General features: G+C 40.2%; 58 protein-coding genes and 2 pseudogenes (1 of these 60 cut by a window edge). 14 read left to right on the top strand and 46 right to left on the bottom strand.

The features are described 5' to 3' along the window. Window positions 1-275: 275 nt before the first annotated feature. From GJU41_RS12990 to GJU41_RS12975, 4 genes are all read right to left on the bottom strand, one after another. Window positions 276-2,144 (bottom strand): PTS fructose transporter subunit IIABC, encoded by a 1,869-nt coding sequence (locus tag GJU41_RS12990; RefSeq protein ID WP_154318839.1) that lies wholly within the window; start codon window positions 2,142-2,144, stop codon window positions 276-278. Between the two features lie 24 nt (window positions 2,145-2,168). Next, window positions 2,169-3,080 carry a 1-phosphofructokinase gene (gene pfkB / locus GJU41_RS12985; protein WP_154318838.1) on the bottom strand — a complete coding sequence of 304 codons (912 nt, stop codon included), beginning with the start codon at window positions 3,078-3,080 and terminating at the stop codon, window positions 2,169-2,171. Next, entirely contained in the window at window positions 3,077-3,829 is a 753-nt protein-coding gene (locus GJU41_RS12980) for a DeoR/GlpR family DNA-binding transcription regulator (protein WP_154318837.1), read from the bottom strand. Before GJU41_RS12980 ends, pfkB begins: the two co-directional genes overlap by 4 nt. 310 nt (window positions 3,830-4,139) lie before the next feature. Further along, entirely contained in the window at window positions 4,140-5,903 is a 1,764-nt protein-coding gene (locus GJU41_RS12975; RefSeq protein WP_154318836.1) for an ABC transporter ATP-binding protein, read from the bottom strand. A 154-nt stretch (window positions 5,904-6,057) separates the two neighbouring features. Between GJU41_RS12975 and GJU41_RS12970 the strand changes: the two genes are divergently transcribed. Further along, window positions 6,058-6,837, top strand: a complete 780-nt coding sequence (locus GJU41_RS12970) for a hypothetical protein (RefSeq protein ID WP_154318835.1) — start codon at window positions 6,058-6,060, stop codon at window positions 6,835-6,837. A gap of 12 nt (window positions 6,838-6,849) precedes the next feature. Continuing rightward, window positions 6,850-7,314 carry a hypothetical protein gene (locus GJU41_RS12965; protein ID WP_154318834.1) on the top strand — a complete coding sequence of 155 codons (465 nt, stop codon included), beginning with the start codon at window positions 6,850-6,852 and terminating at the stop codon, window positions 7,312-7,314. A 275-nt stretch (window positions 7,315-7,589) separates the two neighbouring features. On the opposite strand, the gene GJU41_RS12960 is transcribed toward GJU41_RS12965, so the two are convergent. Then, window positions 7,590-9,002, bottom strand: a complete 1,413-nt coding sequence (locus GJU41_RS12960; protein ID WP_154318833.1) for an L-cystine transporter — start codon at window positions 9,000-9,002, stop codon at window positions 7,590-7,592. Between the two features lie 173 nt (window positions 9,003-9,175). Between GJU41_RS12960 and GJU41_RS12955 the strand changes: the two genes are divergently transcribed. Continuing rightward, complete coding sequence (locus tag GJU41_RS12955) at window positions 9,176-10,009, top strand: protein-glutamine gamma-glutamyltransferase (RefSeq protein ID WP_070875847.1); 834 nt, start codon at window positions 9,176-9,178, stop codon at window positions 10,007-10,009. A 47-nt stretch (window positions 10,010-10,056) separates the two neighbouring features. Here the strand turns inward: GJU41_RS12955 and GJU41_RS12950 are convergent, their stop codons facing one another. From GJU41_RS12950 to GJU41_RS12935, 4 genes are all read right to left on the bottom strand, one after another. Then, window positions 10,057-10,317, bottom strand: coding sequence for a hypothetical protein (locus GJU41_RS12950; RefSeq protein WP_070875848.1), 261 nt, complete (start codon window positions 10,315-10,317; stop codon window positions 10,057-10,059). 70 nt (window positions 10,318-10,387) lie between these two features. Further along, window positions 10,388-11,011 carry an arylformamidase gene (gene kynB / locus GJU41_RS12945; protein WP_154318832.1) on the bottom strand — a complete coding sequence of 208 codons (624 nt, stop codon included), beginning with the start codon at window positions 11,009-11,011 and terminating at the stop codon, window positions 10,388-10,390. Beyond that, on the bottom strand, window positions 11,008-12,279 hold the full coding sequence (kynU, locus tag GJU41_RS12940) for a kynureninase (RefSeq protein ID WP_154318831.1): 1,272 nt from the start codon (window positions 12,277-12,279) through the stop codon (window positions 11,008-11,010). The genes kynB and kynU overlap by 4 nt, the downstream gene beginning before the upstream one ends. Continuing rightward, on the bottom strand, window positions 12,263-13,360 hold the full coding sequence (locus GJU41_RS12935; RefSeq protein ID WP_154318830.1) for an NAD(P)H-dependent flavin oxidoreductase: 1,098 nt from the start codon (window positions 13,358-13,360) through the stop codon (window positions 12,263-12,265). Before GJU41_RS12935 ends, kynU begins: the two co-directional genes overlap by 17 nt. Before the next feature lie 171 nt (window positions 13,361-13,531). On the opposite strand from GJU41_RS12935, the gene GJU41_RS12930 reads away from it, so the two are divergent. Beyond that, window positions 13,532-13,936 (top strand): HIT family protein, encoded by a 405-nt coding sequence (locus tag GJU41_RS12930; RefSeq protein ID WP_224771409.1) that lies wholly within the window; start codon window positions 13,532-13,534, stop codon window positions 13,934-13,936. A gap of 51 nt (window positions 13,937-13,987) precedes the next feature. Continuing rightward, on the top strand, window positions 13,988-14,320 hold the full coding sequence (locus GJU41_RS12925; RefSeq protein WP_170292790.1) for a DUF948 domain-containing protein: 333 nt from the start codon (window positions 13,988-13,990) through the stop codon (window positions 14,318-14,320). Between the two features lie 302 nt (window positions 14,321-14,622). Here GJU41_RS12925 and GJU41_RS12920 read toward each other — a convergent pair whose 3' ends face one another. The 6 genes from GJU41_RS12920 to GJU41_RS12895 form a co-directional block, all read right to left on the bottom strand. Then, window positions 14,623-15,546, bottom strand: a complete 924-nt coding sequence (locus tag GJU41_RS12920; RefSeq protein WP_154318828.1) for an MBL fold metallo-hydrolase — start codon at window positions 15,544-15,546, stop codon at window positions 14,623-14,625. Next, window positions 15,527-15,943, bottom strand: coding sequence for a secondary thiamine-phosphate synthase enzyme YjbQ (locus GJU41_RS12915; protein WP_154318827.1), 417 nt, complete (start codon window positions 15,941-15,943; stop codon window positions 15,527-15,529). Before GJU41_RS12915 ends, GJU41_RS12920 begins: the two co-directional genes overlap by 20 nt. 149 nt (window positions 15,944-16,092) lie before the next feature. Next, entirely contained in the window at window positions 16,093-17,754 is a 1,662-nt protein-coding gene (locus GJU41_RS12910; RefSeq protein WP_154318826.1) for a glycoside hydrolase family 13 protein, read from the bottom strand. A 354-nt stretch (window positions 17,755-18,108) separates the two neighbouring features. Further along, on the bottom strand, window positions 18,109-19,344 hold the full coding sequence (locus tag GJU41_RS12905; protein ID WP_154318825.1) for a dicarboxylate/amino acid:cation symporter: 1,236 nt from the start codon (window positions 19,342-19,344) through the stop codon (window positions 18,109-18,111). Window positions 19,345-19,870: 526 nt separating this feature from the next. Continuing rightward, window positions 19,871-21,184, bottom strand: coding sequence for a hemolysin family protein (locus tag GJU41_RS12900; protein WP_154318824.1), 1,314 nt, complete (start codon window positions 21,182-21,184; stop codon window positions 19,871-19,873). A 119-nt stretch (window positions 21,185-21,303) separates the two neighbouring features. Continuing rightward, window positions 21,304-22,608 (bottom strand): glycosyltransferase family 2 protein, encoded by a 1,305-nt coding sequence (locus tag GJU41_RS12895; protein WP_154318823.1) that lies wholly within the window; start codon window positions 22,606-22,608, stop codon window positions 21,304-21,306. Window positions 22,609-22,766: 158 nt separating this feature from the next. Here GJU41_RS12895 and GJU41_RS12890 point away from each other — a divergent pair, with 158 nt between their 5' ends. After that, window positions 22,767-23,009, top strand: coding sequence for an atypical membrane-integrating protein (Mistic protein) (locus tag GJU41_RS12890; RefSeq protein WP_154318822.1), 243 nt, complete (start codon window positions 22,767-22,769; stop codon window positions 23,007-23,009). Between the two features lie 12 nt (window positions 23,010-23,021). Further along, window positions 23,022-24,014, top strand: coding sequence for a potassium channel family protein (locus tag GJU41_RS12885; RefSeq protein WP_154318821.1), 993 nt, complete (start codon window positions 23,022-23,024; stop codon window positions 24,012-24,014). On the opposite strand, the gene GJU41_RS12880 is transcribed toward GJU41_RS12885, so the two are convergent. The 5 genes and pseudogenes from GJU41_RS12880 to GJU41_RS12865 all read right to left on the bottom strand — a co-directional run bounded on the left by GJU41_RS12880 (window position 24,011) and on the right by GJU41_RS12865 (window position 27,603). Next, window positions 24,011-24,415: a YugN-like family protein gene (locus GJU41_RS12880; RefSeq protein WP_070875860.1), complete on the bottom strand. Its 405-nt coding sequence runs from the start codon at window positions 24,413-24,415 to the stop codon at window positions 24,011-24,013. The two genes, GJU41_RS12885 and GJU41_RS12880, sit on opposite strands and share 4 nt — an antisense overlap. A 707-nt stretch (window positions 24,416-25,122) precedes the next feature. Further along, window positions 25,123-25,200, bottom strand: a pseudogene (locus tag GJU41_RS25490) (hypothetical protein); the annotation flags it as partial. Window positions 25,201-25,347: 147 nt separating this feature from the next. Then, window positions 25,348-25,785, bottom strand: coding sequence for a hypothetical protein (locus tag GJU41_RS12875; protein ID WP_154318819.1), 438 nt, complete (start codon window positions 25,783-25,785; stop codon window positions 25,348-25,350). 11 nt (window positions 25,786-25,796) lie between these two features. After that, entirely contained in the window at window positions 25,797-26,381 is a 585-nt protein-coding gene (locus GJU41_RS12870; RefSeq protein WP_154318818.1) for a replication-relaxation family protein, read from the bottom strand. Continuing rightward, entirely contained in the window at window positions 26,323-27,603 is a 1,281-nt protein-coding gene (locus GJU41_RS12865; RefSeq protein WP_154318817.1) for an FtsK/SpoIIIE domain-containing protein, read from the bottom strand. Before GJU41_RS12865 ends, GJU41_RS12870 begins: the two co-directional genes overlap by 59 nt. 267 nt (window positions 27,604-27,870) lie before the next feature. Here GJU41_RS12865 and GJU41_RS12860 point away from each other — a divergent pair, with 267 nt between their 5' ends. Next, the gene (locus GJU41_RS12860; protein WP_224771408.1) at window positions 27,871-28,116 is read left to right on the top strand and encodes a helix-turn-helix transcriptional regulator; all 246 of its coding nucleotides are present in this window, start codon (window positions 27,871-27,873) and stop codon (window positions 28,114-28,116) included. A 3-nt stretch (window positions 28,117-28,119) separates the two neighbouring features. Here GJU41_RS12860 and GJU41_RS12855 read toward each other — a convergent pair whose 3' ends face one another. Beyond that, window positions 28,120-28,353 carry a LexA family protein gene (locus GJU41_RS12855; RefSeq protein WP_154318816.1) on the bottom strand — a complete coding sequence of 78 codons (234 nt, stop codon included), beginning with the start codon at window positions 28,351-28,353 and terminating at the stop codon, window positions 28,120-28,122. Window positions 28,354-28,471: 118 nt separating this feature from the next. On the opposite strand from GJU41_RS12855, the gene GJU41_RS12850 reads away from it, so the two are divergent. The 5 genes from GJU41_RS12850 to GJU41_RS25485 all read left to right on the top strand — a co-directional run bounded on the left by GJU41_RS12850 (window position 28,472) and on the right by GJU41_RS25485 (window position 30,742). After that, window positions 28,472-28,693 (top strand): hypothetical protein, encoded by a 222-nt coding sequence (locus GJU41_RS12850; protein WP_154318815.1) that lies wholly within the window; start codon window positions 28,472-28,474, stop codon window positions 28,691-28,693. A 168-nt stretch (window positions 28,694-28,861) separates the two neighbouring features. Continuing rightward, window positions 28,862-29,590: a TIGR04255 family protein gene (locus GJU41_RS12845; protein ID WP_170292789.1), complete on the top strand. Its 729-nt coding sequence runs from the start codon at window positions 28,862-28,864 to the stop codon at window positions 29,588-29,590. Beyond that, the gene (locus tag GJU41_RS12840; protein ID WP_154318813.1) at window positions 29,587-30,057 is read left to right on the top strand and encodes a hypothetical protein; all 471 of its coding nucleotides are present in this window, start codon (window positions 29,587-29,589) and stop codon (window positions 30,055-30,057) included. The genes GJU41_RS12845 and GJU41_RS12840 overlap by 4 nt, the downstream gene beginning before the upstream one ends. Window position 30,058: 1 nt before the next feature. Next, window positions 30,059-30,415 carry a HEPN domain-containing protein gene (locus GJU41_RS12835; protein WP_154318812.1) on the top strand — a complete coding sequence of 119 codons (357 nt, stop codon included), beginning with the start codon at window positions 30,059-30,061 and terminating at the stop codon, window positions 30,413-30,415. Window positions 30,416-30,550: 135 nt separating this feature from the next. Next, a complete protein-coding gene (locus tag GJU41_RS25485) occupies window positions 30,551-30,742 on the top strand; it encodes a helix-turn-helix domain-containing protein (RefSeq protein ID WP_154318811.1) in 192 nt (63 codons plus the stop codon). Between the two features lie 78 nt (window positions 30,743-30,820). Here the strand turns inward: GJU41_RS25485 and GJU41_RS12825 are convergent, their stop codons facing one another. The 4 genes and pseudogenes from GJU41_RS12825 to GJU41_RS12810 all read right to left on the bottom strand — a co-directional run bounded on the left by GJU41_RS12825 (window position 30,821) and on the right by GJU41_RS12810 (window position 33,829). Further along, window positions 30,821-31,030 carry a hypothetical protein gene (locus tag GJU41_RS12825; RefSeq protein WP_154318810.1) on the bottom strand — a complete coding sequence of 70 codons (210 nt, stop codon included), beginning with the start codon at window positions 31,028-31,030 and terminating at the stop codon, window positions 30,821-30,823. Between the two features lie 19 nt (window positions 31,031-31,049). Further along, window positions 31,050-31,742, bottom strand: coding sequence for a hypothetical protein (locus GJU41_RS12820; RefSeq protein ID WP_154318809.1), 693 nt, complete (start codon window positions 31,740-31,742; stop codon window positions 31,050-31,052). A gap of 1,071 nt (window positions 31,743-32,813) precedes the next feature. After that, window positions 32,814-33,338: pseudogene (locus GJU41_RS25010) on the bottom strand (peptidoglycan recognition protein family protein); the annotation flags it as partial. A gap of 41 nt (window positions 33,339-33,379) precedes the next feature. After that, the gene (locus GJU41_RS12810) at window positions 33,380-33,829 is read right to left on the bottom strand and encodes a phage holin family protein (protein WP_154318807.1); all 450 of its coding nucleotides are present in this window, start codon (window positions 33,827-33,829) and stop codon (window positions 33,380-33,382) included. A gap of 185 nt (window positions 33,830-34,014) precedes the next feature. Between GJU41_RS12810 and GJU41_RS12805 the strand changes: the two genes are divergently transcribed. Continuing rightward, window positions 34,015-34,227, top strand: coding sequence for a hypothetical protein (locus tag GJU41_RS12805; protein WP_154318806.1), 213 nt, complete (start codon window positions 34,015-34,017; stop codon window positions 34,225-34,227). Between the two features lie 76 nt (window positions 34,228-34,303). Here the strand turns inward: GJU41_RS12805 and GJU41_RS12800 are convergent, their stop codons facing one another. The 21 genes from GJU41_RS12800 to GJU41_RS12700 form a co-directional block, all read right to left on the bottom strand. After that, window positions 34,304-36,523 carry a hypothetical protein gene (locus tag GJU41_RS12800; RefSeq protein WP_154318805.1) on the bottom strand — a complete coding sequence of 740 codons (2,220 nt, stop codon included), beginning with the start codon at window positions 36,521-36,523 and terminating at the stop codon, window positions 34,304-34,306. Between the two features lie 35 nt (window positions 36,524-36,558). Further along, window positions 36,559-36,789, bottom strand: a complete 231-nt coding sequence (locus tag GJU41_RS12795; RefSeq protein WP_154318804.1) for a hypothetical protein — start codon at window positions 36,787-36,789, stop codon at window positions 36,559-36,561. 15 nt (window positions 36,790-36,804) lie between these two features. After that, the gene (locus GJU41_RS12790) at window positions 36,805-38,652 is read right to left on the bottom strand and encodes a phage tail protein (RefSeq protein WP_154318803.1); all 1,848 of its coding nucleotides are present in this window, start codon (window positions 38,650-38,652) and stop codon (window positions 36,805-36,807) included. A 12-nt stretch (window positions 38,653-38,664) separates the two neighbouring features. Next, on the bottom strand, window positions 38,665-39,582 hold the full coding sequence (locus GJU41_RS12785) for a phage tail domain-containing protein (protein WP_154318802.1): 918 nt from the start codon (window positions 39,580-39,582) through the stop codon (window positions 38,665-38,667). Between the two features lie 8 nt (window positions 39,583-39,590). Beyond that, window positions 39,591-40,850 carry a phage tail protein gene (locus tag GJU41_RS12780; RefSeq protein ID WP_154318801.1) on the bottom strand — a complete coding sequence of 420 codons (1,260 nt, stop codon included), beginning with the start codon at window positions 40,848-40,850 and terminating at the stop codon, window positions 39,591-39,593. Between the two features lie 54 nt (window positions 40,851-40,904). Then, window positions 40,905-42,749, bottom strand: a complete 1,845-nt coding sequence (locus tag GJU41_RS12775) for a hypothetical protein (RefSeq protein ID WP_154318800.1) — start codon at window positions 42,747-42,749, stop codon at window positions 40,905-40,907. A gap of 16 nt (window positions 42,750-42,765) precedes the next feature. Then, window positions 42,766-43,005, bottom strand: coding sequence for a hypothetical protein (locus tag GJU41_RS12770; protein ID WP_170292788.1), 240 nt, complete (start codon window positions 43,003-43,005; stop codon window positions 42,766-42,768). A 95-nt stretch (window positions 43,006-43,100) separates the two neighbouring features. Next, window positions 43,101-43,556, bottom strand: coding sequence for a tail assembly chaperone (locus GJU41_RS12765; RefSeq protein WP_154318798.1), 456 nt, complete (start codon window positions 43,554-43,556; stop codon window positions 43,101-43,103). A gap of 57 nt (window positions 43,557-43,613) precedes the next feature. Then, window positions 43,614-44,135: a phage major tail protein, TP901-1 family gene (locus GJU41_RS12760; protein WP_154318797.1), complete on the bottom strand. Its 522-nt coding sequence runs from the start codon at window positions 44,133-44,135 to the stop codon at window positions 43,614-43,616. 12 nt (window positions 44,136-44,147) lie between these two features. Beyond that, the gene (locus GJU41_RS12755) at window positions 44,148-44,552 is read right to left on the bottom strand and encodes a DUF3168 domain-containing protein (protein WP_154318796.1); all 405 of its coding nucleotides are present in this window, start codon (window positions 44,550-44,552) and stop codon (window positions 44,148-44,150) included. A gap of 1 nt (window position 44,553) precedes the next feature. After that, window positions 44,554-44,979 carry an HK97-gp10 family putative phage morphogenesis protein gene (locus tag GJU41_RS12750; RefSeq protein ID WP_224771407.1) on the bottom strand — a complete coding sequence of 142 codons (426 nt, stop codon included), beginning with the start codon at window positions 44,977-44,979 and terminating at the stop codon, window positions 44,554-44,556. After that, the gene (locus tag GJU41_RS12745) at window positions 44,969-45,301 is read right to left on the bottom strand and encodes a phage head closure protein (protein WP_154318795.1); all 333 of its coding nucleotides are present in this window, start codon (window positions 45,299-45,301) and stop codon (window positions 44,969-44,971) included. Before GJU41_RS12745 ends, GJU41_RS12750 begins: the two co-directional genes overlap by 11 nt. Further along, window positions 45,298-45,642: a phage head-tail connector protein gene (locus tag GJU41_RS12740; RefSeq protein WP_154318794.1), complete on the bottom strand. Its 345-nt coding sequence runs from the start codon at window positions 45,640-45,642 to the stop codon at window positions 45,298-45,300. The genes GJU41_RS12745 and GJU41_RS12740 overlap by 4 nt, the downstream gene beginning before the upstream one ends. 8 nt (window positions 45,643-45,650) lie before the next feature. Next, window positions 45,651-45,944, bottom strand: coding sequence for a hypothetical protein (locus GJU41_RS12735; protein ID WP_154318793.1), 294 nt, complete (start codon window positions 45,942-45,944; stop codon window positions 45,651-45,653). Beyond that, window positions 45,941-46,237, bottom strand: coding sequence for a hypothetical protein (locus tag GJU41_RS12730; protein ID WP_154318792.1), 297 nt, complete (start codon window positions 46,235-46,237; stop codon window positions 45,941-45,943). The genes GJU41_RS12735 and GJU41_RS12730 overlap by 4 nt, the downstream gene beginning before the upstream one ends. 46 nt (window positions 46,238-46,283) lie before the next feature. Beyond that, a complete protein-coding gene (locus GJU41_RS12725) occupies window positions 46,284-47,327 on the bottom strand; it encodes a major capsid protein (protein ID WP_154318791.1) in 1,044 nt (347 codons plus the stop codon). Between the two features lie 16 nt (window positions 47,328-47,343). Next, window positions 47,344-47,703, bottom strand: coding sequence for a hypothetical protein (locus tag GJU41_RS12720; protein ID WP_154318790.1), 360 nt, complete (start codon window positions 47,701-47,703; stop codon window positions 47,344-47,346). A gap of 14 nt (window positions 47,704-47,717) precedes the next feature. Continuing rightward, window positions 47,718-48,335 carry a DUF4355 domain-containing protein gene (locus GJU41_RS12715; RefSeq protein ID WP_154318789.1) on the bottom strand — a complete coding sequence of 206 codons (618 nt, stop codon included), beginning with the start codon at window positions 48,333-48,335 and terminating at the stop codon, window positions 47,718-47,720. Window positions 48,336-48,454: 119 nt separating this feature from the next. Beyond that, window positions 48,455-48,616, bottom strand: coding sequence for a hypothetical protein (locus GJU41_RS12710; protein ID WP_154318788.1), 162 nt, complete (start codon window positions 48,614-48,616; stop codon window positions 48,455-48,457). 63 nt (window positions 48,617-48,679) lie between these two features. Then, on the bottom strand, window positions 48,680-49,708 hold the full coding sequence (locus GJU41_RS12705; protein ID WP_154318787.1) for a phage minor head protein: 1,029 nt from the start codon (window positions 49,706-49,708) through the stop codon (window positions 48,680-48,682). Then, window positions 49,705-50,787 carry the 3' portion of a phage portal protein gene (locus tag GJU41_RS12700; protein WP_154318786.1) on the bottom strand. 417 nt of this gene lie beyond the right edge of the window, so 1,083 of the gene's 1,500 nt are visible here — the last part of the coding sequence; its start codon lies off the right edge, out of view — the gene reads right to left on this strand; the stop codon is at window positions 49,705-49,707. The genes GJU41_RS12705 and GJU41_RS12700 overlap by 4 nt, the downstream gene beginning before the upstream one ends.

Below are 50,787 nucleotides of genomic sequence, written 5' to 3'. Positions count from 1 at the left end.
ATTTTGTGAAAACAGTTTAACCAAATTAACCTACGATGTTACGAGTAAGGAGCTAGTTTCGTTCATGATAACTCGGCGTGCCTGCGGGGTCTCCCATTTCGCTCTATTTCCCGCAGGAGTCAAGTTTATCCGCCACAATCCACTTAAGATTTTTAACATGTAGTCTAAAAACAACAAAGTTTACGAAAAGAGCCTACAGAAAAAAGCAGGCAGGAAATACCATTTGTTTTTCCTGCCTGCTTCATTTTAGAGACTTATTGGACAATCCCATTCTGTTATTCTTTTACTTCTTTTTTCATAAAGCCGACCATAACAGCTGTAATTAATGAACCGATCAAAATTGCTGCAACGTATAACAATGGATTTCCATCAACAATCGGGATAACAAATGCTCCCCCGTGGGGTGCGCGAAGTCCAATGCCAAAAATCATCGTAAGTGCTCCTGCTGCCGCAGATCCGATAATCGCAGCCGGGATAACACGAGCCGGATCAGCTGCTGCAAATGGAATCGCTCCTTCAGTAATAAAAGACGCTCCCATAACGTAATTTGTTTTTCCTGCTTCACGCTCCGCTTTTGTAAACTTCTTTTTAAAGAAAGTTGTGGAAAGAGCAAGACCAAGCGGGGGCACCATTCCGCCAGCCATGATAGCTGCATGCGGTGCAAAATTGCCTGCGTCAATCATGGCAATCCCGAATGTAAAGGCCGCTTTGTTGATTGGCCCGCCCATATCTACAGCCATCATTCCGCCTAAAATCAATCCGAGAAGCACAAGATTTCCAGTTCCCATGCCTTTAAGCCAAACTGTCAATCCATCATTTAATGCTTTCACTGGTTCGATAATAATAAACATCATAATCAGACCTGTCAGCAAAATACCGAACAGAGGATAAAGCAGTACTGGCTTGATGCCTTCAAGAGAATTCGGCAGCCCGCTGAATGCTTTCTTAAGACCGACAACTAAATAACCTGCGAGGAAACCTGCGATTAATCCGCCAAGGAAACCAGCTCCCCCTGTAGCTGCCATAAGACCGCCGACCATACCTGGTGCAAATCCCGGCCGGTCCGCAATACTCATTGCAATAAACCCAGCTAAGACAGGAATCATGAGATAAAAGGCATTGCCGCCTCCGATTGTGCTTAATGCTTCAGCTATAGGATGATAGGACGGGTCGTTAGGATCTGCTGCTTTAATTCCAAAAACAAAGGAAAGCGCAATGAGGATTCCTCCGCCCACGACAAACGGCAGCATGTTTGATACACCATTCATGAGGTGCTTATAAAAACCGCTTCTGCCTGTTTTAGGTGACTCGGCGGTTTTCTTCTCACCGCTGCTTTTATAAACAGGTGCATCTTGATCCAGCGCTTTTTGAATCAATTCCTGAGGCTTTCTGATTCCTTGAGCAACAGGCACCTGAATGACATGCTTGCCTGCGAAACGATCCATTTCCACCTGCTTGTCAGCAGCTACGATAATCGCTTCTGCTTCTGCAATGTCTTCAGCCGTCAAACCATTTTTAATTCCGCCGGATCCATTTGTTTCAACCTTGATGCTCACGCCCATCTCTTTCGCTTTTGCTTTCAGGGCATCTGCAGCCATATATGTGTGTGCAATTCCAGTAGGACATGCTGTGACAGCAAGGATTTTCTTGCCTGAAGTGGAAGATGCAGGTTCTTCTTCTGCTTCCATCTCTTTTTCTTTTTGATCAATAACAGCAAGAACTTCTTCTTTTGAAGCCGCCTCTTCAAGCTGCTTTTTAAAAGCTGGATCCATTAAAAAACTGGAAAGTCTGGAAAGCGTTTGCAAATGTTCGTTGTTTGCTCCTTCAGAAGCGGCAATCATGAAAAACAGATGAGCATTCTGGCCATCGAGAGATTCATAGTCTATGCCTTTTACAGAGCGGCCAAAGGCAATCGCAGGTACGGATACTGCACTTGTTTTTGCATGAGGAATGGCAATCCCTTCACCGATTCCTGTCGTGCTCTGCTCTTCCCTTGCCAAAATTGCTTTTTTATACTCTTCTTTATTTTTAAGCTTGCCTGCATGATCAAGTGTCTCAATGATTTCGTCGATAACAGCGGCTTTTGATTGTGCATTCAGGTCAAGGATAATCGTATCGCTTGTTAATAAATCTGTAATCTTCATTTTTCTTCCCCCTTCAATGAATATCTAAATCTCATTGACTTTCACTTCATTTATGAGTTTTGCTGCAAATTCCTTCTCCGTTAAATCTTCTGAAAAAGCAGTTGCGCTTCCGGTGGCAACACCCTGTTTAAAGGCTTTCTTATAATCCCCATGTTCTTTGTATCCTGCAATGAAGCCTGCAACAACTGAATCTCCCGCGCCAACTGAATTTTTCACTTTTCCAGGAGGGACATTTGCAAAATATGCTCCGTACTGATTGATGAATATGGCGCCTTTTTCTGCCATTGAAACAATCACATTCTGCACGCCCTCTTCAAGCAGTTTCTTCCCATAATGAACAGCTTCTTCCGTGCTGCTGACCTGAGTATCGAAAAGTTCGCCTAATTCATGATGATTTGGCTTGATGAGAAATGGTTTGCTTTGGAAAGTGCTTTTTAAAGCATTACCTGATGCATCAATGACAACTTTCACACCATTTATTAAACATGTATCAGCGATTTCTTTATAGAAGCTTTCGTCAAGAGCGGATGGAATGCTTCCTGCTAAAACAAGTACATCCTCGGCGTGCAATTCACTAATTTTCCCAAGTAATTCAAGCTTCTGTTCTTTTGAAATCTGAGGGCCCTGGCCATTGATTTCTGTCTCTTTAGCCGATTTAAGCTTGACGTTAATTCTTGTATGATCTGAAACACTGATAAAATCATGTGTAATTTCCTCTGATGAGAGAAATTCTTTAATGAACTCGCCTGTAAATCCGCCTGCAAAGCCAAGGACTGTGCTTTCTGTTCCAAGACGTTTCAGAACTCTTGAAACATTGATTCCTTTACCGCCCGGATAAACGTTTGCGCTCTCCGTGCGATTGAGGTGCCCCTCTTTAAAATCGTTTACCTTCACTACATAATCGATGGAAGGGTTCAGCGTACATGTGTAAATCATGCTGTCACAACCTTTATCTCTGTCTTTTCCTTAAAATCATAAGCGGTGTCTTCATCCAGTTCGTTCGTAATCACCGCTGCTTCATGCAGACCGGCAATTTTAGAGAACGAAATTTCATTGAATTTTGTATCGTCTGCAAGAATATAAGCTTCTTGAGACTGTGTGATGGCAAGCCTCTTGATTGCGGCTTCCTCAGGATCCGGTGTTGTAAAACCTGCTTCCGGATGAATGCCGTTTACACCCATAAAACATTTATCAAATCTGTATGCGTTTATCCCTGACTGTGCTGCACTGCCTACAAGCGCTCTTGTTTTCGGCTTTACAATCCCTCCAATCAGGTAAGTGGGAATTTGATTCTCAAGCAGCACTTCAAGATGTGAAACGCCATTTGTAACGACCGTTATTTCTTTTTCTTTTAAATATGGAATCATCTGCATGGTTGTAGTGCCTGCGTCGATGTATATGCTGTCTCCGTTTTTTACAAGGTCTGCTGCAAATTTGGCAATTCGTTCTTTTTCAGCAGCATTTTGTGATGACTTTTCAGTAACACTGAGTTCTTCTCCCTTTTGATGAAAAAGAGAAGCACCGCCGTGAACCCGCTTTAATTTTTTCTCTTTTTGGAGCTGGCTTAAATCTCTTCGGATGGTTGATTCTGAAGAAGATGTAGCATCAACTAATTCCTGTATCGTTGCGACCTGTTTTTCACCAAGTACCTTGATGATGATCCGGTGCCGTTCTGGTGTAATCATTCAGTCACCTCCAGCTAATCGTTCTTTTTACCTAAAATCTTTATCTTGAGTTCATTCTACCGTAAGCCCTTTCATAAATCAACCAAAAACTTTCAAAAACAATCATTATTAATCATAAATTCTATTATTCAATCAAAAACAGTCAAAAATTCTCTGATTCACTCTTTCATTTTTCAGATAAATCCTAAATGGTATGTCATATGAGTTCTATGAGTACCCGAGACTCAGATTTTTCTCGTATAATGGTGTCATAAGCACGCGTGTACTTTCCCTGAACCTTTTCACAGCAAAAAAGACCATCTGATCAAACTCAGACAGTCTCATTTAACCTAATATCATTCAGTTTTAATTGCTGAACAGCAAACTCTCTGTACATCGGATGAGTTTGCAGCAGTTCCGAATGTGTGCCTGTTCCGGTGACTCTCCCTTTATCCAAAAAGATAATTTGATCGGCATCAATGACCGTGGACAGTCTGTGGGCAATGACGATCGTTGTCCGTCCGGCCATTAAGTTGCCAAGTGCTTTTTGAACAACGATTTCAGAATGGCTGTCAAGGCTTGAGGTTGCTTCATCGAGGAGGAGGATTTTAGGATCCCTGATCAGCGCTCTGGCAATGCCGATGCGCTGACGCTGCCCGCCTGAGAGTTTAACGCCTCGTTCACCTACTTGTGTATCATAGCCGTCAGGATATTCTTCAATAAATTGATCCGCATAGGCCATCTTCGCTGCTTTGGCTATCTCTGCATCCGTCACTTCTCTCGTTAATCCATAACAAATATTTTCTTTAATTGTGCCTGATGTAATCGGACTTTCCTGAGAGACATACCCAATATGCGCTCTCCACGAAGCAAGGGTAAAGCCGTCTATTTTTTCATCCCCAAGATAAATGGCTCCGCCTGTCGGCAAGTAGTAACGTTCGACTAGTGAAAACAGTGTCGTTTTTCCGCTTCCGCTTGGTCCGACAATAGCCGTAGTCTGACCCGGTTTAATCTCAAGAGTAACCTTGTTTAATACTGGTTCTTCTTTTTTGTAGGCAAAATCAATCTCATTAAAGTGGATCGATTGATGAATGTCCTCTATTTTCTTGCCTGAATGAAGGTTTTCCTCCTCCTCTTCAAGAATTTCTATGATCCGTTCAGAAGCTCCCATTGCTTTTTGCAGCTGCGTGAAAAAAGCCGTAAATTGAGTCATTGGAATGACAATCTGAAAGAGATAAAGAATAAAAGCAACCAGATCCCCTGAAGATAGAACTCCTGCTTGAACTCTTAAACCGCCGTAGCCGAGAATCACTACCAGCAGTGACATAATCACAAGTGAGATTAACGGGCCAATCCATGCATGAATTTTCGCTTCAGCCAACCCAAATTGAAAGAGACGGCCTACTCCGCTTTTTCCTGAGGTGTACTCTTTTTGTTCAGCATTCGAGGATTTCACTAAACGGACATGAGATAACACTTCAGTTAATAACGCTGTAAAGCTGGCCGTTTCATCCTGAAGACCTTTAGATACTTTGTACATTTTTCTTCCCAGCGGAAGCAGAATTAATATGGAGAGAGGAATCAAGGCAAGCATGATTAGCGTCATTTGCCAGTCCAGATAAAGGAGAATGCCAAATGATCCTATTATGGCAATGATTCCTGTAAAGAAGTTTGTAATATGATCTGTAATCAGTCCTTTTAAAATGGCCGTATCATTTGTCATCCGGCTGATCATTTCGCCGGTTTTGTGCTCGTCATAAAATCGGACGGGAAGATGGATATGCTTATTCCAAAGCCTTTCCCTTAATCGGGCAACGACATGCTGACCGACATGATTGAGCAAGTAAATGGATACCCCGCTTGTAATTGCCTGTGCGATAAAAGCTGATATCAGCAGAAAAATATGCACACTTCCAAAATGGTCAAAGCTGAAATCATCGATTAAATTCTTTGTGAATAAAGGGATGACCAGACCGACAACTGTAGATAAAACGCTGAGCGTACCTGCAATCGCCATTTTTGTCTTTGAAGGCCTTGTCTCCCGTATAAGCTGAAAGAATACCCGCCATTTGCCGCCTGTCTTTTGTGAACTCATCTCATTTTGTCTCCTAACTTGCGTACTATCCTTTATTATACATTTTCCTTCTTAATAGTTTAAATTTGAAACTTCCTGCACTCTCCGCATGTATTTCCATAAAAAAGGAAATGATAAGGTGCATATCAATATATAGAAAGCAGCAGGAAATAAGATGGATAATTACACTGGCACCAATCAGTACAGACGGTATAAAGCCCATTTAAGCATGTTTGGAACGACCCAATTTCATTTAAGAAACCCGTATATCATTGCATGGTGGTCTGCAGCTTTTCCGGGATTTGGACATCTTCTTCTCTCTAAATATTTCAGAGGCCTGCTCTTATTTGTCTGGGAAGTGTTTATTAACATGCAATCTCATTTGAACATCGCCATGGTTTACTCATTTTGCGGTGAAATTGACAAGGCGCGGGATGCACTTGATTACCGCTGGACTCTCCTATATATTCCTGTTTACATCTTTGCAATCTGGGACAGTTACAGGACTACCATTGATTCTAATCGGGTTTTTCTGCTGGCTGAACGGGAAAATGCCCCTTTTAATACATTTTCAATAGGGGGGATGGAAATCAATTATTTAGATAAACGAAATCCCAGAATAGCAGTCGTTTGGTCTTTTTTAATGCCGGGAACTGGGCAGCTTTATATTCACCGCCTCATTACGGGATTCTTCGCTCTGATCTGGACAGTGGTTTTTGTGTACTACTCCAAATGCCTGCTTGCGGTACATTACTTGTTTTTAGGGCAAGTTCAGCATGCTACAGATATTCTGAATCCTTCATGGCTGATGTTTGTACCCTCTGTGTATGGTTTTGCTGTTTATGATGCTTACATAAATACAGTTGAGAACAATAAGCTTTTTATAGATGAGCAGAGAAATTTTCTGGTGAAAAATTATCAGCATTATCGTGTGAAATTTCCAGACAGAGTTTGAGAGGCGATTCCATTGCAAGTATTTGCTACCTTTGATCACTGCACATATCTAGAACTGGCCATTTCCCAGTTGGAACAAGAAGGAATTCCAAAAGAGAGGATACTGGCGGTTTCATTAAGAACAACAGACGATTCAATGAAGCTGATGGATTCGATTCATCACTCTGATGGAGTCAGTTTGTTTGATACTGGTGCCGCACTTGCGACCGCTTTTGCAGTAATAGGCGTGAGCATTGGGTTTAAGTTAGCGTGGGGGCCTGTGTATTGGGGGCTGATAGGAGCCGGGAGCGGGCTGTTGCTTGGATTTCTTCTCAATTTTATCTATTATCGTGCGATAAAAAAGAAAAAACTTAAACTTCGGTCTAAAACGAAAGAAACGGAAGTTGTCCTAGTGATTGAATGCCATGAAGATTTTTATAGAAGAATCAACCAAGTTCTTTCGGATAATTATGCCATTGCGATCGGGTTTGTAAAATAAGGCTCTTTTCGTAAACTTTGTTGCTATAAGACTAGATATTTAAGACCATGAGTGGATTGCAGCGGAAGGAACCTGACTCCTGCGGTAAAATAGAGGGAAATGGGAGACCCCACAGGCTAAAAGCCGAGGAGGCTCCCACCCTCCCCGGGGAAAGCAAGTTTCTCTCGCTGCAAGGAACGGACAACATTTATCATCAAAACAACAATCTTTGCGAAAACAGCCTAAAATAAAAAAGCAGTTAGACTGAACTTTTCAGTTCCTAACTGCTTTTTTTATTAAGCTTCCAGCTCCAATTGTGATGAGCCGCTGTGATTATACGTATCTGTATCTAATTCTTTTGTTATTTTTCCAGTTAAAACTCCCGCTGTCATACTTCCGCTTACATTTAATGCTTTACGGCCCATATCAATCAGCGGCTCCACAGATATAAGCAATCCTGCTAAGGCAATCGGCATATTCATTGTTGAGAGGACAAGGATTGCAGCAAATGTAGCCCCTCCGCCAACACCTGCAACTCCGAATGAACTGATGGCAACAACCGCAATTAATGTAAAGATGAAAGAAGGACTTAACGGGTCGATTCCGACCGTCGGTGCAATCATGACGGCAAGCATTGCCGGATAGATGCCCGCACAGCCATTTTGTCCGATGCTGAGGCCAAAAGATCCTGCAAAGTTTGCGATTCCTTCTGGAACACCGAGCTGTTTCGTTTGTGTTTTGATATTCAATGGCAGCGTTCCTGCACTCGTACGTGATGTAAAAGCAAACGTCAAAACAGGGAAAACCTTTCTAACATATGTGATCGGGTTAAGTCCCGCAAGCGTCAGGAGCAGCAAATGGATGATAAACATGACAAGCAGAGCCACGTAAGAAGCGAGCACAAATTTCCCAAGCTTTAAGATGGAATCAAGATCACTTGAAGCAACCGTTTTTGTCATGATGGCAAGGACGCCGTATGGAGTAAGACGCAAAATGAGTGTGACGACTCTCATGATGATGGCGTAAAAGGCATCAACAATTTTTGAGAACAGCTCTGCATGCTGAGGTTCTTTTCGTTTAACCCCCAAGAAAGCTAAACCTAAGATTGCCGCAAAAATAACAACGGCTATCGTTGAAGTCGGGCGTGCTCCAGTAAAATCAAGAAATGGATTTCCAGGAAGCAGCTCAAGCATTTTCTGCGGGAACGTCTGATCCTGAATCTCAGTGTAGGATGCATCAAGCGCTTCCCCTCTTGCTGTTTCTGCCTCTCCTTGCTCAATTTGAACTGCCTCTAAATTAAATCCAAGAGAAGTCCCAATTCCAATTGCAGCAGAGATTGCTGTAGTCCCTACAAGAATACCCAGGATTAGAACACTGATTTTTCCAATGTTATTCGCCAATTTCATTTTCGTAAATGCTGCAAGAATTGAAATGAATACAAGCGGCATCACAATCATTTGAAGAAGCTTTACATAACCGCTTCCTACGATATTGAACCAGCCGATTGATTCAAGAAGAACCTCATTTTCCGGACCGTAAATAAATTGAAAAGCAAACCCGAGAACAATCCCAAGGCCAAGTGCAGCAAATACACGTTTTGAAAACGAAACATGTTTTTTCTGCATAAAAAATAATAAAAAGATAAGACCCAAAAGCACGGCAATATTAATAATAACTAAAAAAGAAGACACTTTTTCTCCCCCTAACATTTTCCTTTTATACTAAAAAAATATAATGCAATTATTCCAATCAGTCAAGTAGGAATTACTGACGCAGAACAATTAATTCATCATACGTCCGTCCTTCATGAAATATTCATCAGAGGTTCCAACTCAGAGGGCGCTCTCATAAATTATTAAATCAGCTTCATAACAGGAGGCGAATGATTGCTGTGATCAAAATCAAAAATGCAAATCAAAGTCAAAATATCATGAATACATCCGTTCTGACCGGTGAGCAAAAAGAGATCCTGGATTTAATGGTGAAATATGAAGAAGTCTATTCCTTTGAACATTTTAATCAGTTTAAATTTGAAATGGATTTAAGAATTGAGATTGTCAAAGCGGCCTCAGCCCTCTATCAAAGCGGCGTTAAGTTTACAACCTTTGAATATTCCAAGTGCAACCCGGCTTTTTGGAATCTGACAAGCCAGGGGGCAATTGTCATTAAGCCAGGAGTTCCTCCATCAGCAGGCATCAGGGACCTTTATGCAAACGGGGAACTGTATGCTTTTGAATGTGCCACTGCCATTGTGGCTGTTTTTTACAAAGCGGTGCTTGAGATGATCGAAGAGCGTCATTTCAATCGGCTATTCGCCGGAATGATTCTATATGACTGGCATTACGATGATGATTTGGGTGTTTTCACAAGAAGGGGAAACGATTATCTGCCAGGTGATTGTGTCTATTTTAAAAATCCGGATTTCGATCCAGAGAAGCCTCAGTGGCGGGGAGAAAATACAATCGATATGGGATACGATCTCTATTACGGCCATGGGATTGGAATTAAAGATGCAGAAGGAATTATTGCATCACTGAATAAATACCGGAAAGAGGGAGCAGACAGAACTGCTTATCTGCTTTCTCAAGTTACGAGGCTTGATTACAGATATTTATATGATTACAGAAAGCTTGGAAGAGCAATCCAGGGAAATTTCTCACTGGCTGATGATCAAAAAATTATTTCGAAAATTGGAACGGCTATTTATTTAAAATAACAGAACAAAAGCGCAAGCCCTTTTTAAACAACAAGAATAGCTGCCTATTATTTAGGCAGCCCAAATCGTTCCTTATCAAAATATTTGCGCTGCAAGTAGTATTGCTCACGTCCGAGGTACTGATTGACAATCAGCTCCATCTTGCCAAGGTCACCTCTGGTTACGAGCGGATCAAGGTCGCTCCACTTAACAACTCTAATAAAATAGTATTCTTTAATTGGAGTAAAAACGACGGGCGAATTTGGCCACTGATCAAACCAAAATTCAATTTTGCCGCGCTTTCTATAAGAATAATGAATGATTTTCATTTTCCATCACCTGCTAATAGAATACACGTTCTACTCTAAAAAGAAAAGAAACAATCGGTTTTCAAGCCTATTATTCGAACGTCCTTAAAATAGCTCTGACAGGACTTCCATCTCCATCTACAATCCGAAGCGGTAAAGCGATCAATTCATAATCCCCTTGTTCTGCCGCGCTTAAATCCAGCCCTTCTAAAATAAAAATAGAATTCTCAAGGAATGAATGATGGGCAGGAAGCTCTTTGCTTTTCATAAAATCAACGGAAGGAACATCTACGCCTATCAGCCTGACTCCGATTTCTTTCAGGTAAGCGGCTGCATCAGGATGAAAATAAGAGAACTCTTCTGGAAATCTTAACGGGTCATCCCAGGAATCTGTGCGGATTAACAGCCTTTCTGTTTGAAAAAGTCCGAATTTTTTCAACTCGTGTGCCGTTATCACTTCTACACCTTGAAGATGGATGACTTTTGCTTTTCCGCAGTAAATGGAAAGATCAAGCTCATGTACTTTTTTCGCCTCTGATTCAAAATGAAACGGGGCATCTATATGCGTACCGGTATGGGTGCTCATTTCAAGCTTGCCCACGTTAACAGATCCGCTTGCTTCTTTTGTCCACATTAGTTCAAAATCAAATGGCGTATCGCCAGGCCACGTTGGCGTGCTATTTTGGACAGGCCTTGAAACATCAATAATCTTCATGCGATCACCTCACGTTTATTTTCATATTTTTCATATCTTTTTTCCCTCATTATGTCCTTTAAAACCTGGATTGTTCTCCAAATTTCTTCGTAGGACGTATACAATGCAACCGGGGCCAGTCTGATAATGTTGGGTGAGCGATAATCCGGAATGACGCCAGCCTGCTTTAGTGCTTTGCAGATTCTTGCTGCTTCAGGGTGCAGGAGTGCAACGTGCCCCCCGCGTCTTTCGTCTTCTGCAGGATTGATGATGCGAAAAGCAAACCCTGAAAGCTCTGAATCAATTAAATCCATCATAATTCTAGTCATATTCAGTGACTTTTTGCGGATGGCTGATAGGGTAGCCTCTTTAAAAAGCTGAAGAGAAGCAGACAAAGGCGCCGAACTGAAAATATGGGGCGTTCCAATTTGATAGGCTCCGGCAGTGGATGCAGGTGTAAAAGTGTGCTCCATATCAAATTGAGACTCTTTATTGGACCCAAACCACCCGCTTAAGCCCGGCATTTTCCCTAAATGCTTCTCATGAACAAACAGCCCTGCAGCTGCCCCGGGCCCCCCGTTTAAATACTTGTAATTGCACCAGTAGGCAAAATCAACTCCCCATTTATGAAACTCATGCGGAACGGCTCCCACTGAATGACACCCGTCAAAACCAATCAAAATCCCGCGCTCGCTTGCGGCCTTCGTCAGCTTTTCGATATTCATAAGCTGGCCGCTCCGGTATAGAACGGTAGGCAAAACAATTAAGGCAAGCTCATCTGTCATAGATGCGATGATATCGTCTTCACTAAGTGTATGCCCATCCCTGCTTTTCACTTTAACTAGATGCACCGCAGGATCAAGTCCTCTTAGAGACAGCTGACTTTGCAGGGCATAAATGTCAGACGGAAAGTTCAGGTCATCTGCCAGAATCTTCGTCCGCTTTTTCTCTGGATGAAAAAAGCTAGCAGCAAGCTGATGCAGATTGACTGTTGTTGACCCCGTCACAACTACCTCTTCAGGCTTCGCCCCTACCAGAAAAGCAGACTGCTCCCCAAGTGTTTCAGCTAAGTAGTACCAGGGCTTTTCTCCTTGTGTCCAGCCGTCAATCCCAAACTCCTTCCAGGCATTAAGCATTGACAGCAGCGCTGACTCTGCCCTTTTTGAAGGCAGGCCAAGGGAATTGCCATCTAAATAAATCGTATTCTTTTTCAGATAGAACTCATCACGAAAATGGGCAAGCTCATCTTTCTCATCAAGGGCTGCCGCCGTTTTAAGATTCACTTGCATTCACGTCCTTCCAGCTCGATTCTGTTACCTTGTTCACTCCTGCAATTAATCTGTTTAAAACCTCTTTCGCAGACATTGATTCATTAATCAATCTTAAACTCTGCCCTGCCCACAGCGACATGTGCTCTGCATTTAGCTCTTGTGCAGCATGACTGCGCAGCCGTTTTGTCAGATCGTTTTGCACAGGATAAGGCAAAATGCTGCTTTCAAATGGTTTCATCTTCTGAATAAAGTCATTTGATATTCCGCGTGCATATTTACCTGAAAAGGCTCTCGTCAGTACAGTTTCATCTTCTTTGCTGCTAAGAATTTTTGCTTTGTAAGCAGCAGGAGCCCCGCTTTCTGTGCAGGGGATAAAAACACTGCCCAGCTGAACGCCATCTGCACCAAGGATCAGCGCTGCTGCGATTCCTCTTGCATCTGCAATTCCGCCAGCAGCAATAACCGGAACGCTCAGTGCATCTGCACCCTGGGGAATAAGAGCCATTGTGCCAATACAGGCATCAGCGGAATCATTGAATGTGCCGCGGTGTCCTCCTGCTTCGCTTCCCTGCATGACGATCACATCTGCCCCCCGCTCTTCAAATAAAATAGCTTCCTCTACCGTTGTTGCCGTACCTATTACGATCCTGCCTGCCCGTTTCAGCTCCCTTACAGCTTCTATTGAAGGAAGGCCGAAAGTAAATGAACAAATCGGCACATCATTTAGAAGAACCGTCTCAAGCTGCTTCTCATAATCTGAATAACTCGTTTCATTTGTGAAAGAAACATCCTGCACAGGCATGTTCATTTTTTTAAGGATACCCGTCATCGTCTGAATATCTTCTTTGCTGATGCTTACTTCTTTTTCAGGGACGAAAAGATTCACGTTAAACGGTTTGCCTGTTAAAGCTTTTATTTCTTTTATGTGCTGATCAAGCTGAACAGACGTTAAATACCCTGCACCGACTGACCCCAATGCCCCGGCCTCACTGACCGCGCTGATAAGCTTTGGAACAGTAATTCCTCCTGCCATCGGCGCTTGTACAATCGGGTATTCAATCTTCAGCAGCCTGCTTATAGAGGTATGATGCCATGTCATACAAGTTTCCCTCCAATTTCAGAAAAATGCTGTATACCTTCTTCTACATGTCATGCGCTGTTCCCTGCCATACTAAAAGGAATACCCTCATAGAGGCAAATAGTGACGTCATTTTAGCTGATTATGCTAAAATGGTAAAAAATAGATTCAGAAAGATTGGAGTTGTCTTAGGTGGAAGAATTATGCCCGCTTTGCAATCCCGAAATGATAGAAGATCAACAAGCTGTTCTGTCCAATGAACATTGCCTCTTTTTGCAAATGCCGCAAAAAGTGCTGAAAGGTTCAGGCTTAATCGTTCCGAGAGAGCACAGGCCAACCGTTTTCGATTTAACAGAAGTAGAGTGGCATGCTACTTTCAGTCTCTTGCAGGAAGTGAAGAAATTGCTTGATGAAGAATATCAGCCTGATGGCTATACGATTGGATGGAATTCAGGAGAAACGGGAGGACAGCATATTTTTCATGCCCACCTGCATGTTATTCCGCGTTTTGAAGACGAGCCTTATGCAGGCCGCGGCATTCGCTCCTGGCTGAAGGATCCAGAGAATATGAGGCCTTCTATACAAGATTACGAATGATCTTTTTAGGGTAGAAAATAAAAAGAGATGAAATCGAAAGGAGTTTATCAGATGGCCATTGTTTATATAAGCATCGCTCTTGTAGTTTGTGCACTTATTTATTTAGGAGTCTCTGCTTTCAGAACGTTTAAGAAAGCGCAGCCTGCATTGCAGGATCTTCAGGAAACGGCTAACCGCATTCAAAAGCAAACAGAGGGCATTCAAACCGAAACTACAAAGCTTTCTGCCACCCAGGAGAAAATCATGTCAGATGTTGAATACAAAAAACAGACCGTACAGACAACAATTGAGATTGCTAAAGAAACTCCGGAAACAATCAAAGGCTTTAAAGAGTTTTTGCCTTCTAAAAAGGAAGAATCATCCGCTCACAGAGTTCGGGGCTGAGGAAAGCAGATCACGTTTGTGGTCTGTTTTTTTATTGTTTAAGGAGTTATAGGGCGGTTTGTTGAGTTATGGACTGCCGAAATAGGCATTAATTTTGGGTGTGCTTTAAATAGAATGAAATGGGAAAAGCAATGAAGTTTGTGGAAAAATCTTATTCCACTAATGGGAGCTAAGATTTTAAAAACACAGGAATTTAGAATTCCTGCGTTTTCTTGTTCGATCCAGCAGCTAAACCATATGCTAATTTATTGTTTTAATACATTCACTTTTCCTGCTCCATATCCGAACTACTTAGATTCACATCAATGCTCTACCCACCATGTCTCTCCGATTTTCATTACGTTAAGCTGTCCGGGATCCAGTGTGCGCTTGTCCCATTCTGAAAGCAGCCGCTCTAGAGCTTCCGGCCCCGTATCGTCCGCGAGCCGGTATGCCCCGTAATGCATTGGAACAAACGGTCCTTTTGCGTTTAAATCTTGATATGCTTTGACCGCATCCTCCGGGTTGATATGCGATACGTTCATGAACCACTCGGGTTCATAGGCGCCGATTGGCATGAGCACGGCATCAATGTCCAACTTCTCGCCGATTTCCTTAAAACCGCGAAAATATCCTGTGTCTCCAACGAAGTAGATTGAGTATGACGAAATTTGAATCACCCATCCACCCCAGTGAGACGTGTTCGTATCCCAGAGTGTTCTTCTTGTCCAATGCTGGGCAGGAACAAAGGTTAAGCTGACGCCTTTCATGTGAAAGGCTTCCCACCAGGCCGCTTCTGTCACATTTTTGTAGCCTCTTCTTCTGAATAAAGCACCAAGTCCCTCAGGCACATAAAAAAGGGGTTTTCCTTTCAGCCGTTTAATCGCTGCAAAGTCCAAGTGATCATAATGCCCATGCGAAATCAGGACTGCATCTATTTCGGGCAGCTCATCAATCGGAAGACCGGGTCTTGTCAGCCGTTTTTGCATGCCCATTCGTTCTGCCCAAACGGGGTCGGTAAGAATGTTTACTCCATCAATCTGAATCAAAAACGCAGAATGACCAACCCAGGTTATGCTCGTTCGAGACCGATTATTTTTAATCTCTTTTATATAAGTTTTTTCAGCAGATTCAATGGATATGGATAAATCTTTTTCTTTCGATCTCCGCTCCTTCATCCACTTTCTGAAGTCAGAAAAGCTTTTGGTGTTTTCAACACCATCTAAGTTACGATATCTTTTCCCCATCTGCCTGCACCTTTACGTAAAATGTCCGTTCTCTGGGACCGTCAAATTCACAGAAGTAAATTCCCTGCCACTTACCCAGCAGCAGCTTTCCGTCTGTTACGATAACATGCTGCGATGCCCCCACAGTGCTTGCTTTCATATGAGCGGCTGTATTTCCTTCTTCATGCCGGTCCTCCTCATGTTGCCAAGGAAAGATTTCGTCAAAACGTCTGATCATGTCTCTTTTTACATCCGGATCCGCATTTTCATTGATTGTAATGCCTGCTGTAGTATGCGGGCAGTAAATAAGGACAGTGCCTTCTTTTATAGAAGCTTCTCTCACTAGTTTTTCAACACTTGAAGTCACATCTGCCATCTCATCGCGAGAGTGTGTTTTTAAAGCAAACCTTTTCAGCATGTTGCATGTCCCTCCTTATTTCCTTTGGTTGAATTGTATCATTAAGTAGCATAATCAGGCACGTTCGGAGCGCCTCTTCAAATGAATTGATCCGTCAAATGACAAAAAAAACCCCAAAAGGCATTCATCCTTATTGGGGGTCATGTGAATTAAAGAACGTAAACTCTTGTTTCGAATGGCTTCAATGTGAATGAAGTTGTGTGTTTGTGGTCAGCAACTTCATAGTTTTGAAGAATCAGCTGTTCTTTCGATAACGGCAGCTTGCTGTACTGGTAGAAAGCCGTTTTGTTGCTGATGTTTGCGATAACCAGTGCTGTTTTGCCTTCATATGTTCTTGTGTAGGCATAAATTTGCTTGTCTTTTGGAAGAATCAAGTCGTAAGATCCATAAACGAAAACTAGATGTTCCTTGCGCAGGTCAATCATCTTTTTATAGAAATGATAGACTGAGTTCTCATCTTTCAACTGCTTTTCAACGTTAATTTGTTTATAGTTGTCGTTAGCTCCAAACCATGGTGTGCCTGTTGTGAAGCCTCCGTTTTTCTCTTCATTCCATTGCATTGGTGTACGGGAATTATCACGGCCCTTATGCCAGATAATTTCCATAATTTCTTCATGTGAGCGTCCTTTTGCTGTTTCAATGCGGTAAAGGTTTTTCATGGCTACATCATCATAATCATCAATTGACGGGAAATGAACGTTTGTCATTCCAAGCTCCTGTCCCTGATAAATAAATGGTGTACCCTGCATTAAGAAGTACATGGCTGCGAGGGCTTTTGCACTTTCAGTCAGATACTCTTTATCATTGCCCCATGTTGATACAGAGCGAGGCTGGTCGTGATTTTCAAGGAATAATGCGTTCCAGCCGGAACCGTCTAATCCTTTTTGCCATTTTGTTAACGTTTCTTTTAACTTAATGAGATCGACTGTTCCTTCTGTTCCATTGTCCCATAAATTGAGGTGCTCGAATTGGAAAATCATGTTGAAGATGCCATTTGTATCGCCAACCCAGTCTTCCGCCTGCTCAAGCTTAACGCCATTCGCTTCGCCGACTGTCATGATATCGTATCGTGCAAACGTTTGCGCTTTCAGCTCGCTTAGATGCTCCATAATACCTTCTACGTTCATGTGATAATCAAATGAGGAAACAAAATCAAGTCCATTCGGGTTAGGCAGATCAGGAAAGCCATCTTTTTTGTTAATATGAGAAATTGCGTCTACACGGAATCCGTCGATGCCTTTATCAAGCCACCAATTAATCATATCGTATACAGCTTGTCTCATTTCTTCGTTTTTCCAGTTTAAATCAGGCTGCTTTGTTGCGAATACGTGCATGTAATATTGATTTGTTTCGTCGTCAAGCTCCCATGCCGATCCGCTGAAGATGCTTTCCCAGTTGTTTGGCTCTTTGCCGTTATTGCCATCGCGCCAGATGTACCAGTCCCGTTTGTCGTTCTCTTTTGAAGAGCGTGATTCGATGAACCAAGGATGCTCATCACTAGTATGATTAACGACTAAATCAAGGATCAGCTTCATGTCTCTCTTATGCACTTCAGCCAGAAGGTCATCAAAATCCTCCATTGTTCCGAAGTCTGCCATAATATCCTGATAATCACTGATGTCATATCCATTGTCAGCATTAGGTGATGTGAAAATTGGGCAAATCCAGATCACATCGATGCCGAAATCTTTTAAGTAATCTAATTTAGAAATAATGCCGCGGATATCGCCAATTCCGTCACCGTTTGAATCCATGAAGCTTCTAGGATATATTTGGTATGCAACCGCTTCTTTCCACCAAATCTTTTTCAACTGAAACACTCCTTTATATCAACCTTAACGTCGAGTAAGACGAATGAAAAATAGGGTTAAAATGTTAAAAATAAAAGTATTCGCTTACATTTAATTAAAAGTTGTCATTACTAAAAAATATTATACTCTAATTATGTTAAAGATTGAACAATTTCCTTTGAATTCCTTCTAATAGTTTTTCAGTAAGAAAAGGGCAAGCGACCGTAAGCTCCAATCCGATGAAGTGTCGGGGTTTGATTTTTTTTGCCCGAGTTGGCGGCAGCTTGCGCTAGTCATCAAAGCGCAAAGTTTTATATTTCCTTAAGACTAGAAAAAGAAGAAGCTATCTGCAAAAGATACCTTCTTCTTAAACAATTATGCTATTTTGGAACTTAGTTCAGCTGATTTTTTCTTAAGCCAGTCTTTTCCTTCTACTAATCTGGAAACCATCATGCTGCTTACATTATCGCCGGTAGCATTGAGCATCGTTGCCGGCGGATCAATAATCGTGGAGATTGCTGCAATGATAGGCAGAGCTTCAGGCGGAAATCCGTAAAGGGTCAGAATCAGCATTTCACCAATCATACCTCCGCTTGGAATAGCTCCCATTACCGTTCCAACCAGGATCGCTACAAGGACAACACTGGTTAATGTGCCAAAACCTGAGAAGTTCATTTCAAAGATTCCAAAAAGAAAAGCAATCTTTAATACGCCTCCAAGTACGGATCCATCCTTGTGAAGAGCAGCACCCAGAGGGACAGTGGTTTCGCGAATATCAGCGCTCACACCCATTTTGCGTGTAGCTTCAAGGTTCACAGGAATCGAAGCTGCACTGCTGCAGGTAGCAAGTGAAGTCACGGTTGGAGAAAGCATATTTTTCCAGAATACAGTGACCGCCTGCCTTTTTCCAGACATGAATGCGTAAATTGTAAAGGCAATCACAAAATAGAGAAATGCCGAGACGTAATACATGACACCTGCTTTGAAATAAGTTCCTAAAAGCATTGGACCGTATTCACCGACTAATGTCGCGAAATAGGCGCCGAGCCCGATCGGTGCATAATACATAATTAATGATACAAACTTCATCAAAACTTCTGATCCGGACGCAAGAAAGCTTGCAAACGGCTTTCCTTTTTCCCCGATCATCGAAACTGACAGACCTATTAATACGGAAAAAACAATCATAGCAAGCATATTGTCTCTTGAGAATAACTCAACAAAATCAGGGACCGTAAATGTGCTGACAATTTGGTCTGCAAGTGTTACATCTTCCAGCGCCTCCGGTTTTTCAAGCTGAAGCGACACTCCCTGTGCAGGCGGAATGATTTTAACAACGACTACCATATAAAGAGCAGCAATTAAGCCTGTAAACAGGAACACGCCAAGCATGCTTCCCATAATCTTTCCGAGCCGCTTTGTTCCTCCCATATTTGCTATAGAAGAAGCGATTGTAAAGAATACTAATGGTACAACAACCGTAAACATGGCATTCAAAAACAGATCACCAAACGGTTTTAATAATGTAGCTTTTTCTCCAAACACAAGTCCGATTATTCCGCCAATAAAAACAGAAGACAGCAAAATAAGCGGAAAGCGATAAGCTTTCATCTAAAAATCCCTCCAACTGCTAACGATAAGAACTCACTAATGCTATCAGAGGGAAAAAAATTATTCAACTAAATAATAATGGAAGGGGTTGGATAGTGAAACGTCAGTTCAAGATAGTGAGATGATGTTTCACTATAGTTACAGCCCTCCAGAGGATAGTGAAAAGAGATTTTGTGCTAGTTACTGTTCATCGAGAATTTAGTTTATAAATAAGGCTCTTTTCTTGTTGCTTTTAGACTGCATGTTTAAAACATTAAGTGGATTGCAGCGGAAGGCATTTGACTCCTGCGGGAAATAGAGGGAAATGGGAGACCCCGCAGGCATGCCGAGGAGGCTCCCACCCGGACCGCGGAAAGCAAATGCCTGGAGCGGAAAGTAACGGACCATTTATCATCTAAAACTAGAACAATCTATGCAAAAAGATTCATTTAAAATAAACGCTTCCCTCCATTTAGATGGTAAAATGCATGAGTTTTGCACCATTTTATTGAATTCAGACAAGATTTCACATATAAAAAACAGGCAATCATTCTGGATCACCTGTTACTGCTTCCATTTTCTTTTTTGCTTCAAGCGTCCTAATATGATGCCCTTCCATGTCCGTTACGGTAAACTCGTATCCATCAGACATGATTTTGTCTCCTTTTTTCACATCGATTTTCTCGGTGAGTACCCAGCCGCCGATTGTATCCACGTCTTCTGAATCAATCTCGAGCTGAAGGAGATCATTCACTTCTTCAATTAGTGCTTTGCCGTCGAAAATGTAATGATGTTCGCTTTTCTTTTGAACATTAGGCAGTTCATCCACGTCAAACTCGTCGCGGATTTCGCCGACGATTTCCTCAAGGATGTCCTCTACTGTTACAAGCCCGGCTGTTCCGCCATATTCATCAACCAGGATCGCCATGTGAATCCGGTCTTTTTGCATTCTCAGCAATAAATCCTGAATGGGAATTGTTTCAATAACCTTAATAACGGGACGTATATAATTTTTAAGGAGCACGCCTTCTTTTGACATGTAAAGTGCATCTAATACTTCTTTGATATTTACGAGCCCCACAATGTTGTCTTTGTCTTCATGTTCAAGCGGATATCTTGTATACCGTTCGCTCCTCATGATTTCTAAATTTTCCTCAAAAGAATCCTCGAGCGCCACTGTAACCATCTCTGTTCTTGGAACCATGATTTCTTTGGCTATTCGATTATCAAATTCAAAGATTTTATTAACGTATTTATATTCTGACTGATTGATCTCGCCGCTTTTTAAGCTTTCAGACAAAATGATCCGCAGTTCCTCTTCTGTATGAGCCATTTCATGCTCTGAAGCCGCATGCAGGCCGAACAGCCTGACAATAAATAATGCTGAACCATTCAGCGTTTTTATAAAGGGATACATGATTTTGTAAAAAATAATGAGCGGCCGGGACAGTATCATTGTCACCCACTCGGCTTTTTGAATAGCAAGCGTTTTTGGCGCAAGCTCTCCAATGACTACATGCAAGTAAGTAATAGCTAAAAAAGCCAGGACAAACGATAAAATGCCGGAAAGCGATGGGTTTAGTCCCCATGAGTCAAAAAAAGGATGAAGCAAATGTTCAATTGTCGGCTCCCCAAGCCATCCAAGCCCAAGGGCTGTAATTGTAATGCCGAGCTGGCAGGCAGATAAATATTCATCCAGGCTGCCTGTCACTTTTTTTGCAGCTATCGCGTTCTTATTCCCTTCACCGACCAGTTGATCAATTCTGGAACTTCTCACCTTAACTATGGCAAATTCTGCAGCAACAAAAAATCCGGTAGCAGCAATTAACAGGGCGACCAATAATAAATTTGTGACAATCAAGAGTTCCCTTACCCGTCAGCGGATAAGGTCACCTCCCTTCTTTGGTGAAATCCATCTAGGTGTATTTTTTTATATATAGTTTCTATTCTTTACTATTTAGAAGACGCTTAGCATCTCATTTATTTCCATATTCTCCTTAAATGAAAAAATTCTTGGATATACCCCCACACAGACACTGGTGACATGATCATTTGATAAGTTAAGACAAATAAGAAGAAACCCGCTGTGTTTTTTCTGACTTTTAAATCAAGCTCTCTGAACACTTTTTTCTGATAGGAGTAAATGCTGAAATAGCTGATTAAGGTAATCGGAAGAACAAATAATGTCATCGGTCCTACAATCCAAAAGTAACCGAAGAATGCAAGAATAAGGCCTGGAATCCAGAACACTGTGTATGTAAAATCCAGGTATGGCATGATAAAGTTTATGCCGGTCAAAAATTTCGCGAAGAGAACCGGCTGATGCCAAGGCTTCATTTCCTTCAAAGCTTCGATCATTCCCCTGGCCCATCTTGATCTCTGTTTGGCAAAATGACGAAACGTCGCTGGTACTTCAGTAAAAGCAACAGAAAGCGGCTCGAAGTAAACTCTGTAATTGCGGTGAAGGAACCGCCATGTCAGCACAATATCCTCACCAATGGCTTCAGGCCAGCCTCCGATTTCCTTTACTGCATCTGTCTTATAAAGACTAAACGCCCCTTGTGCGACAAGTGTTCCCTGATAGAGCCCCTGAAGTCTCTTTATGGCTGCAATTCCAAGGAAATAATCCCACTCCTGCATTTTTGTAAGTAAATTCTCACGGCTGTTTCTCGCAAGAATCGTACCTGCAACGGCACATACATCTTCAGGTGAACTGACCATCCTTGCGACAATATAGCGAATGGCACTTTTATGTAAAAGAGTATCAGCATCAAGCGTCAAAACAAATTCCGTATTTGTTTGACTGATTCCACGGTTCAGTGCATGAAATTTTCCTGGCTTCTCCTCATTAAAAACACGCAGGTTCAGACTTAGTTCTTTCCCAGTCTTTTCAGCTCTAGCTGCAGTTTCATCAGTGGAACCATTATCAACCACTATCACATTAATCCCGCCATCATAATCCTGTTTAGCGATGTATTGAATCGCAGTCCCAATATTTCTTTCCTCATTTTTTGCAGCAATAATGACGGTAACCGGCAGATCGGGGCTGATGTTCTTATGTCTAGGCTGTCTGTCAATCCACAGACTGCACACTAAAAAAGCATTTAAAAATCCCGGAATATAGGCAATTCCGGCAATAATCATAATGGCAAGGGGAAGACCTATGATTTCTGCAAGCTCCCTTACCCATGGCAATGAAATTAAGATCGATGCGCCCATCCAAAGAACGGCAGCTGTCTGGCTGATCCAAAACTTCTTTTTTACTGATACATATCTTTTTTTCATAAGTTATCAACCTCAGGTAATGCCTGTTTCTTTTATCTTTTACAAAAGAAAAAATTACATGCCTGAGAACAAAGATGATAACTTTCACCGATTGCCGAAAAAATAGAGCAAGATTGCACATACTACGGAGGAATACGTTTTGAACGGGAAGTGAAACGATGAAACTGACAGAAGATGAAAAAAACGCACTCAGCGATGCGATTGATAAAATGAATGAAGGACTTGATGTCTTTATCCAATTTTACAATGACGCAGAAGAGGATAAGCCTATCATCGAATTTAATGAGAAAACGTTGTCAGCAATCGAAAAAGCTATAGGTGTCTATGGAAAAGATACAGTCACTGAGAAAATTAATTCTATTATCAGAGAAGTCCTTTCTTTTCTTCCAAAAGAAAAATAAGAGGTGAAAATAGTGAGGTCAAATAAATTATTAATTGATTGGCTGAAGTGGCCGCTGTATTTTAGAATTGTTTTGATCGTGATGCTGATTGTGCTTCTTTTCGGACAGGTGATTTCACTTATTGAACCTGAAGTTTTTCCAACCGTGTTTGATGGAATCTGGTGGGCGCTTGTCACCGTATCCACAGTCGGCTTCGGAGACTATGTGCCTAAAACCGTAGCGGGACGCTTTGTAGGAATGGTGCTCATCTTGATCGGTGCAGGGTTTGTCACAACCTATTTTGCTACATTGTCAGCTGCTGCTTTTCAAAAACAGCATTCATACCTTAAAGGGGATACCACATATAAATATGGCAATCATATCGTTATTATCGGATGGAATGAGAAAACGAGCGAACTCATTGAGACATTTCAAAAAATAAAGCCATACAAAAACCTCGTTTTAATTGATGATACGCTTGAGGAGTCACCGCTCATTGAAAATCTTCATTTTATTAGAGGCAATCCGACAATAGACCGCACGCTTGTGAAAGCTAATATAGAACATGCGGATGCAGCCATCATTACAGCGAACCAGCATAAAAATGAATCAGACGCTGATATGCACTCCATCCTTATTTTGCTTGCTTTAAAGGGGATAAACCCTGATTTATATACGGTCATTGAGCTCGTTACCGGCTTGCAGCTGAATAACGCAAAGCGTGCAGGTGCTGATGAAATTATTAAATCCTATCAGCTGTCAAGTCACTTAATGATGAACAGCTACTTAGCAAAATACGGATTATCCAGCGTTTACTCTGAATTGAATCCGGCTAATGGAAACTACTTCAAAATTGTACCGATTCCCGAGGAATTAATAGGAGTAACCTTTCATGCGGCAAGCCACGCCCTTCTAGAAAAAGAGCTGCTGTTAATCGGCATTAAAAAAGGAGATAAGACGAAGTTAAACCCGCCAATCTCCCAAGTCCTGCATCAGGATGATTTACTCATTCTGATTACTCATTAGTCCAGCAAGACTGCTTCAAGTTCTTTCACTAGATCCTTGCCAAGATCAATATACTTTTCAGGAAATTCAGCATCCTTGTCCTGAGGTTCCTGAAATTGATCAAACGAAGCTTTCACATTTCCAATATGAACATTATCATCAAGTCCAATTTGGTATTTATGTGAAAGAAGGTATGGATTTGTCAGCTTAACTGTTGTATTTTGCGAATCAAGCTGGCCATCCACCGCTGTAAATGGAACGCGCAGGAACTGATAGCCTACTTCATCATCAATCTTATAATCAAATGAGCCATGGTCATACTCCCACCCTCCGCCAATAGCATATCCAAGCGGTTTCAGCTGCTGTTCAAGATGATAGAGCTTAAATGACTTCCCTTCAAGCTTTGATGGAATTTCAATCACGTCCATCAACCTCCTTTTTAATATGGTGTACATCCAAGTGTGATTTTATAATTGATGGACTTAACCCATATCATCTTTTTTAGATAGCTGCTTGGCAATACGTAATAATTATTGATGCGTTTTTTTTTCAATAAAAATAATTAAAAGAATAAGAGCTCGAGTTTATGCTAACGCATAAATCCGAGCTTTTTTAGTAAGGTTAAGCTATTTAATTATTTCAAACGCTTCTCAAGCTCAGCTTTAACCTCTTCATTAGTCGTCTGCTTTCTTACCCTGGAAAAGTACGATTCGGACGCTTTCTTACCCTGGAAAATCGATAAACAGGATTTCGGGGTACGATTCGGGCGCTTTCTTACCCCATAAAATCGATAAACAGAATTTCGGGGTACGATTCGAGCGCTTTCTTACCCTATGAAATCGATAAACAGGATTTAAGGGTACGATTCGGACGCTTTCTTACCCTGGAAAATCGATAAACAGGATTTCAGGGTACGATTTGGACGCTTTCTTACCCTGGAAAATCGATAAACAGGATTTCGGGGTACGATTCGAGCGCTTTCTTACCCTTTGAAATCGATAAACAGGATTTCGGGGTACGATTCGGACGCTTTCTTACCCTGGAAAATCGATAACTTAATTACATGACCACATTCCCCACAACATAAAAAGGCAGCCAGGATTTCATAATCCCTGGCTGTCCATCTATCTTATTTCAAACGCTTTTCAAGCTCTGCTTTCACTTCTTCAAAACCAGGTTTGCCAAGTAAAGCAAACATGTTTACTTTATTATCTTGAGAAATCGGGTGTTTTCATTTTCTTTCAATATTACTAGTGCGCCCTTACATTTTATCCAAATGATAATTTTCGTTTTCATTGTTTCACTAATTATTTCGGAGAAATTGTGGTCAAATATGTGGTCAGTTGAATACTAGTCAAATAGCACCTCCAACTTCTTTTAACACATTCAACAATAATGGCATTATTTGAATTAGAACATAACCAAGACCTGCATTCTGAATTGAGCTCCAAGCTCTTTCTGGTTTTCCTAACATGAAGAAAAAGCAGCCGCCAATGATGATTACTGATGCAATAGGAAAACTCAGAGCGACCATTAGATCAACAAGAGGATCTAATGCATGTGCTAATGTTTCTAATGCTTTTTCACTCATCCATTCACTCGCACCTACCGGAATTGACTCAGGATATGCCGATACCGGTACTGTTGGTCCGTTTGCTGAAGCTATTGCAGGGAATAATGCTAAAGGAAAGATTGAGGAAGCAGCTAAACGAAGTGATTTTTTTGTTTTTTTCTTCTTTTTATAATCCCCGGACATAAATTCACCAATACTCATGCTTTGCATTTTCGCCATGAAAATTCCCCCTATTTAATGTCATCCCAAAGGTATACCTGGACATTGAGATTCTCACATAGACTCAGAAGCTTCTTTTTTCTATAAGGTGTTGTGGTAATCCAAATTAACATAAAACCAGGGTTATATTCGTATAGCTGCAGGTATCTCTTTATTTTTAAAGTGTTTTTACTCATAGATTGTTTATAATCAACTTCAATAAAGTACTCATGTTTTTTTTCAATTTTAAAAACTGAATCTGCAACTATAGATATTTTTGATTGTGGTATTTTTATCTTGATCTCATTTTTCCATGAAGATGGTTTTCCTAAAAAGATGTACAAGTCATTTCGCATTAAAAAATGGTCAACAGTTGAAGTTTTCTTTCTTATTTTTGTAGCTCCAACTCTTTCCCGTCCTTTCTTGTTCAAATAATAAACCTTTTTCTTTTCATTAATGAAAGAAGAAATATAACCCTCCATACTACAAAGGACTTTTTGAGCATTCCTCACTTTCCCAAGATTATGGATTTTCTGAAGTTGTTCTCTCGTTAAGTAATCACACTTCTTCATACTCAAAAGTATTATTTCTTCCCTCTTCTCCCTGTCTAGATTCATAGTTGTCACTCTCCTTTACTTTGCGAGGCCTTATGACAATGTGGGGTGTAATATGTTCCTGGATTTTTTTGTTGTTTATATAGGGTGTCTGGACCACTTGACTTTTAACATTTTTATAAATACCTCTACCTGGTATTAATGGCAGCTCTTCTGCACCGGTTTGACCCAATGCCGTATTTGAAGCTGTTGCATCATCTAATACAAAACACAAACGTGAAGGGATATTTCTCTTTGTTTGTTGAGGGATAGATTGACTAGAAGGATATTGCGTTGCGTAGATAAGATAATATCCAGCGCCTCTCCCCCTTCTTGCTATATCCGTTACAACATCCATACAAGCTTGATTGTCAGCTATGTCAGCAGCTTCATCGATAATAATAAAGTGGCGTTCCTTCTTTCCTGACTCCTTTATATCCTCAAATCCGTTATCAACTATATTTGCATAAGCATTATTCATTTCTTTTTGAATTTCTTCTAGAATTTCTTTAGCTTCTGATGGATCCTTGGTGAAGCTTTTCGTTTGCTTCAAATTTTGAAATCGTTGAAAAGCAGATCCACCTTTCAAATCAATTAAGTGTAAATTTACATTGTCTGACTGCTGCAAGACAAGAGAGACAACGATTAGCTTTAATATTGCACTCTTCCCATATCCAGTAGCACCACAAATGATTAAATGTTTATGTTCGTCAAAATCATGCCTAACAACCCCTTGACGTGTTTGACCAACTGAAACGGACCATGTATTAGGCTTTAAATATGTTTGATCCCATTCATATTGATCTTGCACTCTTTCGTTAAAAACCTTAATTTTTAGCATTCCATCAAATGTAAGCTCGATTTCTTTCCGCTTAACTTTTTTGCTTGTAAGTATCTTTTTTATTTGCTTCAAAACATTTTTATTAAATTTAATCTTTAAGAGCTCCGATGGATCAAAGTCTAAATACTTGTGTCTGATATTTAAACCGTCCTCTAAGATGTGCTTATCTGCTTCGATTTTTTTTCGATCAAAACCTAAAGGTATTTGGTACACATATTCCACTCCACCATTAAACTTTGCTTTTCTTTGTAATCGAATGGTCTCTCCATTTTTTCCATTCCAACCGGCATTAGAAAAAATCTTTTGTATTTTATCTGCATCATTTGAAGAGGAACCATTCGTTTTCAAGTAAGCATAGCCAGCAATACCACCCATGAGAATTATTGATCCGATTTGAAATAACATTCCGCCACCTCCAATTTTGAATATTACGTAGTAATAGTTGCAGCGAAAACGAATTTTGAAATGACCATAAAGTTCTTGATACCACTAGTTTAGATAAATTCGCTTTCATGTTCGCCGCACGAAATTTTGAACGTACTACTCAAACGCACTCTAAAACGTCATTGTCCCTGCATTTCTAAGCGCCTTTGATAATGTATATGAACACGTAGTTCATTTTCTTGCCTGTCCACATTAAATTATTTTCCTAGGACAAGCAGGAAAATTGGCTTGGACAAGGAAATTTATCAACGGGTGATAAAAATGACTAAGGTTGGCAGAATTATTGAAGAAGATGGTTATCGTAAAGGGTGGGTAGCAAAAAAGGCGGGAATTGCTCCGGGTACATTATCTAAGATAATTTCTGGGGAAAGTGAACCAACACTAAGGGTAGCACTAAGACTTGGAAAGATTCTTAATAAAACTGTAGAAGAACTTTGGGGACATTTAATAAAAGAAGAAAAACCGCCTCTTTAATTATCAGGCGGTTTTCTCATGTTTAATTATTCTTAAGGTTCTTGGAAGTCCAGGTTCCCAAGTGATATATCCTTTATATTTCAATTGATCCAGATGAGTTTTAATTGTAGAAGGTGACTTAAGATTGAGTATGCTCATTAAGTCTCTATACGTTGGAGGAAGACCTCCATTATCAATAAAATTAATAATCGCAGCTAATACTTCAGTTTGTTTATTTGTTAACTTATTACTACGCATATTAGACCCCAGCTCCTTTATTGTACCTTCATTATATACGAACACACATTCTATTTCAATTGATTTTACGAACGTTTATTCGTATAATTGAAATAATCTTAGGAAAAAAGGTGAGGAGATGCAGATTGTTATAGATCTCCATTATTTTGTAAATGGTGTGAAAAGTTTACAGAGTGGATATTTCAAGGTGGATGTCAGGGAATTTAAAAATAATCCTGATAAAGAAGCTGCGAGTGTAGCGCATGAATGGTTTAGAAAAATTAAAAGAAAATACATTTATGAAGTTACACTCCATAGAGCACTTTATAATGAAATCGACATAACAGATTTATTAAAATAATCAAATTTCACCTATATTGGCACAAGTTTTTGTATTAGATTCACTGACTCGGTCAATATTGGTAATAAATTTGGAGTGGTCTTTACATCTTTCAACCGAATATGTATTATATTAAGGTTATACATAAATTTCTAACTGAATTGAAATCCAATGGGGGGTTCAATAAGAATGGCAAGAAAATATTATAATAATCCACCTATTAAAGAGGTTGTATGTGAGTTTAGGTTTTCCCAAACATCTCAATGGGATCCAACGATACCCGGTCTTATTTTTGAACGTTTGCGAGAAGAGTTCCCAAACAGAGACAAGGGGAAAAACATAGAAACTGAACTTACCTTTGATAATGATCAAGTTCAACCAAAGGTCACATTGCTTGAAAGAGCAATTTTTCGCAATGTAGAAAATAATATTATTATTCAAGTAGGTACCAATCATTTAGTAATAAACCACTTAATTCCGTATTCAAATTGGGATAATTATTTAAGGGTTATTGATAAAGCATTTACTGCTTATAAAGAAGTAACTGAAGCTACAACACTAGATAGAATTGAGTTACGTCATATAAATGAATTTTCATTTGAGCCAGGTGTCACATTTAACCTTGAAGATTATTTTGATTTTTATCCTCATTTCGGCATGCATTTAGAAAACGGTTACAATTCATTTATAGTTGGTATTCAGGCACAATATGAAGATGATATACAGAAGATGCAAATGGTAAGTAATGAGAATACAATAATCTTAGATGAAACTTACTTCTCAGGAAAACCAAATACAATCAATTTTGAGGAAGTTTTAGATTGGTTAAATATTGCACACGAAAGGAATAATAATGCTTTCGAAAGTGCAATAAAACAGAAACTTAGGAATTCATTTGGAGAGGTGAGAGACGAATGAACATTTCTTTTTCATCCCCTGGAAGTATATGGGGAATTGACATCCCATTGATAAAAACAGTGGAAAGCGTTAAAGCTTCATTAGTTTCAATAACTACACCCATGTCTTCCGCTCTTACATCAGGTTTATGGGAAAGCTTCTCTTCCATTCAAACTCGTATTAGTATTTTAGATAAATTATTCCTGTTTAAAAATTATTCAGAAGTCTTTTCATTTTTAAGTAACCATTCATTTCTTATACCAATTATTTTCGAAGCATATGGGGAAATAGAAAATGTTTTCCCTGATAATATTGGTTTGTCATTAGAGATAATAGAAGATATAGATAATGGCGAAGAAAAATTATTTTTAAAAATAAGCTCACTTAGCAATAATTCATATCAATTATTGGATATTCTTGATGATAATTGGTGGTTGGATACTATGCCCAAAGCTAATTTTAAAATGAATATTGATCTGGAGTATTAATATGTTTGACTGGAATAGCTACCTCAATCTAGCGAATTCACTTTCAAATAATTCTGATGAAGAATCTAAAAGGTCTGCAATAAGCAGAGCATATTACTCGTCATTTCATAATGCTAGATCTTATCTTGATAAAAAAGGCATAAACTACAAATCGCAAAAAAATGTTCATTTTGCGGTTTGGAATACTTTCTCTATGTTGTCAGGTGATGCAAGAAAAATTTCAGCAAAAGGCGATAGATTAAAATATAAACGTCAACAAGCAGATTATGATAACGAAATATCTAGCGTCAATAATCTAACTAAAGATGCATTATTAGATGCGAAATTTATTAATGATACTATTAGTAAACTAAAATAATATTATTGCTTTTACAGATTACTAGTCATAAACAATAAAGTCCCTCTCAATAACGAGAGAGACTTTTTGTGCTTCAATTTTGCTTTTTTAGGCCGATGTATATACATATAACAAAAACTCAAAGGACTGATTACAATGGTCGCAGGTATGCGAATTCGGCAACTAAGAGAAGAACGTGGAATTCCCCTTGGTTTAATGGCTCATTATCTAAATATTTCCGTCAATACTCTTTTGTCCATGGAAAGAGACAAAACACATTTGACTGCTGATCAAATCATAAAGATTTGTAAACTGCTTGATATTAATAGGAGTGATTTACAGGAGTGAATTATAAAAAGCCCTTCTTAATTAAGAGAAGGGCGGCATGATGCTTTCTTTTATTTTACTCTAATTTACTTACTCAATTCATTTTTCAGGTACAATATTTAAAATGATTAGATACACTTTTTCTTTATTGAATTCACCCACAAAGACCACTTGGTGAATTTCCAGTGCTTCGCCTTCTTTAAGTGTTTGAGAATCATTTATTACGCTTTCAAGATGTTTTTCAAAAGAGAAATCGCTATAATAATTCCGAATTTTCCATTCAATTATATACTGGTTTTTTAAACGCATATAATTTTCTACACCCCTTTTATTTACAGAGTGGATGGTGAGTTGTTTCAACACCATCTAATTTTAGTACACGATGCCATTTAGTTCTAACATAATCAGGGCTAGTCGACTGAGATAAAACACTAGCATATTGCTTATTATAATATGTTGCCGTAGAATTATCTGCTTCTTTTTTAGAAAACTTTTCATCATAATCACTTATCGTATACAATCTTAAACTTTTCACTCCTACATCCTTAGCATATCTGGTTCTACTACAAGTAGAGGAAGCACTTTGTTGATATTTATGTCTATCATAAGCATGTGTATTTACAAATTGAGATGAAGTCATTCCACCATTTAATTTATATGGTGGATTAGGAAGACTCTGTATTGTGAATTCCCCCATTTTATCCTTCTTTTTAATAGATGTTTCTATATCTTCTAGTTGTTTATTTGAGACGTTTTTTTCTATCACAGAAGAGATAGTTCCAACATCATCGAGTGTCACGATTAAATCTACACTTTGTTCAACATCATCTGAGTCTTTCCAATAATACTTAATTTCGTTATCTCCGATTTCTAAAACGTCTTGTATTAAATCCAGTTTATATAAGGTTATTTTTTCCTTTGCGTCAATCGGATTATAGGAAGCAAAAACCTCTGAAAAGTTTCCGAACACTAGTATCGCTGATAAAACTGTTAAAAATCCCAAACTTATTTTTTCCCTCATAGCATAATTGCTCTCCTTTCCATTACCAACTTTTTTTAGCTTGTTTATCAATTCAATTACAAAGACAGATTTTACCTCCCCTAACCCAATTCTACCAAATTTTAGAAAATTATAAAAGTGAAGAATTTTGATGCTAAAGGATGATTTATTTTGTGATTTCTATACCGATAAAAAAGATTTTATGAACATTGTCTTAAGCGTATGTTTTACTTGATTGACTGGGAGGACACCTCATAGAGAAATCTCTATTATCATCTGCTATTATATACAGTCAAACTTCTTAAATTTTATCTCGGAATTTCATAATACCATTGTCGTTCTTTAAGCCACATGCAATGGGGAGCATGCAAAAATAATTTTTGAAGATTAAAAAAACATAGTCGAAACATTTTTACGAATGGTAATATTAAACTATTAATCAAGTAACTAAGTGTGGTAAAAATCTTAATTGATAAGGAAATTATAAAAGGGAGAAGGGTAATCGTGGAGGGTCAAGATAAAGTCGTATGTCCTAACTGTGGGTCAAATCGTGTTAAATCAGGTATAAATATTTATAAACTAACCTCAATAATCTCGGCGCTAACAATAATTGGAGTTGTTTTCATCCCTTTTATTTATATGGCTTACCGAATAAATAAAAGAAAACTAAGAGGAAATAGAAATTTCCGTTGTATTAGCTGCTTGCATCTATTTAAAGTTTCGAATGAAACGTACTATGAGTATAAGAAAATAATTAGCTAACAAAAAAAGCCCCTCTCAGATGAGAAGGGCTTTTTTTTAGAGTCAAAGTTTTGGTACTTTTCCTTTGTTAAAGACTTTGTAAGACCATTTTTTTGCTTTGAGCCATTCTTCAAACTCAGCAAGGTTCTTTTCATCAAGACCTCCTGTTAAAAGACGAGGATTCACTCCCTTGCGGTGAAGAACTTCAGCCCACCAATCCTTTTCATGAATGAACTCCTGAGCAATGGCAAGTGATTTCAATGATAGGCCGCCTGTCAGGACCTGTTTAGATACAGGTTTTTTAGGTGTTGGAGGTTTTTGTGCTGATGCAGGTTTAACAGACCAATTATCATAATAATTCTTTACATCTTTAATAAATTGATTCCATGTTACTCCGTTAGGTTTTAACCAGCTTTCTGGATCGGTACGTCTGCGCGGATCCAGCTTGCTATGGGGAACAATTTCCTTTAACGGATCTAAACCAAACTTACGGCAAAGATACGCATGATACCAAACATAGCGGTCATATGCTTCTTTAAAATTTCCTGGACGGCATAGTTCTACGCCTACAGCTGTATCATTGGCATCTTCACCGAATAATTGATTATCTTCAGGATTCCCGTAAAGATTGTGCCAAGCTTTTTCATCGAGTGGAACAATCTCTAGAATCTTCTTGCTGTCAATGAAAGTGTGAGCAGAAGCCGAGGGTTGCTGATTGTTAAAGTAATTAAAGTGATCATCCGCATCCGCGTCATTGTTAGCTGTTTCATGAGCCAGGATGAAAGTTGGCTTTCCTTTTACTAATTTCTCGCCTGAACGAGCATTGCCTTTCTTTATATACTTACGCTCAATAACGTACTTGTAAGAAATGGTCATTGGTTTTTCCTCCTCAAATAAAATAGCCGCCCGGAGGCAGCTTAGTTTTTTTCTTCCGTAATGATATTTACATTTTCCGTGACAATAGGGACTGCTGCTGACTCTTTATTTTCTTCCTGCAGCACATGGAGCTTGTCTGTAATAACAGCAGGGATTTTCATACCGATTTGTGAAAGGTTTTCCACGATGGAAAGTATTTCGTTTAAGATGTAAAACATAACCGTACCAAAAGCTACTAAGCCGCTTAATCCAAGAACCGTATCCACAATATTTGCAACGATTATAAGCGCGAACACCCCCACCTTTCGAGCATATCCATACATTGCCTTCCTGCTTCTTAATCGCTTCTCTTTGATGGCTCTCATGATTCCTGTGACGATGTCCACAGCCATAAGAAGCACAAGTAAATCTAAAAACTTCACTCCTCCAAATAGATATGAATGTACTACCTCAATATTTTCAGCGTTTATCCACAATGTAAATCCCTCCATTTTTTAATATCCTCCCTAAGAATTTGGTCTCCCCCTTTTATCTATACAGATAGCAGTGGACCACCTCCTTTAAGGCAAAATAAAAAGCCCTCAATTGAGGACTTCGAAATAAAAAAGTATGAAATTAAAGGTAAAACCTCCCACTACGGCGAATTCTGCTATAGGAAAAATGGAGGTGCAAAACAATGGCAAAAATCAAATCAATCGATGTATACTGTCCAACTTGTAAAAGCTGGTCACCATCGCCTATTTTCATTGGTGATACTGAAACATTTGCTTCTATGATTGCCAGTGGGAATACTACCAACTGCCAAAAAGGGCACATTATCAATTGCAACAAAGAGAACTTTAGAGTTCGTTCAGACGATGGTGGATTTAGAGGAAATGACACTTTTTAACAAAAAAAAGAGCCTTATAATCTGAAGGCTCTTTTTTTTTGTATTTTTAAAAGTTCAACTCTAGAATTCCGTTAGTTTAAGTTACAAGCGTTGTTGGATTAGTATATGTGTCAGTCGTGAACTTCGATGGAGCAAAGTCACGTTTGAAGATCCTCGATACCAAATCGTAACTTCTGCCTGACACTGTTAAATCTTCGATATATGCCCCGTAAAGAATCCACGAAAGTCCAGAACTTACATTGTCTGCATTCGGCCCCGTTCCGAATCTTACCAAGTTTATATCTGTTCCAACACTCGGCAATTTCGAAACAGCTCCGTCAACAATAAATGGTGTATTCAATGGTGCGGGAGTTGCTGTTTCAGTAAAAAATGTTCGATTATCTGACGGCACAATAGAAACCTTATTATTTGTGACAGGTCGAATATTCAAACTATCACTTTTCGCTGTTCCCCACATACCGAACATTTTGTGGGCTGCCGAAACTGGAACGGACATAGTAGATTGTCGGGTTACTACTGCCAATAATGCAATAAAGTATGCGTTATTCGGGTTTGCTGCCATGTAATCTCTGATAGCTTGAGAGTCCAACCCATACATTCTTCCTAGATTGGCAGACGTTTGGCTAACAGCAACATGCAGCCCACCAAGTGACGTTCTTTCCGCAACTCCATCTGCACTTGTCAGCGAGTTTACAACAACAAGTGTAGAACCATCAACCAAGTTAGGGACTGTACTGGCCGGAACTCCTGCTGTCCACTTAGGGGCATCAACCAAAAGAAGTGACCCTGGCGTTAACAATTGGAAGCTGTTTGAAATCGGCATTTCGTTAACCGTAGGCAAAGTCGGCGAAGGGACAACATTTTCGCTTACGTTTGTCTTAATTACCATCTGATCGCCGTAATAATCTTCATAAGTATCAGTAGCATATCTCCAATACTCAATACCGGTAAAAAGCCCTGTTCCTTCTGCACCCCAAGGAATTTGCGGTCTTCCGAGTTTTCCATCCGAGCTTAACTTGATTGTTTCGGATAATTCCCATACACCGTTAACTTTCTTCCAGTTCTCCATGCTCCAAATGCCCGACGATTCTCTGGCTAACCACACACTGTCATCATTCCCACCGAAAACCACGCCACCAACATAGGAAGACTGATAATAACCAACAGGAATTCCAGAATGTGTAATAGGTTCCCAATCCCAAGTAGCAGAGTTTTTGAAGCGGTAAACACCATAAGTTCCACCAAGCTGCGGATTGGTTTTATCGAATTTCATGGCCGCAATAGAACCACTTCTGCCAACATCGAAGGTTCTTAATGTTTCCGGATCAGTAACTTTCCCAATTAGAGTCGGTTTATTAGAGCCGATTACAGCAGTCCCATTCCATAAGTTTTCAATCGGTGTCCCAAGACTAGAATCATAAACATCTCCACTTACCATATCAATCTCGAAATATCTAATTTCGTTATCAACTGATGAAATTGGATGATTAGTAATAGCGTATTTAATTCTGTGACCGACTTGCTTGAATGTACAATAAGAAAACGCATGAAATCTTCTTGCAGGACTCCATGTTTTACCCCAATCGAAGGATATTCGCACATACCATCCGTCACTACATCTTGTTAAAAGTGCCAGATAGCTGTCTGTTGGTCTTCGGATCAAGTGCGCATATGTGCAAGCGTTGGGAAATGATAACTGTACCTCTGTAGCAGTTTCTAAAGATTTTAAGTTATGAGGATGGCTGCCGATTCTAATTCTTACAAACGACTCTTTTGCGTGCCTAACAATTGCAACAATCGGCGGTTTATCATCTTCAAACAAAAAGGCTGGAACGTTATGGTCATCTTTTTCAAAAGTGCCAAGATCAATCGTTTCATTAGTATGCCTACGTAAATCAAATTTAGCGAGTTTCATCGTCCCTTCACGGTTTACGCCACCTTGGTAAAAACAACCTCGTAAGCCGTTGTATATTGAACGTGGTAAACACCACCATGAATTAACAAAATCGGATTTGTCTCCTGTCGCTTTTTCTGCCAAGAGCGCATCGCGATCATCTAAACGTTCTTTCAAAGTAGTGAATGTTTTTTCATCAGCTATTCTCGCTTGAGCTGCTTCAACCGATGAATCGCCTTCAATAACAACCTGGTTAAATTGCTCTTGAATGGTCTCAAATTTCGCATCAACTGCTCCAAAATTTTCTGTGATTTTCGAGTAATTAGCATTGTTGTTGTTTCGTAATTCCCTTAAAGACAATTCATCAGGGTGAAGGTCTAATTGTTTGAATTCATCTGGCATGTTAACCCTCCTGTTTTATTGCATATAAAAGAGCCTTAATTATCTATAGGCTCTGGTGTGTGTAATATTTCTTCTAAAACCTCGCCATCTTTTAATAAAAGATCAGGCTTGAATCCATTAATTACGACTTTAAACTTTGTAATATTATCTAGTGTGATTCTGTCTCTTATGAAAAAGAAATTGTATTCAGCATCGGGTACGGGATCAGTTCCACCTGTGCCATAAACTACATTTCCTTCTTCATCGACATTTACATATATAAACAATTAAAACCACCCTCTTTATCCATATAGATCGACCGAGTTTATACGGCAACCAGTTCGTTCTGGTGCGTTATCGGACCTCATCTTGATGTAAAATTTCATTTTGGAATACGATGGTTTTCCTAAATCCACGATTATTTCGAATGGTACGCCGCCATCAGCATCTCCTGCTGATCCTTTTAAGATGGTTGCTGTCTGATAAAAACTAACTCCGCCGGCATATGATTGAACAGCAATACCGCAACCAGCATCACCTACAAGAACGTACCCTTCAACTTTCAAGTACCTTCCATCATGGTTCGCTTGATACGCTCCAATAAAATCATAATCTGATTGAATGGATCTATAATATCGATCCACTAAAGAAATGTTCGTGCCTATGAATGGGGGATTAGTCTGCTGAACTACCAAACTGTTTTTAGGAATGCCATTTTGCATAAATACAGCTCCATCAGGACGTATTATGTCCAAGCTCCCTGCTACAGTGATTTTACCTGGCACTATTTCAACAAACTTATTAGAATTAATTGCATCAACTGCTTTAAATTGATCACCCGTAATATAGATATTTCCGCTGGCGCCCTCAATCCTCACAAAACCGGTGTTAATCGTCCCTGATGTAATGACATCCGCAACGAATCCTGCACCTGTCATAGCTGTTTTAAACGTTTGCCCTCCATCTTCTGATATACCGATTCCAGCGGAATTAAAAAGAACCAACTTATTAGGGTTGGTTTTGTCGATCGCGAGGATTCCTCCGCTATCAGGGAAGTGCAATTCAGTTTGGGCGTTTTGCAATGCTATTGTGGCTTGCTGCACAGCGATTGCTAACGCTTCGAATGGTAAAGGTCGTTTACCTTCAATTGCATCCGCTATCGTCTTTGTAGCATTGTGGATGCGTCTTTGTTGTTCAAAGATGTTACTGAAATTAGAAAGAGTAACATCGCAGTCGATGACATTCCCTTTCTTGTCCAATAATTCCACAATTTCAACGATCCGTGTATCTACCTTCATATCGAATCGATCTTCCACAAGAATAATAACGTCGCCTTCATCTGGGTGATTCTTGTTATAGCCACTTGCTCGAAGGTCTGACAGTTTAACAGTTAACGTGAGTTTTAGACTGCTATCAACTGCCTCCTTGACTTTATTAAGCAAATTTTGACTGTTGGTAAATCGATCATCTCTAATGGCCTTGATAGGTCGCTCACCGTAAATGTCGGCTAGAGGAGACCGGTAGGTGACATGCAACCCATCCTTACCAAAACCCTCGCCGTATGTGGAGAAGTCTAATGCATCAACTTCACGCTCAATGGATTCTAGGTTGAATTTGTGCCGATATTGAAAATCTGTTGTATTTCCTATTGTCTCCCGCAGTGTAACAATCTTACCCTTGACACTGAACTCTGATATATAACGTTCTAAAGCTGTTTTGAACAACTCTAATCCGTAATCATCTCCGAAGTTCTCAAAACTCTGAGCAGGAAAAGAGCCAACGATATTGAACGTGTATCCGGATCCCGTAAAGATGAAATTCATCATATCCACTAACATTTTTGAGCCTGTGAATTTCTGATATATGACGTGATTCCTCATATCATCAAAGAAACTATGCAAGCAGCTTATTTCCCTTGTATAGCCGTCTCCTTGTGCTACATCGCGGTAGATTAAAATGGGGTATTCTTCCCCAATAAAATCAATTACTCTCCAAAGCTTATCTATATCATCGAAGAAATGAGCGTTCTGCTTTGTCTTTTCTAGTTTTAAAGACAGCTCCTTCTCTCCGTTTACTCTTCTCTTACGAACGATATTAGAGGCGCCCGTAAGCAGGTATACTTCGCCTTGCAAATCTTTGATTGCTAACATGTTGCGCCTCCTTTATCTAAAGTACCAACGGAAATCAAACGAGAGTGTTCCACTAGTTGCTCCTGTTACTTGGATTGTGTTCCAGCCAGGCTCAAGTTTGATCAATTCTAAGTTTGTGTTACGGACAATGGATAATAGGTTAAGAGCTGAATGAACCCCTTCAATCTTTATCGAATCATTCGCAACGCTGTTGCCTAAAAAACTCCATTCAGATCCATTGGTTTGATTCTTAAGTTTTAGATTTGTACTGACACCTTTATATTCAATTACTAAGTGCATGCCCTCATCTGGATCAACACGTTCTGTGCCCCCGTTATAGACTTGTATAGTCGTAGGGTTGGTAAAAGTATATCGTGGTTCTTCATCGAATATTTTAGCTTGTCCTACTGTCCATATACTGTTTTCAACTTCATCTTCACCGTTACCAATAACAAAAGGGGTAAGTGTAGTTGCTGTGGTCTCTCCAAATGGTAATTCCACAGTTTCAAAAGATATGGAATCAAGTCCCCATACACCTTGTTGATCGGGAGCAAGATTACTTGTTCTACGGACTAAATACCGTTTACCATAGATGATATCAGAATCAACCTCATAAGCTTTCGAGTCGTCATATTGCCCTGGAGATTCAAATTTATATATTCCTGCGCTTCTTCCTTCATAAATCCAAAAAGCTTCTATACTACCAAGCCATGCATATATTTCATCACGGAACAACGGGTAGTCATAAAGGTCGACCGCTTCAAACATAAAAGGCACTGTTATTGACCGCGGTCCGTAATCAGCGCCTTTATCTATTTTACCTGGTCTTCCCTGGATTTCTGAACTGTAGGTTCTCACATCAGCAGTAGAAACAAGGAAATCACGGGGAATAAGCCCGATTTCCGAAAACTTTTTTCTTTCGCCATTTAACTTTTCAATAAGTACGTCCACCGGTTCACCTACTTCCCGTAAAATCCGTCAGTGATTCTTGTACGTTTTGCATTTCCTCTTTCAACATAAGAGACCACTTTCTCTCCGTCCCACTCGTTATAAACATTTATCGTAGGATCCGGCGTTTCCATATCCTGAATGTCGGCTGAAAATGAATGCTTCATTGCTTTCATATCGCTTGAGTTAATAGCTGTGCTTAATGAAGCACTAGCTTGCATGTTTGCCATTTGTGGAGAAAAGGCATTCGATGCTGCGGAAGCCATGTTCGTTGCGGCATTAGCAACCTTGGTACTCATCTTATTTACACCGATGATAAACCCTTCACCTGTGAATACCCCAAACGATTTAAATAATTTCGATGGAGATGCAATGCCAAGAAGTGCTTTTGCTCCTTCGATTGCGCCATTAACAACGCCCTTGACACCGTTGATTAACCCAGTTGCCATGCTTTTTACCCCGTCAATTAAGCCTTGAATAATGTTGGCTCCTATCTCAAACAAGTCAATCCCTTGGAAAAAGCTCATCACTTCTCCCCAGATATCAACTATCCCATTCCACACGTCATTCATTTTTTCTTTCACGGCGGAAACAATGTCTGAGAACTTTTGTTTTACTGTTGTCCAAATGCTTTGTGCTACTTCTACTGTTTTCGATTTAATTTTTTGCCATGTGTCCTTAATCCACGTCCATATGGCTGTCCAGGCTTTCTTCGTCCATGCGCTCACCTTATCCCAGTTTGCGATGATAAGAATAACTAAGGCTATTACTGTTGCGATAACCCAGCCTACAGGACCAAGTGCAATAAACCATGCGGCTGCCATTCTTGCTGCATGTGCAAGTGCCTGTACACCCATCCACAACCACTTTGCTACGAACACGGCTGCTGTGGCAATCATAGAAGCTACTGCTCTAGCCATTGCTGCACCCGTCGATAAAGCCCATGCTGCTGCTACTTTCGCGGCATGGAGTAACGCTTGAACTCCCATCCACAACCATTTTGCAACAAACACTGCCGCAGTTGCTGTCATAGATGCTAACGCCCTGACCATAGCAACACCTGTTGCAAGTGCCCAAGCCGCTGCAATCTTAGCTGCATGCAATAAAGATTGGACCCCCATCCACAACCAACGAGCAACGAATACAGCTGCAGTTGCAATCATCCTGCCAAGTGCTACTGCCATACTTTTACCTGTTGCCCAGAGCCATGCGGCCGCAATTTTTATAGCATTTGCTGTTGCCACAATCCCCATCCATATCCAATTCGCCACTGTTTTCGTTGCACCCCAGAGAGAGCCTGCTACTGCTTTTGTGATATCAATGATTCATTGCCGACCTAAGAATGCTGCTACAGCAATCAAAATTGGGAGCATCGCGAAGAAAGCTCCGGCTAAGACAATTGTGGCTGCTACTAACTTACCGAACCAAGGATGGGCATTCATCATCGCTGACGTCCATGCCAAGAATCCGTTAATGGATTCAAGCATCTGGGTGCCCATAGGCGCCAATGCAATCCCTAATTCTTTAAGGAAAGTAACAATGTTTCCTATTAGATCGGCAACCTTTGGCCCATTCTCTTTGATGTAATCTATAAAGCCTTTAAACTCTGCATTATCGCCTAAAGCTTTAGACCATTCTTTGAAACCTGCCATCATTTCTTTCAGCCTGTCCATCCACTCAGAAGCTGAAGGACCAAAGGCTGCAAACGTATAGATGATTCCAGCTATTGCATCACGGAAGATGGCACGTATTTTGGGCATGTTAGTTTCGACATAAGTTACAAAGTTCTGGAAGGCCTTGCTTTTGCCTAAACCATCCGCCCAAGCAGCAAAACGTTCTGACATCTCTAAAAAACCTTGTGCTGTCGATTTTGTTAACGGACCAAATGACGTCATCATGTTAAAGAATCCTTGTAACAAGTTTCCAAGGGATTTCAAGACCGTTTCTGTTAAAGGTCCTGCTTCTTTATTCAGATAATCAAAGAACTTCTGTACTGGAGGACTGCCTACCGATTTATTCAGTGATTCCATTAATCGGTTAAAAGCATCAGCAACTCCTATAAACATTGGCTTCAAGCCTTTTAAGATAGCCGCTACAGCTTTTAACGCGCTTCCATAAGCTGATGCTGCCTTATCTGAGACAGAATCTTGTATGTCCTTCCAGGTACTCTTGACCACCTTGAGTGACTCATATGCCTTCTTCTGCGCCTTTGTCATATCTTCTACTTCACCATGTACGGCTTTAATTGACGGGATCGCGACCGCCACAAACCCTAATATTCCTATTGCCGCTGCCGCAAAAGCTGATACGAGGGCAAAAGTAGACCCTGCAATGACTCCTAACATAACTCCAAGATTTCCTAATACCCCTATTAAGTGTGCTATAACTGGAACAATCGCAGGAGAAATCATTAAGAGCAGACCTCTACTTGAATACTGTGCAATTTCACCGACTGTCCGTATGCTTGTGGCAAATCTATCCATACTGGATTGCACTCGCTTGAAACGCTTTTGTAAAGTATCTTCGTCTACGTCAACATCAACTTCAACGTTATTTGGAAGAGCTGATACTGCGGCATCAAATGCAGCAATTTGAGCAATTGCGCCGGCTACATCTGCATCAACATCAATATCTACCTCATTGGGCAAAGCTGCCGCTGCCGCACCAACTGCAGCTATTTCGGCTATTGTCCCAGCAACATCGGTTTCAACGTCTATATCCACTTCTCCAGGAAGAGAACTTAGTGCTGCATCCACAGCCTCTGCTTCTGCAATAACATCGGCTACGTTTGAATCAATATCAATTTGAACTTCGCTTGGCAGAGAACTGATAACTTGATCAACTGCTTCAACTTCCTCCAAAACTTCTGCAATCTCAGAATCTATATTTATATCAACATTTTCTGGTAACGTACTTAGAGCTTCGTCCACCGATTCAATTTCTGAAATGACTTCTGCTACATCAGAGCTTATATCGATGTTATGTTCATCCGCAAGCTCGGTAAGCATGCTATCCACAGCCGATATCTCAGACATGAACTCTGATATATCAGCGGTGATTTCAGCTTCGGCACCCATTGCAGTTTCACGAATTTCACGGTCAACTTCACGCATAGCACGTTGAAAGGCTTTTATATTGGCCCCAATTATCGCCTCAAAGTTTTCAGCCAAACCATCCACCTCCTTCCTAATTCATGCTAGGTGAATAATTTTTCATAGCTTCTTTTGCTTTTTTATATCTATCGAGAGATAACACTTCGTTTTTCTTGGAATTTGATTTTTCCGTGTTTTTACGAACCTTATCTGCATCGTATATGTCCTTCAGTTTCAAGCGTTTCTTACTGTTGCTTGCTTTAGCTGTAAACAAAGCATTAGCAGCGGCAAGTTCATAAACATCCACAGTTTTGAGTTGAGCACCTTTAACCAAGTTTTTGAACTGGCGTGGTGTCCAAGAATAAATTAAGTCGATGTCATATACACCGAGTAAGTGTGATGCATCGACTTCCAGCTGATCATAATCGGTTACGCTGCCAGTTCTTTTTTGCTCTCGATTAGCATTTCGTAGATTTTCTGATTCCGTTCCTTCTCTTCTTCTGTTTTGCCAGTCGATTTCATCAGCTCGATGTTTTTCCAGAACTTCTTCGACTGTTGTTTGAAAAAACCCGATTGATCTATAGCCTGGTATGCTTCTTTAAGCATTGGCTCTGAATCTCCATCTTCTTCAATTCTTTCAGCAATTGCATCCTCAATGGCCTCTAAAGATGGTTTATCTTTACCTTTCAGATGGTTCAGTCCACAGTCCCAAAACTGCACTAAAGATTCGTTAGAGGCTTGAAGCAAACCCATATAGACGTTATGAAAGCCGTTTGACTTCTTACCCTTTTCATCCTCAGTACCGTACTTTTCATCAGCTAATTTAGAAAACTTGAAATTGAATTTCGCTTCGTGCTCTACGCCATTAATTGTTAAAAAAGCCATTATTAGTTCCTCCTAAAAAGTCAAAATAAAAAAGGACGAGATGAACTCGTCCCATAATTACGGTGTTACTGTCGTTGTTTGATCAGGGAATTCTCCTGTGGATTCTCCTGGAGCTTCAAATCCGTATCTTGCAAATTCAATCAACTCTGCCGGCAACGCATTAATTTCACCTTCTTGTGAATCACCGATTACCTGAACCGTTGCAGAAACCTCCACGAATCCATCTTGTGGCGCTGATCTTTCAACCGATTCCACAATTGTATAAGCGAAGACTGCATCATGTTTTCCTGCATCGTTTAGATTGATGTCTACTTCCCAGACTTTAAGCTGCTTCTTATTCTTAATCGCATCCAACACAGCTTTTTGCCCTGGATCACCAGTTTCTCCGTAAGCCGTAAACTCGAATGATTCACTATTCTGGCCATATCCTACAATACGACCAAACTTTGTTGATTCATCCAAGATTTCATTTTCAATTGAATACGTATTTTCTGTAAGATTCCCAATCAATAATCCTGCAGCTGCCAATGCAGCATCTGTGGATTGGACAAGTAGAATCGTATCCTTACCATTTTGCATGTATTCCACTCCCTAATTGTTTTGAATTGTGTATTTCATTCTTAAAACGCCGTGCCGTATTCGTGGATCTGCATCATCAAAAACCTGAATATTATCCACATCAATTTTTCGCACTCTGAAACCGTTCAGATTTACCCCTGCTGCAAGAGAAGATAAACATAGGTTGATTATGTCTATGGTTTCTTTCTTGCCGTCATAGGTGCTCCAAACGTGAATCACGATGGCTAACTCTTCACCAAATTTCTGTTTGGTTGTGAATGGGAGCATAGTGGGCTCGCCTATTGTTATATAAGGAAAAGGCTGATTTTCCCCAACAGCATCAAAAATGCCTGTCACTTTCTCTGAAATAATCGGGTCAGCAGACAGGCGAGTAAATATTCCTTTTTGTAATTCAAACATGGCCGTTTTTATCGACATGTCACTTACCCAACTTTCTCATTTCTTTTCGGAAATAGCGTTCGCCGGCATCAATGGCAGGACTCCAGAACTCTTGGGGTCTTTGCCCTTCAGTAGTAACGAAACGATTTAACTTATCAGAATAATAGGTCCATGGTGTTTGTCGCCCATTCCCCTTTGAAGCGTAAATACCAGTCCCGTATTCAACGTATATAGCGTAATGAGCTGTAACACGAACGATTGCCATTAAACCATTTTCTAGAATTTCTACTTCGATTGAATCTCTGAGGTTCCCATCGTCCACAGGAGCAAGAGCCTTTGCATTGGAATGAATGATTGCTGCTGTTTCAGTAACAATCTTCTTTACCTCTGCTTCGAAATCTTCAGCGTATTTCCTTACAGCTCTGCGCATGTATTTATTGCCAAAAGTAATCCGATTACCGGCCATCTTGCATCAACCTCAGCTGCACCTTCATTACTTCATTCTGACCGCCTTGATCTTGAGGCTTAGCGATTAACTCATAAGCCTCACCTTCAAAGATACAGCGCATCTTCTCGTTGATATCCGTTCGATATTCATAATAGAGATTACGATCAAATGGAGTATTGAGCTGCTGCGCTTGAAACAGTTCTCTACTGGACGGAGTATCACAAAAAGCCGGCACATCCACAATCACATCAGCCCATGATTGAGTGTACCCGCCTGCGCCATCAGATAACTTCAGCAACGATTGAAAGGTCACAAAATGTGGATATATATCTTGCATCATATGAATCTCAATCTTTTGTATGGTTTCAAGTACCCTTTAAAACTATCAGGAAAATTTAAATCATAAGAATAGGAAACAGATCCCATAGTACGAGATTTCAAGCCAGATGCATTTAAATTGTGCTCTAATGCTTTGGCAATATATATCTTAACGCCGCCTGGTATGATTACTGCCCCCTCAGGGGAAATGCCACCGAAATCATTATTTGTGTAGATCATTACGTGTTCAAATAATAAAGGCAGCATCGTTTTGATGTATTCATCATGTTTAGAATCGTGGATATTTAATATCCCTTTAATTTCTGCAATGTCATCTGGTGTGGGTACAAATTGCACAATCATTTTTGCACCTACTCCCCAATGATTAAGCTAATTAAATCTTTTTTAGTAGCGTCAGACTTATACTCGATGTTTTCTTCATCAAGAAAAGCCTTTAACTTGTCATTCGTTATTTCTTTTAACTCTTCGGCAGACAGTGTGAAATAATCCGGAATGACATTTGTTTCTTCTTGATCGGCTTCAGCCACTTTAAAGCCTTTCGCTTTGTACACAACGTCAAAAGCTCGCTGAGTAACCTTGCGAGTTTTCCCTTTGGAATCCACTATATCGAGAATGCTGTCTGATGATTTTACATACTTTGTCATGCTTCTTCACCAACAATCACATTGATTAACTCTTCTTTCGTGAAGCTAGATTCATAAGCTAAACCTTCAATATCTAAAAAAGCTTTTAAATCATCATTTTTCACCTTCGATAGTTCCTCTCGTGATAAACCGAAAAAGTCTACATCTTCCGGCACACTATCTACTGAATTGATGACGCCTGATTCTAAAAGACTTTCATAATCTTTCTTTGAAACCGTTGCAGATTCACCTGCAGCATATCGATCTTCTCCGATCTTCACGTTTCGATTGAAAGATACTTGAATTTTTGCCATGTGATATTCCTCCTTTTTTTTAATTTCTAAGGGGAACTAAATCCCCTTAGTTCACCTTCGCTGCAAAGATGTTGTTAAGATTCTCAAAGCTTGGCAGCACAATTTCAGAAACGATAGTTTGTACGTTTACTGGGTGTGGCTCTTTGATTGTCGTAATGGCCACCCCTGTATTAACAATGCTTACATCAGCTGATGTTTCACCTGTCATCAGATCAGCCTCTTCCGGAGTTGTACCGTAGTACGTATTACCAAGACCACCATCTGGAATTAATGTGATATAGTCATCCGGATAGAAATTATGAAGCGCACCGTCTTCTGCACGGTATTTTTTGTTGTAAACAGCAACTGAAAGGCCAAGTTTGTTTAATAGGTACTGTTTGAGCATCGAATCAGTCATGATGATGTTTTGTGCTCCAATAGGATTGATATCTTTACGGATGCTGTCGTGTGCCAGCAAGTATCCGAAGGTTTTACGAGTCAAAATTGCGTTAGTTGGACGTACACCCGTATTATCTTCGACTGTATCCTGCCAAGATAGAATATCCTGGATAGGTGTAGAAGCCGTGTCGCTCCAGCGTGCAGTTGTAAGCAACTCTTCTTTATGATCAGCAGACATCTTGTAGTCATAGTCATAGTCCATACGATTTGCACGAATGGAAATCTTCCCTGTAGATAACAGTTGCATGATCATTCGCTCAGGTTGAACCATGGCACCTTTTACAAGATCAGCTGCATCGTCATAGATGTTAGAGATTAAAGCATCCACAGCCCCGTCCAGGTTAGACGCTAGCAAACGATTCAATTCTTGACGATCTTTTTCACCAATACGTTTGGCTTCGCGGAAGAAAGGCATTTCCGTTTGAATTTTGCTGAATCCAATACGATCACGAACTGTTGCTTTAGCATCAAACTCAGAAGGCATTAACGCAACCGGAAGTCCGTTCGCGCCTTTAATCCAGCTTAGATCTAAACCCAGCTGTTTCTTTGCTGGGAATAGTGTAGCCCCCAAGTAAGGAGTGTTATTTGATGGGTTGCTTTGGTAGTACGTTGCAACGTTTTGCGCATTAACTAAATCAAAAATTGTTGGCATTTATCGTCATCCTCTCTTATTTCACAAATGTGATTTGTTTTAATGCTGTAACTGCTTCTGCAGCTGGTGCTTCAGGAAGCTTGTCTAAATCTACGAATCCATGAATCATTGCGGCTCCCGGCGCTGGACCATAGGTTACGTCCGTGTCATTGAACAGTACACCTTCTGCCCCTGCCCCATTAGTTTTAACAGCAAGAACAGATTCACTTGCAAGGAATCCACCACCTAGAATGGTGCCTGCAGGAACGATCTTTTTGCCGTCAGCATTTGCTGCAACCCCAGCATCAGAAACTGTCACCGCCAGATTGACATAGTGATCCGGGAATTTTACGATGCTTTTTGTATTTGTATAAGTTGTTTCTACAAATTTACTCATTCAATGTTTCCTCCTCATTCAAAATAAGATTTACGGGCATCTTCTAGCCCTGTATGTTTGCTAGCTACTGTATCAGCAATTTTCTTACCAAAGGCACCTGCATCACCTTTTGGATCTCCACTGCCTCCATTAGGATTACGGCCGCCGGACTTGAATTTTGCTTCTACGCCCGCCTGAATAGCTGCAGTTACCTCTGCTTCAAACGTGCTTAAGTTAGCGAGTGTTTTCTCTTCATCTTCACCGATGAAGAAATCTAATACACCTTTAGGCAAGTTCTTCTCAGCAGCAACCTCCAATGCTTTGTTCTTCAAAGATTCACGATTTCGGGCTTTGCGCTCGTCTTCGATTTCCTTGCGAAGTTTCTCAACTTCTAATTCGGCCGGGGATTTAGCTGGGTTACGCTTAGCAACTTCCTCGTCCACCAATTTGTTCAGATTGTTCGTTTTCCAGCTATCCAAAGATTTCGAATGATATCGATCTAACTCCGGTTGAATCACACGCTTACCTTCATCTGTTTCCAGGAAACCTTTCACCTTATCAGCCGATACGGCAGAGAGTTCTCCTAGATATGCTTTCACGTCTGCTTGGTCCTTATTGGATTCAAGAAATGCTTTGATTTCTTCTAATGTCATTGAGTGTTCCTCCTTGCGCCCTGATAGTCAGACGAGATGCCTGCCTATAAGTGCAAAATAAATAAGCCTGTTTATTGCGTCTATTGCTTAAAGACGTGTGGTTGATCGTTTATTGCACTTTAATGGTGTTTTTTTCTCCTGTCCTTCTTCATCTGTTTAAGATCGTAATCTCTTAGGACGGTTGCAGCTACAAACATTTTTGCCATTTCCTCATCGTTGGTCGTAAGCCCTATTTCAGCAAGTTTCAGCTTATATCTTGATTTAAATTGCTCAAATGTCACCGCAATCAACTCCTAAACTTTGCTATTTAACGCAATAGCAACGAGATAAAGGAACACCTCCTCCTATTTAAGCACAGCCTCTTTGCTCTTATACCAGTCATCATAACTTACATAAGGAATAACCCTGCTTGGCGCCTGAACTTCCTTCTGAGCCCTCTTAAGTGCTTGCTTATATGTCAGTCCATTATCTGCCATGTACTTATCGATCCTGTCTGCTAATTTCTGCTGATATTTATCGTCCATATAGTCACGTTCACGGCGATATTCAGGTATTAACCCATTTACCAACAAGAGTTTCACGCATCTGCACTGGATATCCATGGATGCTATTCCCCATAGCCTTGGAGCCTTAGCTTTCCATGCCTTGTAATGGAAATAGCCTTTTTTATCGGTTTTCTTGCCGTCTAATTCTTGATGGGACTCTCTTACCCTGTGATCCAGCATACTCATCCAGATAGCGCCCATTTCAGCATATTCAGATGCTTTCTCCATCACCTTTTCAGCAGCAATAGAACGCGCCCGTCCTACCTCAGTGCGGGCTACTAATCTCGCTTTCTTTTGACTAAAACCAACAGCCATTTCTATGCGTTTCGCCATGGTAGCGTAACCTTCTCCAGCAATCATGCCCTGTGCAAGCTCTATATCTATTTTACGGACAATTTCATTACGATGTAGTTCTAATACTTTTGGTAAGGTTAGCTCTGCAATTGGATTTAGCAGAGCCTCTTTTATAACACCCTTGCTAGGGATATCAAACCCCATATCTGTGCCATCATTGACACTCATTTCAGTGATATATGCCGTCATAAGATACTTACCTACAAATTGATTCTCGACCTGCCCCTGGATATCTTGGATGATTTGCTTGTAATCTTCAGTAAACATCTCACCAATTAGTTTCATTTCCTTTTGGAATCGGTTATATTTATTCAATTCCGTAAAGGAAAGCTCTCCGTTTTTCTCGTACTTTCTATACATCTGAGCGACCTGGCGCAGAATTGTTTTTAATCGTTTGGCAAAAACAACTTGCAAGGATAACTCTGCAGCTGCTAAAAGCTTATCAAGTATTTCTTCAATTTCTAATTGGTTCAAGACTTCCTCACACCCGTTCCCTTACAGGTTGTACATTGGATTTGGTTTCCTGTTTTTGGGCTCGATACCTTACCGCTACCACCACAGACATTGCAAGGGTGAGTGTCATCGTTTTCATTTGCATCAGCTTCTGAATTATTCTTCTCATTTCCAAAGTGTTCAAGATCAGTATCTAACGGTTCTAACCTGTTTCCATAAAGTACTGCATCCTTCTGCATTTCTTTTAATTCATACTCTACGTCGTCTACTTGTGTAAGCATGGATAGTCGTGTTCTTTCACTTATGTGACCTTTAAATGCTGCCGTTGTTTGGGCCTCATCTAATAAGTTTGCTGGAAGATTACGTTTCCAACCAAACCATACTTGCAGGTAATCATCAGAATTAAATCCTTTCCGTTTTGACCATGTACTAAACAAGACTTTAAATTGGTATCTAAGGGCAGCATTGAATTTACGCTCCATCGTGATGCACTTATTCTCGAGAGCAAGGAGCTTGAATCGCATCGCAACACCTGTAATCGTGCCGCTAAATGATTCGTCACTGAAATTTACCGACTTAGCAAAGCGCAGGATATTTTCTTCCAATCGGTTCAGATGGTTCTCAATCATTCCGTCATTAATATCTTTTGTCAGATACTTCACGTCATCACTTTCGTCAATCAATTCAAAAATCCCTGACTTCTTAACATCTTTCAACGTATCTTCGTCTGCGCCCATTCCTTTTAATAGTAAGTAAGCCAGGCGATACTGCTCTATTTCATTGGAAGCGTCTGAAAGTGTGCGGTCGTACGCATCGATAAGCGCAAGCACCTTTTCAGCATCTGCTTTCATCTCCTTATTATTGGCTACTCCGTAGAGTGGGTTGTGATCAAATAAATGGGGATACACATCCACAAATTCACCATTGACGAATACATACACATCGGAATCGTCATAAAACTCAACATGCTGCATGTCCCCGACCTTGTATGCCCAAAGTGAATAAGCAGGTTCGTGAATATCTTCTCCTATGAATACCGTTTCCCAAGGATCTAAATTTTTAATGCATTCCTTGCCCTCGGTGTCCAAATATAGTAGACG

The organism is Metabacillus idriensis (assembly GCF_009674765.1).
Taxonomy (GTDB): Bacteria; Bacillota; Bacilli; order Bacillales; family Bacillaceae; genus Bacillus_P; species Bacillus_P idriensis.
Note: the sequence above shows the minus strand (reverse complement) of the source record. Positions and strands in the feature narration are given on the sequence as shown.

Bases quoted from the DNA above. Each gene is read 5' to 3' on its own strand.
- GJU41_RS12975 (WP_154318836.1), bottom strand. From the start codon at position 5,903: ATGAGTTCACAAAAGACAGGCGGCAAATGGCGGGTATTCTTTCAGCTT.
- GJU41_RS12950 (WP_070875848.1), bottom strand. From the start codon at position 10,317: ATGAAAATCATTCATTATTCTTATAGAAAGCGCGGCAAAATTGAATTT.
- GJU41_RS12980 (WP_154318837.1), bottom strand. From the start codon at position 3,829: ATGATTACACCAGAACGGCACCGGATCATCATCAAGGTACTTGGTGAA.
- GJU41_RS12755 (WP_154318796.1), bottom strand. From the start codon at position 44,552: ATGTCGATAAAAACGGCCATGTTTGAATTACAAAAAGGAATATTTACT.
- GJU41_RS12715 (WP_154318789.1), bottom strand. From the start codon at position 48,335: ATGACATTAGAAGAAATCAAAGCATTTCTTGAATCCAATAAGGACCAA.
- pfkB (WP_154318838.1), bottom strand. From the start codon at position 3,080: ATGATTTACACATGTACGCTGAACCCTTCCATCGATTATGTAGTGAAG.
- GJU41_RS12800 (WP_154318805.1), bottom strand. From the start codon at position 36,523: ATGCCAGATGAATTCAAACAATTAGACCTTCACCCTGATGAATTGTCT.
- GJU41_RS12835 (WP_154318812.1), top strand. From the start codon at position 30,059: ATGTTTGACTGGAATAGCTACCTCAATCTAGCGAATTCACTTTCAAAT.
- GJU41_RS12750 (WP_224771407.1), bottom strand. From the start codon at position 44,979: ATGGCCGGTAATCGGATTACTTTTGGCAATAAATACATGCGCAGAGCT.
- GJU41_RS12805 (WP_154318806.1), top strand. From the start codon at position 34,015: ATGGCAAAAATCAAATCAATCGATGTATACTGTCCAACTTGTAAAAGC.
- GJU41_RS12760 (WP_154318797.1), bottom strand. From the start codon at position 44,135: ATGCAAAATGGTAAGGATACGATTCTACTTGTCCAATCCACAGATGCT.
- GJU41_RS12765 (WP_154318798.1), bottom strand. From the start codon at position 43,556: ATGGCTTTTTTAACAATTAATGGCGTAGAGCACGAAGCGAAATTCAAT.
- GJU41_RS12740 (WP_154318794.1), bottom strand. From the start codon at position 45,642: ATGATTGTGCAATTTGTACCCACACCAGATGACATTGCAGAAATTAAA.
- GJU41_RS12955 (WP_070875847.1), top strand. From the start codon at position 9,176: ATGATTGCTGTGATCAAAATCAAAAATGCAAATCAAAGTCAAAATATC.
- GJU41_RS12890 (WP_154318822.1), top strand. From the start codon at position 22,767: ATGAAACTGACAGAAGATGAAAAAAACGCACTCAGCGATGCGATTGAT.
- GJU41_RS12820 (WP_154318809.1), bottom strand. From the start codon at position 31,742: ATGAGGGAAAAAATAAGTTTGGGATTTTTAACAGTTTTATCAGCGATA.
- GJU41_RS12895 (WP_154318823.1), bottom strand. From the start codon at position 22,608: ATGAAAAAAAGATATGTATCAGTAAAAAAGAAGTTTTGGATCAGCCAG.
- GJU41_RS12920 (WP_154318828.1), bottom strand. From the start codon at position 15,546: ATGGGGAAAAGATATCGTAACTTAGATGGTGTTGAAAACACCAAAAGC.
- GJU41_RS12720 (WP_154318790.1), bottom strand. From the start codon at position 47,703: ATGAGTAAATTTGTAGAAACAACTTATACAAATACAAAAAGCATCGTA.
- GJU41_RS12990 (WP_154318839.1), bottom strand. From the start codon at position 2,144: ATGAAGATTACAGATTTATTAACAAGCGATACGATTATCCTTGACCTG.
- GJU41_RS12845 (WP_170292789.1), top strand. From the start codon at position 28,862: ATGGCAAGAAAATATTATAATAATCCACCTATTAAAGAGGTTGTATGT.
- GJU41_RS12725 (WP_154318791.1), bottom strand. From the start codon at position 47,327: ATGCCAACAATTTTTGATTTAGTTAATGCGCAAAACGTTGCAACGTAC.
- GJU41_RS12790 (WP_154318803.1), bottom strand. From the start codon at position 38,652: ATGTTAGCAATCAAAGATTTGCAAGGCGAAGTATACCTGCTTACGGGC.
- GJU41_RS12865 (WP_154318817.1), bottom strand. From the start codon at position 27,603: ATGTTATTTCAAATCGGATCAATAATTCTCATGGGTGGTATTGCTGGC.
- GJU41_RS12875 (WP_154318819.1), bottom strand. From the start codon at position 25,785: ATGGCGAAAATGCAAAGCATGAGTATTGGTGAATTTATGTCCGGGGAT.
- GJU41_RS12855 (WP_154318816.1), bottom strand. From the start codon at position 28,353: ATGCGTAGTAATAAGTTAACAAATAAACAAACTGAAGTATTAGCTGCG.
- GJU41_RS12730 (WP_154318792.1), bottom strand. From the start codon at position 46,237: ATGGCAAAAATTCAAGTATCTTTCAATCGAAACGTGAAGATCGGAGAA.
- GJU41_RS12870 (WP_154318818.1), bottom strand. From the start codon at position 26,381: ATGAATCTAGACAGGGAGAAGAGGGAAGAAATAATACTTTTGAGTATG.
- GJU41_RS25485 (WP_154318811.1), top strand. From the start codon at position 30,551: ATGGTCGCAGGTATGCGAATTCGGCAACTAAGAGAAGAACGTGGAATT.
- GJU41_RS12735 (WP_154318793.1), bottom strand. From the start codon at position 45,944: ATGACAAAGTATGTAAAATCATCAGACAGCATTCTCGATATAGTGGAT.
- GJU41_RS12840 (WP_154318813.1), top strand. From the start codon at position 29,587: ATGAACATTTCTTTTTCATCCCCTGGAAGTATATGGGGAATTGACATC.
- GJU41_RS12825 (WP_154318810.1), bottom strand. From the start codon at position 31,030: ATGCGTTTAAAAAACCAGTATATAATTGAATGGAAAATTCGGAATTAT.
- kynB (WP_154318832.1), bottom strand. From the start codon at position 11,011: ATGAAGATTATTGATGTTTCAAGGCCTGTCCAAAATAGCACGCCAACG.
- kynU (WP_154318831.1), bottom strand. From the start codon at position 12,279: ATGCAAGTGAATCTTAAAACGGCGGCAGCCCTTGATGAGAAAGATGAG.
- GJU41_RS12810 (WP_154318807.1), bottom strand. From the start codon at position 33,829: ATGGAGGGATTTACATTGTGGATAAACGCTGAAAATATTGAGGTAGTA.
- GJU41_RS12850 (WP_154318815.1), top strand. From the start codon at position 28,472: ATGCAGATTGTTATAGATCTCCATTATTTTGTAAATGGTGTGAAAAGT.
- GJU41_RS12970 (WP_154318835.1), top strand. From the start codon at position 6,058: ATGGATAATTACACTGGCACCAATCAGTACAGACGGTATAAAGCCCAT.
- GJU41_RS12925 (WP_170292790.1), top strand. From the start codon at position 13,988: ATGGCCATTGTTTATATAAGCATCGCTCTTGTAGTTTGTGCACTTATT.
- GJU41_RS12915 (WP_154318827.1), bottom strand. From the start codon at position 15,943: ATGCTGAAAAGGTTTGCTTTAAAAACACACTCTCGCGATGAGATGGCA.
- GJU41_RS12960 (WP_154318833.1), bottom strand. From the start codon at position 9,002: ATGTTAGGGGGAGAAAAAGTGTCTTCTTTTTTAGTTATTATTAATATT.
- GJU41_RS12905 (WP_154318825.1), bottom strand. From the start codon at position 19,344: ATGAAAGCTTATCGCTTTCCGCTTATTTTGCTGTCTTCTGTTTTTATT.
- GJU41_RS12745 (WP_154318795.1), bottom strand. From the start codon at position 45,301: ATGATGCAAGATATATATCCACATTTTGTGACCTTTCAATCGTTGCTG.
- GJU41_RS12935 (WP_154318830.1), bottom strand. From the start codon at position 13,360: ATGACATGGCATCATACCTCTATAAGCAGGCTGCTGAAGATTGAATAC.